The organism is Kitasatospora sp. NPDC127116 (genome assembly GCF_042677365.1).
Classification (GTDB): Bacteria; Actinomycetota; Actinomycetes; order Streptomycetales; family Streptomycetaceae; genus Kitasatospora; species Kitasatospora lactacystinica.
On the sequence record NZ_JBHXTL010000052.1, the window covers coordinates 1 to 43,612 of the forward strand.

Sequence of the window (43,612 nt, forward strand, 5' to 3'; positions counted from 1 at the left end):
CTGCGGGCGCGTCCGGACCGTCCGCAGACCCCGCCCCCGGGCCGCCCCGGCCCCCACGACCGGGCACGCCCCCGGGACCGCCAGCACACCCCCGCCCCCGGCGGGCGGCCCGGCACCGCCCGGCAGCGGCTGCTCCGGCAGCGGCTGGTGGTCTTCGTCACCGTGACCATCGGGGTGGCGCTGGCCATCGCGGCGGCGCAGGGCTGCGAGAACCGGGACAACCGGAGCGTGCGGCCACCGAGCGCGGTGGTGGTGAATACGGGCTCCGGCGGCGAACAGGCGGTGCCGGGGACCTCGGCCGACGTCGTGCCGCAGTCCTCGACCGCGCCACAGGCCTCGACCGCGCCGCTCCCGGCGGCGGCGCGCGGTGGCGCGGACAGCGGGCTGACAGCCCCGCAGGCGCCCGTGCCACCGGTGGACTGGCCCAACCGCGGCTACCCCGACGGGGCCGGCGGACCGGCCGTCGCCCTGCAGAACGGGCACTCGGTCGGGCCCGGGCCGCAGGTCACGCTGAGCGCGGTACTGCCGGCCCGGTACAAGGGCCTGCCGGCCGCGGTGGTCGTCCTGCGGCGGGCGGAGGGTTCGACCCAGGTCGACCTCGTCCAGCTCTACACCTTCACCGGGGACACCCCGGTCGCCACCACCTCCCGCACCTCGGTGGCGGACCCGCAGGCGGCGGCCACCTGGCGACTGGACGGCAGCACGGTCGTCCGCGAGGAACGCTCGGCCGTCACCGGCGCCGTCGCCTCCACCCGCTACACCGTCCGCCCCGACGGCACCCTCGACGAATCCTGGCCCGGCGCCACCACCCCACCCCCCGCCGCCGCCCCGGCCCCACCCACCTCCCCCACCGGCTGAAGCCACCCGGGCCCCGTCCGCACCACGACGGCCGACACGAGAAGTCGGGCGGGCCGACTTCTCATGCGGCGCGGCTCCGGAAGACGCTGCGGGCGAGCGCCTGGAATGCGGTCTCGGCAAAACCGGCACGCGCGAGAAGTCGATCCAGCCGACTTCTCGCGCGGCGCGGCTCCGGAGGACGCTGCGGGCGCACGCCGACCGGAGGAAGGCCTCGGCGTAAGCGATACGGGCCTGGGCGCCGGGTCGGCCGACCATCGGCGGCAATGGGGCGGCGCAGGACCCGAGAAGTCGGGCGGGCCGACTTCTCGTGCAGGGCCCCCGGAGGACGCTGCGGGCGGGGGGCGGTGGGGGCTCCGGTGAACCGGGCGTGCGTGGGGAGTCGGGCGGTCAGGGGGTGGGGGTGGTGACGGCGTAGAAGGCCACGGCTGCGGCGGCGCCGACGTTGAGGGAGTCGATGCCGTGGGCCATGGGGATGCGGACGGGGTGGTGGGCGGCGGCGATGGCACGGGGGGTGAGGCCGTCGCCCTCGGCTCCGAGCATCAGGGCGGCCTTGGGGAGGCCGTGCGGGGTGAGGGTGTGGAGGTCGACCGCGGCCTCGGCGGGGGTGAGGGCGAGCAGGGTGAAGCCGGCCTCGCGGACGGTGTCGAGGGCGGCGGGCCAGGGGTCCAGGCGCGCGTACGGGACCGCGAAGACGGCGCCCATGGAGACCTTGACCGCGCGCCGGTAGAGCGGGTCGGCGCAGTCGGGCGAGAGCAGGACGGCGTCCATGCCGAGGGCGGCGGCGCTGCGGAAGATGGCGCCGAGGTTGGTGTGGTCGACGAGGCCCTCCAGCACGGCGACCCGGCGGGCCCCGGCGAGCACCTCGGCGGCGTCGGGGAGGGGCTTGCGCTCCATCGAGGCGAGGGCGCCGCGGTGCACGTGGTAGCCGGTGACGGCTTCGGCGAGCGCGGGCTCGACCACGTGGACGGGGGCGTCGGCCTCGGCGATGACGTCGCCCATCACCTCCAGCCACTTGGAGGTGAGCAGCATCGACCGCATCCGGTAGCCGGCGGCCAGGGCGCGGCGGATGACCTTCTCCCCCTCGGCGATGAAGAGGCCCTCGGCGGGTTCGCGGCGGCGGCGCAGTTCGACGTCGGTCAGGCCGGTGTAGTCGGCGAGGCGGGGGTCGGCCGGGTCGGTGATGGTGCGGGGTTCGGACACCCTGCGATCTTGCCAAGCCCGGGCGGGGAAGGCCAAACGGCGGAGGGAGCGGGGTGGTCCCCGGCTGGCCGTAGTGCAAATATGACCGTATGGCCCGAAATCCGGGCCGATCCTGGGCTCCGTCGGCCTCTGGCGCCACTGGCTCCGCCGGCTCCCCCGGTGGGCGCCCACACGGTCGGCCACAGCTGCCGCACGCGAAGCGGCGGTGGCCGGTCTGGCACCGGTCGGTGGCGGGGCAGGTCTTCGCACTCCAGGTGCTGGTCGTGCTGCTGCTCGTGGTGGCGGCCGCGGTGGCACTGGTGGTGCAGTCGCGCAACGACGCCACGCACGAGGCCCGCAACCGTTCGGTGGCGGTGGCGCAGACCTTCGCCAACTCCCCGGGCATCGTCGCCGCGCTGCGCTCCCCCGATCCGACGGCCCTCCTGCAGCCGAGCGCGGAAGCCGCACGGGTCGCCTCGGGCGTGGACTTCATCGTCGTGCTGAACGACCAGGGCATCCGCTACACCCACCCGAACCCGGCCCGGATCGGCCAGAAGTTCGTCGGCGTCTACGAGCCCGCCCTGCACGGGCAGGTGGTGACGCAGCAGGTCTCGGGCACGCTCGGCCGCCTGGTGCAGGCGGTGGTCCCGGTGTACGCGCCGGACGGCTCGGTGGTCGGGGCGGTCTCGGCGGGCGTCACGTTGAAGAACATCAGCAGCGCCAGCCAGCGGCAGCTGCCGGTGGTGCTGGGCGCGGCGGCGGCCGCGGTGGGGCTCGCCACGCTGGGGACGGCGCTGATCAGCCGGCGGCTGCGGCGCCAGACGCACGGGCTGGGCCCGGTCGAGATGACCAGGATGTACGAGCACCACGCGGCGGTGCTGCACGCGGTGCGCGAGGGCGTGATGATCATCGGCGGGGACGGGCGGCTGCTGCTCTGCAACGACGAGGCGCGCCGGCTGCTGGACCTGCCGCCGGACGCCGAGGGCCGCCCGGTGACCGGGCTGGGCCTGGAGCAGGCGCCGCTGGAGCTGCTGACCGCCGAGCGCCAGGTGACCGACGAGGTGGTGCTGGCCGGGGAGCGGCTGCTGGCGGTGAACGTCCGGCTGATCGACCGGCCGGGCGGCCTGCCCGGATGCGTCGCCACGCTGCGCGACTCCACCGAGCTGGCGGCGCTGTCCGGCCGGGCCGAGCGCGCGCAGCGGCGGCTGCGGCTGCTGTACGACGCCGGGGTGACGGTGGGCAGCACCCTGGACGTGACGCGGACGGCGGAGGAGCTGGCGCAGGTCACGGTGCCGCGGTTCGCGGACTTCGTCACGGTGGACCTGGCGGACCAGGTGCTGACCGGCGAGGAGCCGCCGCCGGGCCCGTCGCTGGGGCGGATGCGCCGCGCCGCGGTGGCGGGCGTACGGGACGACGCGCCGTTCTACCCGGTCGGCACGGTGCTGGACGTGGTGCCCGAGACCCCGCTGGCCGGGGCGCTGCACAGTGGTGAGCCGGGCATCGAACCGCACCTGGCGGAGGTCGACGAGTGGCGGGACCAGGACCCGGAGCGGTCGGCGCAGGTACTGGCGTACGGGGTGCACTCGCTGGTGCGGGTGCCGCTGCGGGCGCGCGGGGTGCTGCTGGGGGTGGCCCGGTTCTGGCGGGCGCAGCGGGCCGAGCCGTTCGAGGCGGACGACCTGGCGCTGGCGGTGGAGCTGGTCGCGCACGCCGCGGTGTGCATCGACAACGCCCGCCGCTACACCCGGGAGCACACCATGGCGGTGACGCTCCAGCACAGCCTGCTGCCGCGCAACCTGCCGGAGCAGACGGCGCTGGACGTGGCGCACCGCTACCTGCCGGCGCAGGCCGGGGTGGGCGGGGACTGGTTCGACGTGATTCCGCTGCCGGGTGCGCGGGTGGCGCTGGTGGTCGGGGACGTGGTGGGGCACGGGCTGCACGCGGCGGCGACGATGGGCCGGCTGCGCACGGCGATCCACAACTTCTCGACCCTGGACCTGCCGCCGGACGAGCTGCTGGGGCACCTGGACGAGCTGGTGAACCGGATCGACCAGGACGAGGCGGCGGGCGGCGGGCGCGCGGAGCTGGCCGGGGCGACCTGTCTGTACGCGATCTACGACCCGGTGTCGCGGCGCTGCACGCTGGCCACCGCCGGTCATCCGCCGCCGGCCGTGGTGGACCCGCAGGGCCGGGTGGTGTTCCCGGAGCTGCCGACCGGGCCGCCGCTGGGGCTGGCGGTGCTGCCGTTCGAGACCGCCGAGCTGGAGCTCGCCGAGGGCAGTCGCCTGGTGCTGTACACGGACGGGCTGGTGGAGGACCGGGAGCGGGACATCGACGAGGGGCTGGAGCTGCTGCGGGCGGCGCTGACCGGGCCGCCGCGCACGCCCGAGCAGACCTGCGCGGACGTGCTCGGGGCGATGCTGCCGGCGCACCCGCAGGACGACATCGCCCTGCTGGTGGCCCGGACCAGGGTGCTGGCCCCGGACCACGTGGCGCAGTGGGAGGTGCCCTCCGACCCGGCGGCGGTGCGCGAGGTCCGGGCCGCGGTGGCGGAGCGGCTGACGGCGTGGGGGCTGGAGGAGGCCGCGTTCGTCACCGAGCTGATCCTGAGCGAGCTGGTGACCAACGCGATCCGGTACGGCTCCGGGCCGATCCGGGTGCGGCTGCTGCGGGACCGTTCGCTGATCTGCGAGGTGTCGGACGGCAGCAGCACCTCGCCGCACCTGCGGTACGCGGCGACCGAGGACGAGGGCGGGCGCGGGCTGTTCCTGGTCGCGCAGTTCGCGGACCGCTGGGGGACGCGCTACACGGCGACCGGGAAGGTCATCTGGACGGAGCAGCCGCTGGAGTAGCCGCGGAACGGCCGCGGAACGGGAGGTCGGACCGGCCGACTTCCCGCTCCTGCGCGTTGGCCGCAGCGCGTTCGCCCCGGCGGCCGCTGCGGCGCGTTCGCCCCGGCGGGTCGACGCCGGCGGGTCCGCGCCGGCCTACGGCTGGAAGGCCGCGGCCAGCACGTTGACGACGTCGCCGATGACGATGACCGCCGGGGGCTTGACGCCCTCGGCCTCGACCACCGCGGCGACGGTGCCGAGGGTGGCGTCCACCCGGCGCTGGGCCGCGGTGGTGCCCTCCTGGACGACGGCGACCGGGGTGTCCGCCGGCCGGCCGTACTCGACCAGCCGGGCGGCGATCGCGCCGATCTTGTCCACGGCCATCAGCAGCACCAGGGTGCCGCTCATCCTCGCGGCGGCCTCCCAGTTGGTGAGCGAGCGCTCGTCGTCCGGGCCGACGTGGCCGGAGATCACGGTGAACTCGTGGGTCATGCCGCGGTGGGTGACCGGGACGCCGGCCGCCGCGGGGACGCTGATCGAGCTGGAGATCCCGGGCACCACGGTGACCGGAAGCCCGGCCTCCGCGCAGGCCAGCAGTTCCTCGCCGCCGCGGCCGAAGACGTACGGGTCGCCGCCCTTGAGCCGGACCACGAACTTGCCGGCCTTGGCGTGCTCGACCAGCGTGCGGTTGATCGCCTCCTGGGCCATGAAGCGGCCGTACGGGATCTTGGAGGCGTCGATCACCTCGACGTGCTCGGGCAGTTCGGCGAGCAGCTCGCGCGGGGCGAGGCGGTCGGTGACGACCACGTCGGCGTCGGCGAGCAGCCGGCGGCCCCGCACGGTGATCAGGTCCGGGTCGCCGGGACCGCCGCCGACCAGGGCCACGCCGGCGCCGTGCGCGCGGTACTGGCGGGCGGCCAGCGAGCCGTCCCGCAGGCCGTCGACGATGGCGTCGCGCAGGGCGGCGGAGTGGCGCGGGTCGCCGGTGAGGACCGCGACGGTGGCGCCCGCGTCGCGGCCGCTGGCCGGGGTCCAGGCGGTGGCCGCGGCGGCGTCGTCGCTGCGGGAGCAGAACACCCGCTCGCGCTCGGCCTCGGCGCTGACCGCCGCGTTGACGGCCGGGTCGTCGGTGGCGACCAGGGCGTACCAGGTGCCGGCCAGATCGCCGTCCCGGTACGGGCGGGCGTGCCAGGTGAGCTCGCCGGCGTCGGCCATCGCCTGGACGGCCGGGGTGGTGGCCGGCGATATGAGGTGCAGGTCGGCACCGGAGGCGATCAGGGCCGGCAGCCGCCGCTGGGCGACCTGGCCGCCGCCGACCACGACGACGCGGCGGCCGGCCAGCAGCAGGCCCACCGGGTAGGGGGTACGGCCCTCGGTGCTCGGGTGCGGGGTGGGCGCGCTCATCGGCGGTGCTCCTGATCGGGGGTGAGGGTTGGGGAAGGTACGGCACCGCTCCGCGGTCCGGCGCGCCCTCGGGCCGGTCCGCGGAGCGGTGACGGGGTGCGTCAGGCCTTCTCGGTGACCCCGGCGGAGTCGAAGGTGGCTACATCGTGCATCGCCCGGGCCGCGCTCTGCACCAGCGGCAGGGCCAGCAGGGCACCGGTGCCCTCGCCGAGCCGCAGGTCCAGGTCGATCAGCGGGCGCAGGCCGAGCTTCGCCAGCGCGGCCTGGTGGCCGGGCTCGGCGGAGCGGTGCCCGGCGATGCAGGCGGCCAGCACCTCGGGGGCGATGGCCTTGGCGGCCAGCGCGGCCGAGCCGGCGATGACGCCGTCCAGGACCACCGGGGTGCGCAGCGAGGCGGCGCCCAGCAGGAAGCCGGCCAGGGCGGCGTGCTCCAGGCCGCCGACGGCGGCGAGGACGCCGACCGGGTCGCTCGGGTCGGGCCGGTGCAGGGCCAGCGCGGCGCGGATGACCTCGATCTTGCGGGCGTGGGTCTCGTCGTCGATGCCGGTGCCGCGGCCGGTGACCTCGGCCGGGTCGAGGCCGGTGAACACCGAGATCAGGGCCGCCGAGGCGGTGGTGTTGGCGATCCCCATGTCGCCGGTGACCAGTGCCTTGTTGCCCGCCGCGACCAGGTCGCGGGCGGTCTCGATGCCGACCTCGATGGCCTTGAGGGCCTCCTCGCGGGTCATCGCCGGGCCCTGGGTCATGTCGGCGGTGCCGGGGCGGACCTTGCGCGGCAGCAGGCCGGTGGCGCGGCCCTGCTGGACGGCGTCCGGCAGCTCGGCGGCGACGCCGACGTCGACCACGCAGACCTCGGTGCCGATCTGCTTGGCGAAGGAGTTGATCACCGCTCCCCCGGCCAGGAAGTTGGCGACCATCTGGGCGGTCACCTCCTGCGGCCAGGGACTGACGCCCTGGGCGTGCACACCGTGGTCGCCGGCGAAGATCGCCACGCAGGCGGGCTCCGGGATCGGCGGCGGGCACTTGCGGGACAGCCCGCACAGCTGGGCGGAGATGATCTCCAGCATGCCGAGCGAACCGGCCGGCTTGGTCATCCGCTTCTGACGGTCCCAGGCCTCGCCGAGCGCCTTGGCGTCCAGCGGCCGGATGCCGCGCAGGGTCTCGGCGAGCAGGCTCTGCGGCTCCTCGCCGGGCAGCGCGCGGTTGCCGTACTGCTCCTCGTGGACGACCCAGGACAGCGGGCGCTTCTTGGCCCAGCCCTGCTGCTCCAGCTCGGGCTCGTCCGGGAACTCGTCGACGAAGCCGACGCACAGGTAGGCGACGACCTCCAGGTGCTCGGGCAGGCCGAGTTCGCGGACCAGCTGCTCGTCGTCGAAGAAGCTCACCCAGCCGACGCCCAGGCCCTCGGCGCGGGCGGCCAGCCAGAGGTTCTCGACGGCCAGGGCGGCCGAGTACGGGGCCATCTGCGGCTGGGTGTGCCGGCCCAGGGTGTGCCGGCCGCCGCGGGTGCGGTCGGAGGTCACCACGATGTTGACCGGGGTGTCGAGGATGGCCTCGATCTTGATTTCCTTGAACTGCTTGGCCCGGCCCTTGGGCAGCGAGTCCGCGTACGCCTCGCGCTGGCGCTCGGCCAGGGCGTGCATCCGCTTGCGGGTCTTCGCCGAGCGGATCACCACGAAGTCCCAGGGCTGCGAGTAGCCGACGCTGGGCGCGGTGTGGGCGGCCTCCAGGACGCGGATCAGCACCTCGTGCGGGATCGGGTCCGGGCGGAAGCCGTTGCGCACGTCGCGACGCTCGCGGATCACCTGGTGGACGGCCTCGCGGCCGGCCTCGTCGTATCCGGGGGCGGCCGGGCCGCGCGGCTCGGCCGGCTCCTCGGGCTGCTGCTCCGGCTGCTCCTGCGCCTCCTCGGCGGCGGTGCCCTCAGGGGCCTCAGGGGCCTCGGTGACCTCAGCGGCGTCAACGGCCTCAGCGGCGTCAACGGCCTCGGCGGCGGGCTGCTCCACGGCTCCGGCGGTCGCCTCGCCGGCCTGCTCCTGGGCGGGCTCCGCCTCCGGAGCGGCGGCGGCGGCGGCCTGCGCGACGGCGGCGGGTTCGGCCTCGGCCGGGACCTGCGCCGGCTCGGCGGCCGGCTCCGCGAGGGCCTCGGCCTCCGCGACGGCGGCGACGGGCTGCTCGACGGCGCCCTCGGCGGGAGCGGTCTCCTCGGCCTCTCCGGCCGGCTCGACGGCCTCGACGGGCGCGACGGCCTCGGCCACGGGCTGCTCCACGGCTTCGGCGGGCTGCGCCGCCGGAGCCTCGGGGGCGGCCTCGGCCGGAGCCTCGGCGGGCGACTCGGGGGCCGGCTCGACGGCTTCGGCGGCCTCGGCCTCCGCGGGCGCCTCCACGGCCTGCTCCACGGCCTGTCCGGCGGGTGCCTCGGCCTGGACCTCGGCCTGCTGCTGCGGCTGCTCGGCCTCCGCGGCGGGCTCGACGACGGCCTGGCCGGAGGGCATCTCACCGGTGCCCGCGGCGGTCTCCGCGACCGGCTCGGCGACGGCCTCCGACGCGGTCTCCGCCGGGTGGGCCTGCTCGGCGGCCTCGGCCACCACGGCGACCGGGCCGGACTCGGCGCCCGCGACGGCCTCGGCGGGCTGCGCGGAATCAACGGCCTCGACGGCCTCGACGGCTTCGACGGCCGCGGCCGCGGGCTGCGGCGCGTCGGCGGCCGCTATGGGCGCGGGCTGCTGCGGAGCCGTCTCCTCGACGACCTGGGCCTGCCCGGCCTTCTCGACCTTGGGCAGGCCGTGCGGGGTGGGAGCGGCCAGGAAGGCGGAGATCCGGCGCGGCTGGCCGGCCGGGGCCGCGGCCTCGGTCTGCTCGACGGGCACGGCGGCGCCGTCGGCGGCCACGGCCTCGGCGGCAACGCCCTCGGCGACGGGCTCGACGACGACGGGCGCGTCGGCCGTCCCGGCCACCGGCTGGGCGGACTCGGCCGGGGCGGCCTGCGCCGCCACGGCGACGGCCTCCACGGCCTCCACGGCGGGCGCAGTGGCCTGGGCGGCCTGGGCCGTCACGTCCTGCGCGGGCTGGACCGGGTCGGCGTGGACGGCCTCCGGCGTCTCGACGACCTCGATCACCTCGATCGCCCCGACCGTCTCCACGGCCAGCACGACCTCGACCGGCGGCCCGGCCAGCGGCACCTGCTGGGCGTGCTGGACCTGCTGGAAGTCCTGCGCCTGCGGCAGCTGCTGCCCGTCCACGACCGGAACCCCGGCAGCCGCCGGGGCGACCGGCGCCGTCGGGACGGCCTGCGGGGCGGCGGCGTGCGCCGGGGCGACGGCCTCGGCCATCGGCGGGCGGCCGACCACCGGGATGCCGTGCGCGGGCGTGCCGCCCTGCGAGGGGCCGCGGTCGGCCAGCGAGCGGACCGGCACCTGGCCGGTCATCAGCGACGGGTCCGGGATCGGCGGGCCGGCGTGCAGCGGCCGGCGCGGCTGCTGAGCCTGCGTCATCGGCTGCTGCGGCTGCGTCTGGACGGGCTGCTGCGGAACGGCGTGCTCGGCGCCGAGCACCGGCGGGTCCACCGGCGGCCAGGACGGCTCGACCGGCGTGCCGTCCTGCTGCGGCGCGAGCGGCATCTGCTCGGCCGGCACGGCCGGCTCGCCCCAGGAGCCCTGCGGGCCGGGCATCAGCAGCACGTCGTCATCGTCGTCCAGGCCGTCCGGCGTGTCGGGCTGGTCGAGGAAGTGGAAGGCCGGGCGCGGGGCGCCCTGGTCGACGGCCCAGCCGTCGCCGGGGTGGCCGGGCTGGGGCACGCCGGGAACGCCGTAGCCGTGCTGGCCCTGCGGCGGGATGACGCCCGCACCCGGGGGCATCGCGCCGGGGACGCCGCCGACCGGAGCCGGGTTCGGGATCGCACCGCCGTCCGTCGCGACGCCCTGGAGGGGTGCAACGCCCGCGACGCCCTCCGGTCCGCCGAGCGGGTCATGCCCGGCGTGCAGGTGCTCCGGCAGTCCCTCGCCCGGGACGTGGCCGCCATCGGTCATTGTCAAAGCTCCTTCCAGGCCGCTGCCGCGCCCTCGGCGACACGATCACCGATCGCAGCGCCCATCCGCACGGGCCGCACCAGCACCGGCCCGCCCCTAACCACACGCGGCCGCCGCGCCGTGGCGCTGCGGCCCAAGTCCATCCGGCGCACTGCGGCACCCCGGCCCGGCGCGCCGCCCGTACGGGGCGGCACATCGTCTGAAACAACGACAACCCGGAGCAACCGGCACGACCGCACCGGACCCTACGGCATTCTCCAGGTCCGGCACGCGGCCCGTCGAATTGCCCACACTCCGAGCGGAATCGGATTGCACCGCGTCAAAAAGGTGACAAACCGACCGAATCGGGTGGGTCGCCGACCGATACGGCCGTCCAGGACGTCACACTACCGGCACGGCGCGGTCACCTCTCGAATCGGTGTCCGGATGCGACCTGGATCACCGTCGGCGCCACCGGACGGCCCCGGCCCGCGCCCACGGCCTTCACACGATCTGCTCACCCCAGAGCACCAGCGCGCCGGTCCCGCCGGCCCCCAGCGCCAGACCGTCGCCCTCCCCCACCGGCCGCAACGGGGTCGCCTGGAGCAGCGCGCCGTCCGCCCGGTAACCGGCCCCGGCGATCGCCCGGTGGACCTCCTGCGCCTCGGCGAGGGTCCGGGGCAGCGCGACGAACCGCTCGGGCCGGCGGGCCAGGACGGCGCGCACCACGTCGAGTCCGCCGGACTCCACCACCGCCGCGTCCGGCTCCGGCAGGCCGCCCAGCACCTCGGGGCCGCTCCCGTACACCGTCTCCACCTCGACGCCGTAGCGGCGGGCGTTGACGGTCAGCCGGGCGCAGGCCGAGCGGGAATCCTCGACCGCGACGACGGCGGCGCCGAACCGGGCCGCCTCCACCGCGAGGGCGCCGCTGCCGGCGCCGACCGACCAGACCAGGTCCCCGGGGCGCGCGCCCAGACGGGCCAGTACCAGGGCGCGCACATGGGCGGGGAGCGCCTCCGGTGCGCCCGGCTCACCCTCCGTGCGCCCGGCGCCCGCATAGGCGTCACCGGGGAGCGCCCAGCCGCGTTCCGCGCCGGGGTAGCCGACCGGGCGCCCCGCGAGCCAGCCGGCCGCCTCGTCCACGGCGGAGGCCTGGGCGCCGCCGCCGATCACCAGCACCACGTTCGGGTCGCGCCACACGTGGTCGGCGATCCGGTCGGAGGTGAGGACGGTGACGTCCTCGTCCGGGGTGCCGAGGGCCTCGCAGACCACGAAGGTCCGGTGCACCCCGCGCAGCATCAGGGCGAGTTCGGCGGGCCCGGCGCCGGGCGCGGTGAGCACCGCGACCTTGGGGTGGGCCCGGCAGATGTTGGCCGCACGGCGCAGCCGTCCGCCGTGGACGCTGACCACCTGGGCGTCCTCCCAGGGCATGCCGGCCCGGGCGAAGGCGGCGGCCACCGAGGAGACGGCGGGCAGCACCTCCAGTTCGAGGCCGTACTCGGGGCGGCGCAGGGTGCGCACCACCCCGAAGAAGCCCGGGTCGCCCTCGGCGACCACGACGGCGGCGCCGCGGTGCTCGGCGATCCGGCGGGCGGCCTGCCGGACGTTGCCGAGGGTGATCCGCTCGGCGGCCTCCGGCACCGGGAGGGCGTTCAGTTGGTAGGGGGCTCCCGCCACCAGGGTCGCCGCGGCCAGGGCCGCGCCGGCGGCCTCGGTCAGCGGTGTGCCGTCCCACCCGATGACCGTGATCCGGTCAGCCATCTGCGGCCGTTCTCCCTCGCCTCGGTGCGCCACGCGATCCGCCGTCGTGCGGTGCCGGTCCAGAGGCTACCGGGTGCGGTACCCCGGACCCCGACATCTCGCACACATGTCCACGCCGGGTCAGGGGCTTCGGGGCTCAGTCGCGGAGCACGTAGCGCTGGTCGCCGTGCCAGCCCCCGCGGAGCGGCTCGGGCGACTCCAGGTCCTCCGGGAGCAGGCTCCACAGGATGAGGTCGCTGCGGCTCTCTCCCCCGGTCCGGCCGCCGGGAGATGCCTCCGGCACCGCCTCGCCGGACTCTCCCCGGACTATCCAGGCGCTGCGCAGCACGCCCTCGCTGATGCCGCCGATCTTCTGGGCGACCTGCTGGGCGGCGGTGTTGCCGGCGGCGGTGCGCAGCTCCAGGCGCAGGAAGCCGCGGTCCTCGAACAGCCACTGGGCGACGCCGAGGACGGCCTCCGGGGCGTAGCCCTCGCCGCGCGCCCAGACGGCGGTGACGTAGGAGATCTCGGTGCTGCGCAGCCGCCAGTCGGTGTTGCGCAGCTCGACCAGGCCGACCAGGCGCTGGGTCAGGTTCTCGGTGACGGCGAAGACGATGCCGCGCCCGGCGGCCCGGTGGGCGGGGGCGAGGGTGCGGGCGAGCTCGGCCGCGTACTCCTCGGTGAAGGGGTGCGGCAGGTCCGTCCAGGCGAGGACCAGGTCGTCGGCCATCATGGTGGCCAGCCCGGGGGCGTCGTCCTCCGCCAGGGGCCGGAGCAGCAGCCGTTCGGTGCTGATGGCGGTCTCGGGGAAGCTCGCTGCCATGCCGTCTCTCCTCGCCGGGTCGTGAACACAACACCGTACGCCTCCGTCGTGCCCCGGGTGCCACGCGGTGCGCTGCCCGCACGACGGTACGTCAGAACGCGGTCGGCCGGAGTGTCCCTGCCGCATACTGCCCGACCGGGCCCCCGCCGAGGTGCGGCGGGGGCCCGGTCGGGATCGGGGTGTCGAGCGGACCGCGGCTCAGAAGGCCGGGATGACCGAACCCTGGAAGGTGTCGTTGATGTACTTCTTGACCTCGTCGGAGTGCAGCAGCTCGGCCAGCTTCTTGACCCGCGGGTCGTTCTCCTTGCCCTTCTTGACGGCCAGGATGTTGGCGTACGGGTTGCCCTCGGCCTTCTCCAGCACCAGGGCGTCGGTGGCCGGCTTCAGGCCGGAGTCGATCGCGTAGTTGCCGTTGATGACGGCGGCGTCGAGGTCGGCGACGGAGCGGGGCAGCTGGGCGGCCTCCAGCTCCTTCCACTTGAAGTTCTTCGGGTTGCCGGTCACGTCCGCCGGGGTGGCGGCGGTGGTGACGCCGTCCTTGAGGGTGATCAGCTTGTTGTCCGCGAGCAGCTTGAGCGCGCGGCCCTCGTTGGTGGCGTCGTTCGGCAGACCGATGGTGGCGCCGTCCGGCAGGTCGGCGATCGCCTTGACCTTCTTGGAGTAGACGCCCAGCGGCTCCAGGTGCACGGGCTCGACCGACACGATGTCGGTGCCGCGCTTCTTGTTGAAGTCCTCCAGGTACGGGACGTGCTGGAAGTAGTTGGCGTCGGCCGAACCGTCCTGCACCGCCGTGTTGGGGGTCACGTAGTCGGTGACCTCCTTGATGTCGAGCTTGAGGCCCGCCTTCTCCGCGAGGTTGTCCTTGACGAACTTCAGGATCTGACCGTGCGGGGTGGGGCTGGCCACGACCTTGAGCGGCGCGTTCGCGTCCGACGAGGAGGAGGACCCGGAGCTGCCGCAGGCGGCGAGCGAGAGGGCGACGCCGGCGGTGGCGAGGATGCTGGTGAACTTCAGAACGTTGCGCACGAAAAGTGCCTTTCTGCGTGGAACGGGGAGCCGCGCCCGGGGTCGGACGGGGGAGGTCTAGGAGGCGACGAGGTCCTCGTCGGGAGTCGTCCGGGAGCGGCCGAGCAGCCGGGTCCGGCCGCCGGTGCGCCCGCGGTGGGAGAGCCGCTGGACGACGAAGTCGCCGATCAGCTGGACGGCGGTGACGATGATCACCAGCTCGGCCACGATGACCCACATGAAGGTGGTCTCGAAGCGCTGGTAGCCGTAGTTGACGGCGAGGGTGCCGAGGCCGCCGCCGCCGACCGTGCCGGCCATCGCGGAGTAGCTGATCAGGGTGATGACCGTGGTGGTGACCGAGGCCACGATGCCGGGCAGGGCCTCGGGCAGCAGGGTCTTGCGGACGATCGTCCAGGTGCTGCCGCCCATCGACTGGACCGCCTCGACCAGGCCCCGGTCGACCTCACGGACGGAGGTCTCGACCAGGCGGGCGAAGAACGGGATGGCGCCGATGGTCAGCGGCACGGTCGCCGCCTGCCAGCCGATGGAGGTGCCGACCAGCCAGCGGGTGAAGGAGATCAGCGCGATCATCAGGATGATGAACGGCACCGACCGGGCGAGGTTCACGACGAAGCCGATGCTCTTGTTGACGGCCCGGTTGGCCAGCAGGCCGCCCTTGTCGGTGAGCACCAGCAGCACGCCCAGCGGCAGGCCGAGCAGGACGGTGACGACCGCGGACACCCCGACCATCTGGAAGGTCTCCTGCGTGGCGGGCCCCATCAGGGCCCACATCTCGTCCCAGGTCATGCCACCGCTCCGTCCGTCGCACCGATCACGTCCACCTGCAGGCCCTGCTCGCGCAGGTAGCCGATCGGCACCACGTTGTCCTGGTGGCCGCCGGACAGCTCGACCCGCATCCGGCCGACCATCCGGCCGGCGATGGTCTCCACCGCGGCGCCGAGGATGTTGATGTCGATCTGGTAGGTGCGGGCGAGCTGGGAGACGAAGGGCTGGGCCGAGCTGTCGCCCTGGAAGGTGATCTCCAGCACGGTGGAGCCGGGGTGGCCGGTGCCGAACTCGCTGAGCGGGAACAGTTCGCGGGCCAGCTCGGAGCCGGGCCTGGCGAGCAGGTCGGTGAGCTCGCCGGACTCGACCACCCGGCCGCCGCGCATCAGGGCGGCGGAGTCGCAGACGGACTTGATGACGTCCATCTCGTGGGTGATCAGCAGGACGGTGAGGCCCAGCTGCTGGTTGAGCTCGCGCAGCAGCTTGAGGATCGAGCGGGTGGTCTCCGGGTCGAGCGCCGAGGTGGCCTCGTCGGAGAGCAGCACCTTGGGGTCGCCGGCCAGCGCCCGGGCGATGCCGACGCGCTGCTTCTGGCCGCCGGACAGCTGGTTGGGGTAGCTGCGGGCCTTGTCGCCCAGGCCGACCAGGTCGAGCAGTTCGGCGGCCTTGCGGCGGCGCTCGGTGCGGTCCAGGCCGATGATCTCCAGCGGGAGCTCGACGTTCTGCTGCACCGTCCGCGAGGAGAGCAGGTTGAAGTGCTGGAAGACCATGCCGATCCGGCGGCGGGCCTCGCGCAGCTCCTTGCCGGCCCGGTTCTCGCCGCCGGCCAGCGCGGTCAGCTCGACCCCGTCCACGGTGACCGTGCCGGAGGACGGGCGCTCCAGCATGTTCACGCAGCGGATGAGGGTGGACTTGCCGGCACCGCTGGTGCCGACGACTCCGTAGACCTCGCCCGGGCGGACGTGCAGGTCGACACCGGCGAGGGCGGTCACCTCGCGGCCTCGGGAACGGTAGACCTTCGTCAGGTCCGTGGTGGTGATCACAGCGGCTTTCCGTGGGTCGGGGGCGGGCGGCGCGGGTCGACCGCCCGACCTGCTTGCGGTCGGCGGGGCGACCTCACGGCGCTGCGCCAGGAGGGTCCGGACCTGGCGTCCCTCGATCGTGGCCGTTGGACGCCGGGGCCGCGCGACGGCGTGGCCCCAACGGGTCAACGGCACCCGCGCGGATGCGGGCACGACGGGGGAAGGGGTCCGGGAGGAGGGGCGCGCTCGCACGGGCGGGAGCGCTGCCGGAGTCTCGCTTCGGGGCGCGAGGGGGAGGCGCCCTCAGCGGGGCGCCGGGGGCGGTGGCCCTCAGCAGTGACACATTCGACGACACATGGCACGCTCACCTGCCGGCAGGGTGCCGGTGGGGGTCCAGTTCGTCGTCGCAGTCATGTGAGCCAGTAAAACAGATGGGTCGAATTCCGCCCAATTGTTTGGCGGAGCTGTCCGCAATGCGGACAGATACCCCTGTGACCTGCATGGATACGGCTCGGCGCCGCCACCGGTGGTCCGGATGGTGGCGGCGCCGGGAAACGTGCGCGGGGCGGCGGGCTCAGGCCGTCGCCGCGAGCGGCGTCGCGGCGGGCTTCTCCAGGTGGACGTAGCTCAGCCGGCTGGTGATCTGCTCGACCCCGGTCTGGCGGTACCCCTGTCGAGCGTACAGCCGCAGGTTGCCGAGGCTGCGGTGGCCGGTGGACAGCCGGTAGGCGCTCACCGGGCCCTCCTGGGCCATGCGGCGCTCCAGCGCGTCCAGCAGGCGGCCGCCGAGGCCGTGGCGCTGCATCCGCGGGTGGACGACCAGGCGCCCTATCCGGGCGACGCCGTCGTCGCCGACGCGGCCGCGGACGGTGCCGACCACCTCGTCGCCCAGCCGGGCGACCAGGAAGTGGTCCTCGGACAGTTCGGCGCGCAGGCTCTCCAGGCTCTGCGTCAGGGGCTCGATCGCCCAGTCGCCGTACAGCTCGGCCTCGGGCTGGTAGCCGAGGTACTGGAGCTTGAGGATCTGCTCCGCGTCCTCGGCCTCCGCAGCCGAGATGATCACGCTCATGCCCATGTGGAGGGGCCTCCCCAGTCGTCGTGCCCGGCGCGCAGAGGGTGGCGCGCTCACGCTCAGTATCCGAGTGATCGCACCACCGTCAAGAGCTGCGTTCGCCAGCGCTCTACCCGGGTGTCAGCTCCGCTCAACCTTCGCGGGGGCGGACGTGAGCAGGGTCACCTCCCGTGCCGCACGGGTTCCGCCCGGCCGCACGGGCTGCTCAGGGGTGGCGCTCAGGGGTAGCGCTCCGCGTGGAGCAGCATCCGCAGGCAGGCCAGGCAGCGCGAGCGGGTGGGGCCGATCGAGCCGCGCGGCATGCCGAGCCGCTCGGAGAGCTCACGGTACGTGGGCGGCGGGTCCTCGGCGAGCGCGGCGATCAGCTGCGGACAGCGGCCGGGCAGGGCGGCGACGGTCTCGCGGACCGCGCGGCGGCGGGCTTCGGCGAGGTAGACGTCCTCGGCGGAGGGGGCGGGCGGGAGGGGGGTGCACACACCGTGCATGACGGCCCGGGGCGGGGCCGGTTACGCCCGGGCCGGGGCGCGGACACGGGAGGGGCGCGCCGGTCGGACCGCCGCGCCCCTCCCCCGCCGCACCGGGGGTCGATCCCGTCGCGCCCGGGCGTCGATCCCGACCGTGCCGGGGGTCGACCCCTCCGTCGGCGGGCCGGCCGCCCGCGAGGGGTCAGCCCCGGACCCACTCCTGCTGCCGCGCCAGGTCCGCCTTCACCTCGGCGAGCTGGACCGCGACCGCCGAGGGGGCCGTTCCGCCGCGCCCGTTGCGGGCGGCGATGGCGCCGTGGACGCTGAGCACCGAGCGCACCTCGGGCGTCAGGTGCTCCGAGATCGCGGCGAACTGCCCGTCCGTCAGGTCGGACAGTTCGATGCCCTCGGCCTCGCAGACCTTGACGCAGGCGCCGGCCACCTCGTGCGCGACCCGGAACGGCACGCCCTGCTTGACCAGCCACTCGGCGATGTCGGTGGCGAGCGAGAAGCCGGCCGGGGCCAGCTCCTCCAGCCGCTCCCGGTGCACGGTGAGGGTGGCCATCATCCCGGTGAACGCGGGCAGCAGCACCTCCAGCGTGTCGCAGGAGTCGAAGACCGGCTCCTTGTCCTCCTGGAGGTCCCGGTTGTAGGCGAGCGGCAGCGCCTTGAGGGTGGCCAGCAGGCCGGTCAGGTTGCCGATCAGCCGGCCGGACTTGCCGCGGGCGAGCTCGGCGATGTCCGGGTTCTTCTTCTGCGGCATGATCGAGGAGCCGGTGGAGAAGGCGTCGTGCAGCGTGATGAAGCCGAACTCCTTGGTGTTCCAGATGATCACCTCCTCCGCGATCCGGGAGAGGTTGACGCCGACCATCGCGGTCACGAAGGCGAACTCGGCGACGAAGTCGCGCGAGGCGGTGCCGTCGATGGAGTTGCCGGCCGAGCCGCCCTCGAAGCCGAGCTCGGCGGCGACGGCCTCCGGGTCGAGGCCGAGCGAGGAGCCGGCCAGCGCGCCGGAGCCGTACGGCGAGACGGCGGTGCGGGCGTCCCACTGGCGCAGCCGCTCGGCGTCCCGGCCGAGGGCCTGCACGTGCGCGAGGACGTGGTGGGCGAAGAGCACCGGCTGGGCGTGCTGGAGGTGGGTGCGGCCCGGCATCGCGGTGTCCGGGTGCGCCTCGGCGAGGCCGACGAGGGCCTGCTGGAGGTCGAGCAGCAGGCTGCCGATGGTCTTCGCGTGGTCCCGCAGGTACATCCGGAACAGGGTGGCGATCTGGTCGTTGCGGGAGCGTCCGGCCCGCAGCTTGCCGCCGAGGTCGGGGCCGAGGCGCTCCAGCAGGCCGCGCTCCAGGGCGGTGTGCACGTCCTCGTCGGCGACGGTGCCGGTGAAGGTGCCCGCCCGGACGTCGGCCAGCAGCCGGTCCAGGCCGCCCAGCATGCCGGTCAGCTCCTCGTCGGAGAGCAGGCCGGCCTTGTGCAGGACCCGGGCGTGGGCCTTGGAGCCGGCGATGTCGTACGGCGCGAGGCGCCAGTCGAAGTGGACCGAGGCCGAGAGCCGGGCGAGCGCCTCGGACGGGCCGTCGGCGAAGCGCGCGCCCCAGAGGCGGACGTCGGAGGGCTGCTCGGCGGTCATCGCGTGACTCCTTCATGCATGCGCAGTGGACGGCATAAGTATGCACGACGCCGTATGAAACACAAAACCCCGGCCGGAGGGTTCTCCGTCGGCCGGGGTTCGTCGAGGTCAGGCGCTGCGCGGCGCTACTGGGCCTTCGCCTGGGCGAGTTGCATGAGGTGGTCGGCGAGCGCCTGGCCGCCGGCCGGGTCGCGGCTGATCAGCAGCACGGTGTCGTCGCCGGCGATGGTGCCGATGATCTCGAAGACCTCGGCCTGGTCGATCGCAGAGGCCAGGAACTGGGCGGCGCCCGGCGGGGTGCGCAGCACCACCAGGTTGCCGGAGGCCGTCGCGGAGACCATGAGTTCGCCGGCCAGCCGGGCCATCCGGCCCTCGCTGGCCGACTCCCCCATCGGCGCGCGCGGCGTGCGGTCGCCGCCCTCGGCCGGGACGGCGTAGATCAGCGCGCCGTCCCGGTTGCGGATCTTGACCGCGCCCAGCTCGTCCAGGTCCCGGGAGAGGGTGGCCTGGGTCACCACGAGTCCATCGTCGGCGAGCAGCTTGGCGAGCTGGCTCTGCGAACGCACGGGCTGGCGGGTGAGCAGGTCCACGATCCGCCGGTGGCGCGCGGTGCGGGTCTGCGGGACCTGCGGCGTCGGGCCGGCGGCGGACGAGCCGGAGCGGGAAGCGGTCATGTGATTATTCTCCCGGACGACGGTCAACTCGCATCGGCCGGGGCACTCTCGCGCACCGTCCGGAGGATGCCCGGCAGCGCGGCCAGGAAGGCGTCCGCCTCCTGCTCGGTCAGCACCAGCGGCGGGGCCAGCCGGACGGCGTCCGGGACGGCCGCGTTGACCAGGTAACCCGCCTCCTGGGCGGCCGCCTGGACCCGCGCCGAGACCGGCTCGGTGAGCACGATGCCGAGCAGCAGGCCCGCCCCGCGCACGTGCGAGACCAGCGGGTCGCCGAGCGCCTCGATTCCGTGCCGCAGCCGCTCGCCCAGCTTGCGGGTGTGCTCCAGCAGGCCCTCGGACTCGATGGTGTCCAGCACCGCGAGCCCGGCCGCGGCGGCCACCGGGTTGCCGCCGAAGGTGGTGCCGTGCTGGCCCGGGGTGAGCAGTTCGGCGGCCGGCCCGAAGGCGAGCACCGCGCCCATCGGCAGACCGCCGCCGAGCGCCTTGGCCAGGGTGACCACGTCCGGCTCGACGCCCTCGTACGCCTGGTGGGCGAACCAGTGGCCGGTGCGGCCGACACCGGTCTGGATCTCGTCCAGGACCAGCAGGGTGCCGGTGGCCCGGGTGATCTCGCGCGCCGCCCGCAGGTAGCCCTCGGGCAGCGGGACGGCGCCGTTCTCGCCCTGGATCGGCTCCAGGAAGACGGCGGCGGTCCCGGTGGTGACGGCCGCGCGCAGCGCCTCGACGTCGCCGAACGGGACGTGGGTGACGTCGCCGGGCAGCGGCCGGAACGGCTCCTGCTTGGCGGGCTGGCCGGTGAGCGCGAGGGCGCCCATGGTGCGGCCGTGGAACGCGCCCTGGAGGGCGACCAGGTGGGTGCGGCCGGTCCGCCGGCTGATCTTGAAGGCGGCCTCGTTGGCCTCGGCGCCGGAGTTGCAGAAGAACACCCGCCCGCCCGGGCGGCCGTCCAGCTCCAGCAGCCGCTCGGCGAGGGCGATGGTGGGCTCGGCCATGAAGAGGTTGGAGACGTGGCCGAGGGTGGCGATCTGCCGGCTCACGGCCTCGACGACGGCCGGGTGGGCGGTGCCGAGGGCGTTGACGGCGATGCCGCCGAGCAGGTCGGTGTACTCCTTGCCGTCGGCGTCCCAGAGCTTGCTGCCCTCGCCGCGCACCAGCGGGATGCGGGGGGTGCCGTAGTTGTCGGTGAAGGAGTGCTGCCACCGCTGGGCGAGCTGCTCGTTGTGCGTCACGTCGGTCATGTCGGTCCCGCCGGTCATGCCAGTCCCCCGGTCACGGTCGCTTCGTCGTCCGGCACGACCATCGTGCCGATGCCCTCGTCGGTGAAGATCTCCAGCAGCAGGCTGTGCTGGACCCGGCCGTCCAGCACGCGGGCGGTGCCCACGCCGGAGCGGACGGCGCGCAGGCAGCCCTCCATCTTGGGGAGCATGCCGCTGGCCAGGTCGGGCAGCAGCTCCTCCAGCTCGCTCGCGGTGAGCTGGCTGATCACGTCGTCCGAGTTCGGCCAGTCCTTGTAGAGGCCCTCGACGTCGGTGAGGACGACGAGCATCTCGGCGCCGAGCGCGACCGCGAGGGCGGAGGCGGCGGTGTCGGCGTTGATGTTGTAGACGTGGCCGTCGGTACCGCGGGCGATCGAGGAGATGACCGGGATGCGGCCGTCGGCGATCATCGCCTTCACCGCGCCGGACTCGATGTTGACGATGTCGCCGACCAGGCCGATGTCGACCTGCTCGCCGTCCACCACCGCGTAGCGCTTGACCGCCGTCATGGTGTGGGCGTCCTCGCCGGTCATGCCGACCGCGAACGGGCCGTGCCCGTTGAGCAGGCCGACCAGCTCGCGCTGCACCTGGCCGGCGAGCACCATCCGGACCACGTCCATGGTCTCCGGGGTGGTGACCCGCAGGCCGTTGGTGAAGCTCGACTCCAGGCCCAGCCGGTCGAGTTGGGCGCTGATCTGGGGGCCGCCGCCGTGCACCACGACCGGGTGCAGACCGGCGTAGCGCAGGAAGACGACGTCCTGGGCGAAGGCGGCCTTGAGGCTCTCGTCCACCATCGCGTTGCCACCGAACTTGATCACGACGGTCTTGCCGTGGAAGCGCTCCAGCCACGGCAGCGCCTCGATCAGCGTCATGGCCTTGGGCAACGCGGTGTTGTTGCGGGCCTGTTCGCCCTTGGGTGCGATCTGCACGGGATTCCCTCGTCGATGGGGGTCCCCCCGGCCGCAGGCTGGGGGAGGATGTCGCGGATCAGGTGTCGCGGCTCAGGGTGTCGCGGACGAAGTGACGCGGATCAGGTCGAGTAGGCGCTGTTCTCGTGAACGTAGTCGGCCGTCAGGTCGTTGGTCCACAGCGTGGCGCCCGCCGTACCGGCGTTGAGGTTCGCGGTGACGACGACCTCGCGGCCCTTCATGTCCACCAGGTCGCGGTCCTCGCCCACGCCGCCGGCCCTGCAGACCCAGACGCCGTTGATGGCGACGTCCAGCTCGTTCGGGTCGAAGGCGGCGGAGGTGGTGCCGATCGCGGCCAGCACCCGGCCCCAGTTCGGGTCCTCGCCGTGGATGGCGCACTTGAGCAGGTTGTTGCGGCTGATCGTCCGGGCGACCTCGACCGCCTCGTCCTCGGTGGCGGCGCCGGTGACGTCGATCCGGATCTCCTTGCTCGCGCCCTCCGCGTCGCCGATCAGCTGGCGGGCCAGGTCGGCGCTGACCGTGCGGACGGCCTCGGCGAACTCGGCCTGCTCCGGGGTGGTGCCGGAGGCGGCGGAGGCCAGCAGCAGCACGGTGTCGTTGGTCGACATGCAGCCGTCGGAGTCGATCCGGTCGAAGGTGGTGCGGGTGGCGCCGCGCAGCGCGGCGTCCAGGGCGGCGCTGTCCAGGTCGGCGTCGGTGGTGAGGACGACCAGCATGGTGGCGAGGCTCGGGGCGAGCATGCCCGCGCCCTTGGCCATGCCGCCGACCGTCCAGCCGGCCGGGCTGGTGTACTGGGCGGTCTTGTGCACCGTGTCGGTGGTCTTGATGGCGATCGCGGCGGCCTCGCCGCCGTCCTCGCCGAGCTCGCCGGCGGCCAGGGCGACCCCGGGGAGCAGGATGTCCATCGGCAGCCGTACCCCGATCAGGCCGGTGGAGGCGACGGCGACCTCGCCCGCGCCGAGGCCCAGCTCCGCGGCGACCTTCTCCGCGGTGGCGTGGGTGTCCTGGAAGCCGAGCGGGCCGGTGCAGGCGTTGGCGCCACCGGAGTTGAGGACGACCGCGGAGACCCGGCCGCCCTTGAGGACCTGCTCGGACCAGAGCACCGGCGCGGCCTTGACCCGGTTGGCGGTGAAGACGCCGGCGGCCGCGAGCGAGGGGCCGTCGTTGACCACCAGGGCGAGGTCGGGAGTGCCGGAAGCCTTGATGCCGGCGGTCACACCGGCGGCGCGGAAGCCCTTGGCTGCGGTCACTCCGACGTTGGTGGTCGTGCTCACGGTGCGACTCCGTTCACGGGAAGGCCGAGCTCCTCGGGCAGGCCGAGGGCGATGTTCATGCTCTGCACCGCGCCGCCGGCGGTGCCCTTGACCAGGTTGTCGATCGCGCTGATCGCGATGATCCGCCCGGCGGCGGCGTCCAGGGCGACCTGGACCAGGGCGGTGTTGGCGCCGTAGACGCTGCTGGTCTGCGGCCACTGCCCCTCGGGCAGCAGGTGGACGAAGGGCTCGTCCGCGAACGCCTCGGTGTAGGCGGCGCGCAGGCTCTGCGCCGTCACCCCCGGCCGGGCCTTGGCCGAGCAGGTGGCGAGGATGCCGCGCGGCATCGGGACGAGGGTGGGGGTGAAGGAGACGGAGACCGGCTCGCCCGCGAGCGGGGTGAGGTTCTGCGCCATCTCCGGGGTGTGCCGGTGGACGCCGCCGACGCCGTACGGGCTGACGCTGCCCATCACCTCACTGCCCAGCAGGTGCGGCTTGGCGGCCTTGCCGGCGCCGGAGGTGCCGGAGGCGGCGACCACCACGGCCTCCGGCTCGGCGAGCTGCGCGGCGTAGGCGGGGAACAGCGCCAGGGAGACGGCCGTCGGGTAGCAGCCGGGCACGGCGATCCGGTTGCTGCCCTTCAGCGCGGCGCGGTGGCCGGGGAGTTCGGGCAGGCCGTAGGGCCAGGTGCCGGCGTGCGCGGAGCCGTAGAACTGCTCCCAGTCGGCGGCGGCCCTGAGCCGGAAGTCGGCGCCGCAGTCGATCACCAGGACGTTCGGGCCGAGCTCCTCGGCGACCGCGGCGGACTGGCCGTGCGGCAGCGCCAGGAACACCACGTCGTGGTCGGCCAGCACCTCGGGGGTGGTGGCCTCCAGGACGCGGTCGGCGAGCGGGAGGAGGTGCGGCTGGAGCGCACCCAGTCTGGTGCCCGCGTTCGAGCCGCCGGTCAGCGCCCCGATCTCGATCTCCGGGTGGCCGAGCAGCAGGCGCAGCACCTCGCCGCCCGCGTAACCGCTCGCGCCGGCGACGGCGACTCGCAATGCCATGGCGTTCCTCCTTAGTTGTGGCATGAATATACGCGTGACGGAAAATTCATGCAAGGAGTGCGTGCCGGACCCCGCCGGGGCGGGGCGGCCCGGTCAGCGCTTGACGGCCCGCAGCACCACGAACTTGGGGTTACCGGCGACGAGTTGGCAGTTGCCGAAGAGGCGGCGCAGCTTGACGTGGTAGCCGAGGTGGCGATTGCCGACCACCCAGAGTTCCCCGCCGGGCCGCAGCGCCCGCTTGGCGCCGGTGAACATCCGCCAGGCGGTGGCGTCGGTGGTGGCCTGGTGGGAGTGGAACGGCGGGTTGTTGAGCACCAGGTCCACCGAGCCGGCGGCGACCACGTCCGGGGCCAGGGCGTCGGCGGTCAGGAACCCGGCCGGGGCGTCCGGGCCCAGGTTGGTGCGGAAGGTCTCCTCGGCGGAGGCCACCGCCTGGTGCGACTCGTCCACGAAGACCAGCTCCGCGCCGGGCCCGGCCAGCGCGGCGGCCGTACCGACCACCCCGTTGCCGCAGCCGAGGTCCACCACCCGGGCGCCGGGGGCGGGGACGGGCAGGTGGGCCAGGAAGAAGCGGGTGCCGATGTCCAGCCGGTCCGCGCAGAAGGTGCCCGCGTGGTTGACGACCGTACGGCCGGAGGCGGCACCGATGTCCGACGGCAGCGCGTAGCGGTGCGGCCACGGGTTGGGACCGGCGTCGAGCGCCCGGTCCGGGGTGCAGAGGATCAGCCGGGCCTTGCGCACGGCCAGTGAGGTGCGGGTCGGCCCGAGGATCCGCTCGAAGAGCTGGAGCGTGGAGGTGTGGATCTCGGTGACCATGCCGGAGCCGATCACCACGGTGCCCTCGTGGAGCGCGGGGGCGAGCCGGTGCAGCTGGTCCTCCAGCAGGGCCAGGCTCTTGGGGACGCGCACCAGCAGCACGTCGATCCGCTCCGGCGGGGCGTCCCGGGTGGTGAGCAGCCGGGTCTCGTCGACGGCGGCGCCGGCCCGGGCCAGATTGGCCAGGGTGGCCTGCCGGCCGAGGTGGGAGTCGGTGATCTGGACCGGCCGGTACTCGGCGAGCGCGGTGGTCAGCGCGCCCCAGCGGTCGCCGAGGACGGCGACCGTACGGCCGGCCAGCTCCGTCGCGGCGCCGGCCGCGCTGTCGGCCTCGCCCGCCAGGTGGCGCAGCAGGTACTCGTCGGCGGCGTCCCAGGCCCGCAGCCGCTCGCGCGGGTCCACGGGGAAACGGGTGAGCTCGAAGGCGCCCCACGGGGTGGCCAGGGCGGTGTCCGGCGGGGTCGCGGCGGGCGTGGTCTGGGGATTCATCGTGTTCTCAGGCTATCCGACGGCCCCCGGGAGCGATTACGGACGGATACTGGAAGAGCCCGACCGAGAGGGGTGAGGGCGATGGAGTGGAAACTCGAAGTCGTGGTGGTCCCGGTGTCGGACGTGGACCGCTCGAAGCTCTTCTACGAGGAGCAGGCCGGGTTCACCGTCGACCACGACACCCTGCTGCGGGACGGGATCCGGGTGGTCCAGCTGACGCCCCCCGGCTCGCCCTGCTCCATCGTGGTGGGCAAGGGGGTGATCGACTCTCCGCCCGGATCGGTCAAGGGGCTCCAGCTGGTGGTGCCGGACATCGAGAAGGCGCACGCCGAACTGGCGGCGCGGGGCGTGGCGGTCAGCCCGGTCCAGCACTTCGTGGCGGGGGGCCGGGCGAACGGGCACGGCGAGGCGTGGAACAACTTCGTGTTCTTCAACGACCCGGACGGGAACGGCTGGGCGGTCCAGGAGGCGCCGCGCGGCGCCCGGGGCTGACCGGCGGCCGGCCTTGGATAGGCTCCGGGGATGGCTGAACACGAGGGAAGCGTGCGGGTGGACAGCTGGATCTGGTCGGTCCGGCTGGTCAAGACGCGGGCGCTGGCGGCGGCGGCCTGCCGGGCCGGACACGTCAAGGTGAACGGCGAGCGGGCCAAGCCGGCCCAGGCGCTGAAGCCCGGGGACGAGGTGCGGGTCCGTGAGGAGGGCCACGAACGGGTCGTGGTGGTGCAGAAGCTGATCCGCAAGCGGGTCGGCGCCGAGGTCGCGGCGCAGTGCCTGGTCGACAACAGCCCGCCGCGGCCGCCGCGCGAGTTCGTCGCGGCGGCCGGGACGCGGGACCGGGGGGCCGGGCGGCCGACCAAGCGGGAGCGCCGCGAGCTGGACCAGCTGCGCCGGACCTGAGCCGCGCGGGCGCCGAACCGTGCCCGGGCACGGACAGGCCCGGGCACGGAGAGGTACGGGCAGGGACAGGCCCGGGCACGGACAGGCCCGGAACCGTTACACGGCAGCGGTGGCGAGCACCTTGGCGAGGAAGCCGCCGAGGTTGCCCACCGTCCGGTCGATCTGCAGCTCCAGCGGCAGCGACTCGTCGGGCCGGGTGACCAGGGTGGACTTCTTCAGCCCGCGCACGTAGAGGGAGCAGGCGAGGTCGGCGCAGATGTAGGTGCCGACCGTGTTGCCCTCGCGCCCGGCCGCCCCGGCCCGGCGGGCGGCGAGCAGCGCGACCCCGGACCCGGCGTGCGCGGTGATGCACAGCGAGCACACGTTGGTCTTGGTCAGGCTGCGCCGGATCACCGGCGAGCGCAGCGTCAGGCCGACCGTCTCGCCCTGGTACGGCGCCACCAGGTACGCCCGGTCGGGCGCGCCCTGGTCCCGCCAGCCGAGGAAGTCCAGGTGCTCCCAGGGCAGCTCCGCCAGGCCCCGGGGCAGGTTGAGCCGGCGGGCCTCGCCCTTGGAGCAGTTGACGAAGGACGCGCGGATCTCGTTCTCGCTCAGGGGTTCCATGTCGCGGAAGCTAACACCGGCCCGCCCGTCGTGTCGCGCCGATTTTCACCCGGTCCGCACCGGGTGGGCGGCCTGGACGGCGAGCCGCCGCGGGGCGTCCTCGCCGATCCGGGCGAGCAGGTCGTCCAGGGCGAGGAAGGCCTCCCAGCGTTCCTGCCCGCCGGCGGTGGCGAGGCGCTCGACCACCAGGTCCTCCAGGTCCGGGACCCGCTTGTTCTTCCAGGCCTTGTCGGCCAGGCTGACCAGCAGTGACTCGACGGTGACGCCGGGACCGTCCCAGCTCGCGTGGCCGCGGGCGAAGCGGGCGAGGTGCTCGGGGACGCCGCGGGCGAGCAGCAGGGCGTACCCGGCGGGCTCGTGCAGGGAGCCGGGGGCGGAGAGCTCCTCGGGGTGGACGGTCTTGCCGATGTCGTGGGTGGCGGCGCCGTACAGGACGGCCTCGTGGTCGAAGGCCAGGCCCGCGCGGGCGCAGAAGCCGACGATCTCCCCGGCCACTTCGTGCACCAGGGCGAGGTGGGCGACCAGGCGGGGCGGGGCGTCGACGGCCCGCAGCAGTTCGGCGACGCCGGGGGGCAGCGGGGGCAGGTCGGTGGTGGTCACGCCGCAGGGTACCCGCGGCGGTGAGGGACTGTCAGTGGCGGTCCATAGGCTTCGACGGTCCGGTCCCGGCGCAGGAGGGGGCACCGGGACCGGAGCCCGAGGGATGCTCGGGGCTACTTCTTGAAGGCGACACCGGCGTACGCCGAGACGTCCTGCCAGCCCTCGGGGAGTTCGGAGGTGGGCACGTGGCCCGGGACGGGGCGCCAGAGCGGGAGCTGGACGAGCCCGGGGCCGGCGAACTCGAAGTCGCCGAAGAAGGGTTCGACGCCGGACCGCGGGCGCAGCACGAGCGGGGCGCTGGCGCTGCGGTAGATGCGGGTGCCCTCGGAGGCGCTCTCGCGGGAGGCGAAGTCGGGGCTGCCGTGGGAGAGGATCAGCGCGCTGCCCGGGGCGAGCGCGTCGCGCAGGGTGCGGACGATCTGCTGCGCACCCTCCTCGTCGCGGATGAAGTGCAGCACGGCGACCAGCATCAGCGCGACCGGCCGGGAGAGGTCGACGGCGCCGGCCAGCGCGGGGTGGCCGAGGATCGCGGCCGGGTCGCGCAGGTCGGCCTCGATCACCGAGGTGTGCCCGGCGGGGTGGCCGGCCAGCAGGGCGCGGGCGTGGGTGGCGACGATCGGGTCGTTGTCCACGTACACCACCCGGGCGTCCGGGGCGACCCGCTGGGCGACCTCGTTGGTGGAGCCGACCGCCGGGATGCCGGTGCCGATGTCGACGAACTGGCGCACGCCCCGGCTCGCGACGAACTCCACGGCGCGGCCGAGGAACTGCCGGTTGGTGCGGGCCAGCAGCGGCAGCGCGGGGTAGGCGGAGATCGCGGCCTGGGCGGCCTTGCGGTCGGCCTCGAAGTTGTCCTTGCCGCCGAGGTAGTAGTCGTACATCCGGGCGGTGTGCGGGACGCCGGTGTCCAGCTCGCTCGGGGGCTGCCAGTCCTCGGCTCTGGCCCAGTCCCACTCGGTGTCCGTGCTCCGGCCGGTCGCCGCGCCGTCCTCGTACATCCTGTCCGCCCCCAATGCGCAATGCCGGAAGAGTTTGGCCACCGCCGGTCAACTCACGGTGCGCGGTGATCGTATCCAAGGACACACCGCGGAAACAGCGGGAGTTCAGGTTTACGCAACACCCGGTCACAGAGTGTGTGCACGTCAAAGCCGGTGCCGGCACGGTCGGGTCGGATCGCCCGCCGGAGCCGTCCTCTCTATGCTGGCTGCCGATGACTGCCGACCGCCGCACCGTACTGCGCGCCACCGCCCGGATCGCCGCCCTCGCCGCCACCGGCGGCCTGCTCGCCGCGTGCGGCACCGGAACGCTCCGCCGGGCCGACCCGGGGGCACTCGCCGCGCACCCCGGGACCGTGGACCCGCAGCACACCACCGACCCGGCCTGGAACGGCGCGGAGGGCCCTGCCTCCCCCGCGCCCACCGCCCCGGCGGAGCCCGGGCCCGACGGTGGGCCGACCGCCGCCGCGGCCGCCGCCCAGCCCTCCGCCCCGCCGGCCCCGCCCGTGCTGCCGCCGCTCGCGCCCGGCACCCCGGCCGAGGTCGCGTACGGGCCGCGCACCGGGAGGAACGTGGCGCTCACCTTCCACGGCAGCGGCGACCCGAAGCTGGCCACCGCCCTGCTGGAGGCCGCCGAGCAGCGCGGCGCCAAGGTGACCGTGATGGTCGTCGGCAGCTGGCTCGACCAGCAGCCGCAGATGGCCCGGCGGATCCTGGACGGCGGCCACGAGCTGGGCAACCACACCCAGAACCACCTCAACATCTCGGCCATGGCGCCCGACCAGGCTCGCGCCGAGATCGCCCAGTGCGCCGAGCGCCTGCAGCGGCTCACCGGCTCGATCGGCCGCTGGTTCCGCCCCTCCGCCGCGCAGTACGCCACCCCGATGGTGCGCGAGCAGGCCAGGGCGGTCGGGTACGAGCACGTGCTGTCCTTCGACGTCGACCCGCGCGACTACAACGACCCCTCGGCCGCCGAGCTGCAGCGCCGGGTGCTGAACTCGGTGCGCGGCGGCTCGGTGGTGGCGCTGCACATGGGGCACCAGTGCACGGTGGACGCGCTGCCCGGCATCCTGGACGGCCTGGCCAAGGCGGGGCTCAAGCCGGTGACCGCCAGCCAGCTCTGCGCCTGAACGCCCTGGTCAGAGCATCGGGTCGTCGTCCTTGTACGGGCGCAGCCGCAGCGTGCGGGCGTCCGCGGCGCGGATCGCGTCGGCCCGGTTGACCAGTTCCTCCAGGTCGTCCCGGCCGGCGTGGATGAAGCGCCCGTGCAGCCCGTCGAAGCGGCCGCGGGCCGCGTCCACGGTGACCGCGACCATGTACGGGATGGAGCCCCAGTCCGTGGTGCCCTTGAACATCGGCATCCCGGCGGTCATGTCGGTGGCCACCGCGCCCGGGCTGATGTCGAGGACGACGACGCCGTTGCGGGCCAGCGAGTCCGCCATGTTGTCGGAGAGCTGGAGCAGCGCGCCCTTGGAGGTGGCGTACGCGGTGTAGTCGCCGTCCGGGCGCAGCGCGAAGCCGGAATTGAGGTTGATCACCCGGCCGCGCCGGCGGGCGACCATGCCGGGGAGCACGCAGCGCAGCAGGTTGTAGGGGCCGCGCAGGTTGGTCTCGATCACCTGCCACCACTGGTTGGCGTCGGTCTCCCAGAGCGGCACCTCGGCGCGGTCGACCAGGCCGGCGTTGTTGACCAGCAGGTCGATCGGCCCGAGGTCGCGCTCGACCAGCCGGACCGCCTCGCGCACCGAGCCGGGGCGGGTGACGTCGGCGGTCACGGCGACGCCCCGGGCGCCGCGCCTGACGCACTCCTTGAGGGTGTCGGTCAGTGTCTCGTGGGTCCGGCCGACCAGGCCGACGGACATCCCCTCGGCGGCCAGGCCGATGGCGAGTTCCCGGCCGATGCCCCGGCCGGCCCCGGTGATCAGGGCGACCTGTCCTGCGAGCGATCCCGTCGACACCCCGTACTCCCTTCGCGTGCCCGGCCCTGTCCTCTTCCGCCCCCGGCCCCCGTCTGCGGCATTCTGTCGGGCGCCGGGCGGAGCCGGGCCCGGGCACACGGGTCCGGGGTCGCCGCCTCACTCGTTCGGGGGACTCCCGGCCGTGGCACCCTGCCGGGGAGGGGGTGACCTACTGGCCGGTACGGAGTAGTAACGTCGTCGGGGCGGTGACCGGTGCACCCATTCCGGCACACCGGCCCGTTGTCCAGCAGCTCGCTGGGCCACCCGCTGGCTGGGCGACCCCCAGCACCGTCGAAGGGCAACTGAGTGAGTGACATCGCGCGCGTCGGAGTGATCGGCTGCGGCCTGATGGGGTCGGGAATCGCCGAGGTCTTCGCCCGGGCCGGGCTGGACGTCCTGGTGTCGGAGGCCAGCGGTGAGGCGCTGGAGTTCGGCCGCACCCGGCTGACCAACTCCCTGGAGACGGCCGTCAAGCGGGGCAAGCTGACGCCCGAGGAGCGGGACGAGGCGCTGGCCCGGCTGTCCTTCACCGTCGAGCTGTCCGACTTCGCCGACCGCGACCTGGTGGTCGAGGCCGTCGCCGAGCGCGAGGACATCAAGGTCCGGATCTTCGAGACCCTGGACCGGGTGGTCGAGCGCCGCGACGCGATCCTCGCCTCCAACACCTCCTCGATCCCGATCGTGAAGCTGGCCGCCGCCACCAGCCGCCCGGAGCAGGTGATCGGCCTGCACTTCTTCAACCCGGCGCCGGTGCAGAAGCTGGTCGAGGTCATCCCGACCCTGACCACCTCGGCGACCACCACCGAGCGGGTCGAGGCCTTCGCCTCCCAGGTGCTCGGCAAGGAGCCGATCCGCGCCCGTGACCGGGCCGGCTTCGTGGTCAACGCGCTGCTGGTGCCGTACCTGCTGTCCGCGGTGCGGATGTTCGAGACGGGCGTGGCCACCGCCTCGGACATCGACAAGGGCATGGAGGCCGGCTGCGCCCACCCGATGGGCCCGCTGCGGCTGTGCGACCTGATCGGCCTGGACACCATCGTCTCGATCGCCGAGTCGATGTACGACGAGTACAAGGAGCCGCTGTACGCCGCTCCCCCGCTGCTCTCCCGGATGGTCGACGCCGGCCTGCTGGGCCGCAAGTCCGGCCGGGGCTTCTACGACTACACCGCGAGCGCCTGACACCCGCGGCGGGACGGACGGCGGGGCCCGGCGGCCGGTTCACGGCCGCCGGGCCCTTTCGCCTGTCGGGGCGTCAGCTGTTGATGGCGTAGCTGTCGCCGTAGACCTTCCACTTCAGCGGCGGGTTGAGGTCGAAGTTCTTGGCGTTGAGGAAGACCAGCTGCTCGGTGTCGACCCGGCTGGTGTCCGAGTGCGCCTCCTCCTTCTTCATGACCACCTTGCGGGCGTCCAGGAAGGCCTTGAGGTAGGTGGCCTCGTCGCCGCCCTGGGCGGGCGTCCTGGCCTTCTTCATGGCGGCGGCGCGGATGCCGCCGAAGCTGTCCGAGCTGTTGCCCGGGCCGTGCATGACGATGGCGTCGTAGTAGGCGAACTGGCCGAGCGCGCGCAGGCCGTCGCTCTTCGCCTGGTTGACGGCGGGGTTGAAGTACACCCGGTCGCGCTCGTCGTTCTGGGCCTGCTGGAAGACGGTGTCCTTGGCGGCGGTGGCCCAGTCCTTCTCGAAGGCGGAGCCGAGGCCGGCGTGCGATTCGCTGCCGTTGACCTTCTTCAGGGCCGGCAGGTACTTGGCCAGGATGTTGCCGGGCTTGAGGTCGGTGTAGTGCTGGACCAGGTCCAGCATGTCACCGGTGCCGGAGCAGAAGCCGATGATGCCGGCGGTGTAGCCGCGGCCGTCCTTGATGTCCTCGATGTACTTGTACTGGGCCTTCCAGTCCAGCGACGAGTTCTCCGCGCTGGACACCAGCTGCATGGCGATGTCCTTCTTGTGCGGGTCGTCCAGCCCGACCCCCTTGAACTGGACGGCGGCGGCCGGCGACGGGGCGGCCTGGGCCGCCGAGGTGGCCGCGACGGTCAGCGGCGCGGCCACCAGGGCGGCGGCGAGGGCGATGCGGAGGGCACGACGGGGCTGAGGGCGCATGGGACGCTCCGATTCCTCGTGGGTTAGGAAACTTTCCTAACGAGAAAAAGGAAAAGCCCTGACGCCGCACTCCCGCAAGGGTTTTGACGGAACCTCTTCAAGAGATCTTGCGGCCGGGGCTCAGAACGCCCGGCGCCGCACCCACCAGACCGCCGCCGCGCACAGCGCCACCGCGAGCAGGAGCGTCCAGCCGAACTCGATGAACTGGAACGGCCAGAACCTGCTCGCCGGCTGGTACACCTCGTGCGCGGTGTAGCCGCCGTCGCGCACCAGCTCCTGGAGGTGGGCGAAGTCCCCGCCGATGTCGTAGAAGGCGCCGGTCGAGATCCGCTTCCCGGCCGGGTCGGAGAACCAGACGTTCAGCACCCAGCGGTCGTCCAGCGCCATGGGCTTCATGGAGTGCACCGCGTCCTCCAGCGGAGGCAGGTAGTGCGCGCGCACGGAGTGGGCGAGGAACGGCAGCGCCACCGAGGCCAGCAGGCCGGCCCCCACCGCGACCACCGTACGGCGGAGCACCGCACCGGCCAGCACCGCGACCCCGAAGGCCACCAGCACCCGTCCGACCAGCACCGGCGGAGTCTGCACGAAGACCTCCGGGCTGAACCCCCCGACCCGGAGCGTCAGCGGCCCGCTCCACCAGCGCAGCAGCAGTCCGAACAGCACCGCCACGACGGCCAGCACCGCACCGCCCATGACCAGGCCGCCCACCGTCCAGCGGGTCCGCCCGGCGCCCTGGGTCCAGGCGAAACGCACCGTGCCGTACTCGAACTCCCGTGCCAGCAGCGGGCCCCCGAGGAAGGCCCCGAAGGCCCCGCCGAGGACGTAGAACACGGAGTCGAGCGCCAGCAGACCGTCGCCGTACTCGTGCAGGAACTGCTTGTACATGGCCATGCAGGCGTCGGTGGCCGGGTCGCAGGAGGCCGCGCCGGTGCGGGCCAGGCCGTCGTGCAGGTACCAGCCGTGGACCAGCAGCGCGAGGGAGATCGCGGCCATCACCGTCAGCAGGGTCAGCAGCGCGGGCCGGTGCCGCAGCCCGGCCGCCCGCAGGACGGCGGAGCGGGGCGGGGCGAGGGACAGGGAGCTCACGGCAGCAGCACCTTCTCGTTCGGGTGGACGGCCCCGCGCGGGCCGGGGAGGGCGGAGGCGGCCGGCTCGCGCAGGTAGGCGAGCACCAACTCCGTCAGCCCGACGCGCTGTTGGTGCCAGGAGCCGGAGACCGGGGCGTCCACGCCGCCGGTGCGGACCAGCAGGTGGGACTGGGCGCCGGCCCGGCGGTCGCGGACCACCGGCAGCTGCCCGGCCACCCGGTCGGCCTCGGCGGTCGGGCCGGTGAGCATCCGGTGGCCGGCCAGCAGGTCGTCCACCTCCCCCGCGACCTGGACCCGGCCGGCGCCGAGCACCACCAGGTAGTCGCAGCTCTGCTCCAGTTCGTTGACGGCGTGCGAGGAGAACACCACCGACATCCCGTCCTCGGCCACCGCGGTCAGCAGCACGGCCATGAAGTCGTGCCGCGCGAGCGGGTCGAGAGCGGCCAGGGGCTCGTCCAGCAGCAGGAGTTCGGGGCGCTTGGCGAGTGCCAGCGCGAGCGAGACCTGGGCCTGCTGACCGCCGGAGAGGCGGCCGTACTTGCGGTCCAGCGGGATGCCCAGGCCGTCCAGGTGGGTACGGGCCCGGGCGTCGTCCCAGCGGCGGTTGAGGTGACGGCCCATCGCCAGCAGGTCGCGCACGGGCACGCCGGGGTAGAGCGCGGCGTTCTGGGCGACGAAGCCGATCCGGTCCAACGCGCGCGGGGAGCCGGGCAGCTGGTCGCCGAGGACGGTCAGCGCGCCCTCGCTCGGCAGGGTCAGTCCGGCGGCCAGGCTGAGCAGCGTGGTCTTGCCGGCGCCGTTGGGGCCGACCAGGGCCACCACGTGCCCGGCGGGGACGGCGAGCCGGCAGTCCCGCAGCGCCCAGGAGCGCCGGTAGCGCTTGCCGAGCCCGGCGCAGTCGATCACCGTGTCCACGGCCATCAGGCCACCACCCCGTCCCGGTCCTCGCGCAGGTCGCGCAGCGCGTCCTCGAACACCGCGGCCATCCCCTCCTCGTCCAGCCCGGCGGTCCGCGCCGAGCGCATCCAGTCCAGCAGCCCGCGGCGCAGCGCGGCCCGCTCGCGCAGCGGCACCACCCCGGCGGGCAGGCCCCGCACGAAGGTGCCCTGGCCCCGGCGGCCGGCCGCGAGGCCGCGGTGCTCCAGTTCGCGGTACGCCTTGAGCACGGTGTTCGGGTTGATCGCCAGCCCGGCCACCACCTCGCGCACCCGGGGCAGCCGGTCCCCCTCGGTCAACCAGCCCATCCGCAGCGCCTGTTCGACCTGCTGCACGAGCTGCAGGTAGGTCGGGACGCCGGAGGCCGGGTCCAGGCGGAACTCGATCGGGGAGGGCTGGTCGGCATCGTCTTTATCTACTTCCATAGGTAAAGAGATAAACGATGAACCGACGCACCGTCAACCCGGGGAAGTGTCAACCCGAGGAAACGGAAAGGGCCCCGCCCCGGACTCGTGGTCCGGGGCGGGGCCCTCCTGGGTACTACGACCGCGTCAGACGCCGCGCAGCACCGCGCCGGTGCGGGCGACGGCCTCGGCGACGGCCGCCTCGCGGGCGGCGGTCGCCTCGTCGGCGGTCAGGGTGCGGTCGGTCGCGCGGAAGCGCAGCGCGTACGCCAGCGACTTCTTGCCCTCGCCGACCTGCTCACCGGTGAACACGTCGAACAGCCGGATGGCCTCCAGCAGTTCGCCCGCGCCGGAGCGCAGCGCGGCCTCGACCTCGGCGGCCGGGACAGCGGTGTCGACGATCAGCGCGACGTCCTGGGTCGCCACCGGGAAACCGGAGACGGTCGGACCGCCGACCCGCTCGGCACCGTCGGCGGTGAGCAGGTCGATGTCGATCTCCATCGCGGCGGTGCGGGCCGGCAGCCCGAGCGCCTTGACCACCCGCGGGTGCAGCTCACCGGCGTGGCCGACCACCCGGTCGGTGCCGGCCACCAGCAGCTCGGCGCAACGGCCCGGGTGCCACGGGGCCAGCTGGCCCTGCCGGACGGTCAGCTCGATGCCGGCCGCCCGGGCCACCGTGCGGGCCGCCTCGACGGCGTCCGCCCAGGAGGCCTGGGCACCCTTGCCCCACCAGCCCGACGGCAGCCGCTCGCCCGCGAGGGCGACGGCGATCCGGCGCGGCTGGTCCGGCAGCGCGGCGTCCAGCGCGGCCAGCTCCTCGTCGCTGGGCCGGTGGTCGACCGCCGGACGCGGGGCCACGCTCAGCTCGTCCTTGGGCAGGAAGACGGTGCCGGTCTCGAAGATCGCCAGGTCGGTGTTGCCCCGGCCGACGTTGCGGCGCAGCGCGCCGAGCAGGCCCGGCAGCAGCGTGGTGCGCAGCGCCGGCTCCTCGTCGTTCAGCGGGTTGACCAGCTTCACCGTGCGGCGGCGCCGGTCGTCCGCCTCCAGGCCGAGCGCCTCGAAGGCGGTCTCGCCGAGGAACGGGTAGTTGTTGACCTCGACGTAGCCGGCCCCGGCCAGCGCGACGCCGATCCGGCGGTGCACCCGCTGGGCCTCGGTCAGGCCCTTGCCCGGGGGAACGTCGGGCATCCGGGCGGGGACGTTGTCGTAGCCCTCCAGCCGGATGACCTCCTCCGCGAGGTCGTACGGGTCGGTGAGGTCCGGGCGCCAGGTCGGCGGGGTGACCTCCAGGACGTCGGCGCCGGAGACCGAGCAGCCGATCTCCTGCAGGCGCCGGGTGACGGTCTCGCGGCCGTACCCGGTGCCGGCCACCCGGTCGGGCAGGTCGGCGGCGATGGTGATGGTGCGCACCGGGTGCGGGGCCGCGATGTCGGTGACCCCGGCCTCGGCGGTGCCGCCGGCGATCAGGACCAGCAGGTCGACGGCGCGCTGCGCGGCTGCACGGGCGGCCTCCGGGTCGACGCCGCGCTCGAAGCGCTTGGACGCCTCGGAGGGCAGCTTGTGCCGCTTGGCGCTGCGGGCGATGGCGACCGCGTCGAAGTGCGCCGCCTCGATGATCACCTCGGTGGTGCCCGGCCCCGCGGCCGGGTCGAGGATCTCGGTGGAAGCGCCGCCCATCACACCGGCCAGGCCGATCGGGCCGCTGTTGTCGCAGATCAGCAGGTCCTCGGCGGAGAGCTTGCGCTCGACCCCGTCGAGGGTGGTGAGGCTCTCGCCCTGCTCCGCCCGGCGGACCGTGATCGGGCCCGACACGCGCTGCTTGTCGTAGGCGTGCAGCGGCTGGCCGACCTCCAGCATCACGTAGTTGGTGATGTCGACGGTCAGCGAGATCGGGCGGATGCCCGACTTCTGGAGCCGGCGCTGCAGCCAGATCGGGGACTTGGCGTTCGGGTCGACGCCGACGACCGTACGGGCCACGAAGCGGTCGCAGCCGGCCTGGTCGTTGACCTTCACCAGGTAGCCGAAGGAGTTCGCCGGCGGCACGTCGAGCAGCGCCGGGTCGGCCAGCGGCAGCCCGTACGCGGCGGCGGCCTCACGGGCCACGCCGCGCATGGACAGGCAGTAGCCGCGGTCCGGGGTGACGGCGATGTCGAGCACCTCGTCGACGAGCTGGAGCAGCTCGATGGCGTCGGTGCCGGGCTCGAACTCCGGCGGGAGCACGATGATGCCGTCGTGGTCGTCGCCCATGCCCAGCTCGCGGGCGGAGCAGATCATGCCGGCCGAGGTGTGGCCGTAGGTCTTGCGGGCCGCGATCGGGAACGGGCCGGGCAGCACGGCGCCCGGGAGCACGACCACGACCTTGTCGCCGACGGCGAAGTTGGTCGCACCGCAGACGATCTCCTGCGGCTCGCCGGTGCCGTTGGCGTCGCCGACGTTCACGAAGCAGTGCCGGATCGGCTTCTTGAAGCCGGACAGCTCCTCGATGGAGAGCACCTCGCCGACCACCAGCGGACCCTTGAGGTCCGTGCCGATCTGCTCGACGGTCTCGACCTCCAGGCCGGCCCGGACCAGGCGCTCCGCGACGTCACGGCCGGTCTCGCCGGCCGGCAGGTCGACGTACTCGCGCAGCCAGGAAAGCGGGACGCGCATCAGATCTCCATCCCGAACGGGAGGGTGAAGCGGACGTCACCCTCGACCATGTCGCGCATGTCGGCGACGTTGTGACGATTCATCAGGATCCGCTCCAGGCCCAGGCCGAAGGCGAAGCCGCTGTAGCGGTTGGGGTCGACGCCGCAGGCGACCAGCACCCGCGGGTTGACCACGCCGCAGCCGCCGAGCTCGATCCAGCCCTCGGAGGAACAGGTCCGGCACGGCCGGTCCGGGTTGCCGACGCTCGCACCCCGGCACACGAAGCACTGGAGGTCGATCTCCGCGCTCGGCTCGGTGAACGGGAAGTAGGACGGGCGCCAGCGCAGCTCCAGGCCGCCACCGATCAGCTTCTCGACCAGCACCTCGATGGTGCCCTTGAGGTCGGCGAAGGTGATGCCCTCGTCCACCGCGAGGCCCTCGACCTGCCGGAAGACCGGGGTGTGGGTGGCGTCCAGCTCGTCGGTCCGGTAGACCCGGCCCGGGCAGACCACGTAGACCGGGGGCTCGCGGTCGAGCATGGTGCGGGCCTGGACCGGGGAGGTCTGGGTGCGCAGCACCACGCCGGAGTCGGCGGAGCCGTCCGGGGCCTGGACGAAGAAGGTGTCCTGCATCGAGCGGGCCGGGTGGTCCGGGCCCAGGTTGAGGGCGTCGAAGTTGAGCCACTCGGCCTCGACCTCGGGGCCCTCCGCGACCTGGTAGCCCATCGCGACGAAGGTGTCCTCGATGCGCTCGGCCATGGTGGTCAGCGGGTGCCGGGCGCCGCGCGGGGCGCGGTCGTACGGCAGCGTGACGTCCACCGCCTCCTCGACCAGCACGCGGGCGTCGCGCTCCGCCTCCAGCTCGGCCTGCCGCTTGGCGAGGGCCTGGTTGACCGCCCCGCGGGCCTGGCCGATCAGCTTTCCGGCCGCCGCCTTCGCGTGCGGGGGCAGAGCGCCGATCTCGCGATTGGCGAGCGAGAGCGCGGAGCGGTCGCCGGTGTGGGCGACCTTGGCCTGCTTCAGTTCGTCCAGGGAGCCGGCGGCGGCGAACGCGGCGATCGCCTCGTCCCGCGCCTGCTCCACCACCTCGGGCTTGAGGGCCTCGACCTCGACCGGGTCGTACGACTTGTTGGGTGCCGACATCTCTATCTTTCCCGTGCTCCTGCTCGTCCGTGCTCAAGGTCTTTGGGCCAACGCCAAAGGTCGAGTGTAGTCGCAGCGGGTATCACCGCTGCCGCGAAGCCCGTCCGGGGAGACGACGTCCGACCTGCTCGGGAACTCCGAGCATGCGGTGCGCCTGCCGCGCATGCTCTGTCAGAGCATGCCGTGCTCGTCGTTCATGCTCTTTCAGAGCATGCCGTGCTCGTCGTTCATGCTCTTTCAGAGCATGCCGTGCTCGTCGTTCATGCTCTTTCAGAGCATGAAGTCGGGCACCCCGGCGGGCAGGATGAATCGGAACCGGGCGCCGCCGCCGGGCGCGCGGTCGACGCGGATCGAGCCGCCGTGGGCCTCCACGATGCCCTTGACGATGTAGAGTCCCAGGCCCGTGCCGCCGCGCTTGGAGCCGCGCCAGAAGCGGGTGAAGACGCGGGGCATCGATTCCTCGGGGATGCCGCTGCCTTCGTCGCTCACGGTGACCGCTGTGCCTTCCACGATGCGGGGCGGGGTGCCGCTGCGCTCCCAGACGGGCGCCTCGACGACCTCCTTGGCCGGTGCCACCTCGATGGTGACAGTTCCCTCGCCGTGCCGCACCGCGTTTTCCAGCAGGTTGGCCAGCACCTGGTCGACCTTGTCCGGGTCGGCCCACAGGACGGTCAGCGGTTCGCCGATCCGGATGTCGAAGCGGTCCTCGGGGATGCCGGTGGCGACCTTGCGCTCGACGTGCCGGCGCACCGCCGCGGCCAGGTCGACCACCTGCTTGCGCAGCTCCAGCCGGCCGGAGTCGATCCGGGAGATGTCCAGCAGCTCGGCGATCAGCCGGGTGACCCGGTCGGCGTCCGCGTCCACGGTCTCCAGCATCAGCCGCTTCTGCCCGTCGGTGAACCGCTCCCACTTGGCCAGCAGCGTCGCCGTGAAGCCCTTGACGCTGGTCAGCGGGGAGCGCAGCTCGTGCGCCACGGTGGCGATCAGCTCGGCGTGGCTGCGCTCGGTGCGGCGCCGGGCCTCGGTGCCGCGCAGGGCGATCACCAGGCGCTCCAGCGGCCCGCCCGGCGCGCTGCGCACGTACCGGGCGGAGACCAGCACCTCGCGCCCCCCGGGCAGCAGCAGGTTGCGCTCCGGCTGGCGGGTGCGGGTGGCCAGACCGCCGTACGGGTCGGTCAGCGGCCACCAGCGGCGGCCGTCCAGGTCCTCCAGCGGGAGGACGTCCTCCAGTCCGCTGCCGAGCGCGGCCTGCGGGAGCACGCCGGTGAGCCGGGCCGCGGCCCGGTTGAAGCAGACCACCCGGCCCAGCGCGTCGGCGACCACCAGGCCGTCCGGCAGGTCGTCCGGGTCGAGCTCGGGTCCGCTGCCGACCATGGGTTGCCTCCCCGATTACCCACCGTGCCGTTCCCCCCACCGAGGCAGACCCTAGCGCCTCCCAGGCCCGTGCAGTAGGGCTTGCCGCGTGGATCCTGACGCGCCCCCGGGTGCGTCAGGCGTTCGAGCGGCAGCCGCCGGGCGAGCGCTGGGCGCGCGCGGAGGCGTACAGGCAGACCGCCGCCGCGGTGGCCAGGTTGAGGCTCTCGGCGTGGCCGTGGATCGGGACGCGCACGACCTCGTCGGTGAGCGCGCGGGTCTCCTCCGGAAGCCCCCAGGCCTCGTTGCCGAACACCCATGCGCCGGGCGCCCCCAGGGTGCCCTCGTCGAGCTCCTGGTCCAGGTCGCGCTCCCCCGCGCCGTCCGCGGCGAGCACCCGGACGCCGGCCTCGCGCAGCCTGCCGACGGCCTCCTCGACCGGCACCCCGACCGCCACCGGCAGGTGGAACAGGCTGCCCACGGAGGCCCGGACGGCCTTCGGGTTGTAGAGGTCCACGGAGGCGTCGGTGAGCACCACGGCGTCCGCCCCGGCCGCGTCGGCGGTGCGCAGCACCGTGCCGGCGTTCCCGGGGTCGCGCACGTGGGCGAGGATCGCGACCAGCTTCGGACGGGCCTTGAGCACCTCGGCGAACGGGGTGTCGATGAAGCGGCAGAGCGCCACGATGCCCTGCGGCGTCACCGTGTCGCAGATCTCGGCGATCACCTCGTCGGTGGCGGTCAGCACCGGCAGTCCCTCGACCAGGGCGGCCTCGACGATGCCGGCGTGCCGCTCGGCGGCCTCCGGGGTCGCGTAGACCTCGACCACGGCGTGCTCGCCGCTGCCCGGCAGCCTGCCGAAGGCGATGGCCTCCCGGACGGCCTGCGGGCCCTCGGCCAGGAAGCGGCGCTCCTTGGTGCGCTGGTTGCGCTTGGCCAGCCGGCGGGCGGCCACGACGCGCGGCGAGTGCAGGGAGGTCAGCAGGGGGGTGTCGGTGCTCGGCATGGTCTCGTTCTCCGGAGGCGCTGAAGGAGGGGGAAAAGCAGGACCGGACCCGCAGGCGAGCCTGCGGGTCCGGTCAGAGCTCAACCGATCTCGGAAGATCAGGCGGCGTCGGCGGCGGCCTTCGGGGCGTTCACGTCGGCCGGCAGCGCCTTCTGGGCGACCTCGACCAGGGAGGCGAACGCACCCGGGTCGTTGACGGCCAGGTCGGCCAGCATCTTGCGGTCGATCTCGACGCTGGCGGCCTTCAGGCCCTGCACGAAGCGGTTGTAGGTGATGCCGTTGGCACGGGCCGCAGCGTTGATGCGCTGGATCCACAGCTGACGGAAGTCGCCCTTGCGCTTCTTGCGGTCGTTGAAGTTGTAGACCAGCGAGTGGGTGACCTGCTCCTTGGCCTTGCGGTACAGGCGCGAACGCTGGCCACGGTAGCCGCTGGCGCGCTCCAGGATGACCCGGCGCTTCTTGTGGGCGTTGACTGCCCGCTTGACGCGTGCCACTTGATTACTCCTTGGGTTGGACCACGGACTACTTCACGTGGTCCGTCATTCGAATGGGTCGGGAAGGATCAGCTGCCCCGCTCGCGGCTCGCGCCGGGCGGGAGGGCGATCACTTGCCGAGAAGCTTCTTGATCTTCTTGGCGTCAGCGGGGGCCAGCTCGACGGTCCCGGCCAGCTTGCGGGTCAGCGTCGAGGGCTTGTGCTCCAGGAGGTGGCGGCGGCCGGCGCGCTCGCGCAGCACCTTGCCAGAGCCACTGATCTTGAAGCGCTTGCTGGCGCCACTGTGCGTCTTCTGCTTCGGCATTTCGCCGTATCTCCTCGTCAGTCCCGTCCGCGCCCGCGCGACGTGCGCCGCGCGGGCGTGAACTGGATGGATCTGCGGTGACCGGGCGGGCCGCCCCGTCACCCTGGGGGCCGGTCTCCCGGGCCTCCTGGCCGGTGAGGGCTCAGGCGCCCTGGGAGGCGGCCGGCTGCTCGACCGGAGCGTCGGCCTCGACGGCCGGCGCCTCGGCCGGGGCGTCCTGCGCCTCGGTCGTGACGTCCTCGTCCTCGGTCACGACGTCCTCGACGTCCTCGACCTCGGTCACGACGTCCTCGTCCTCGATGTCCGCAGCGGCGTCGGAGCCGGCGGTGCGGCCCTGACGCTCGGCCTTGCGGGCGTCCGCGAGGGCGCGGGCCTCGGCCATCGCCTCGGTCTTCTTCTTGTGCGGGCCAAGGACCATGATCATGTTACGGCCGTCCTGCTTGGGCGAGGACTCCACGAAGCCCAGGTCCTGGACGTCGTCGGCGAGCCGCTGAAGCAGACGGAAGCCCAGCTCGGGGCGGGACTGCTCACGACCGCGGAACATGATCGTGATCTTGACCTTGTCGCCCTGCTTGAGGAACCGGACGACGTGACCCTTCTTGGTGTCATAGTCGTGCGGGTCGATCTTCGGCCGGAGCTTCATCTCCTTGATGACCGTGTGCGCCTGGTTCTTGCGCGCCTCACGGGCCTTCATGGCCGACTCGTACTTGAACTTGCCGTAGTCCATGAGCTTGCACACCGGCGGCCGGGCGGTCGCCGCGACCTCGACCAGGTCGAGGTCGTACTCCTGCGCGAGCTCCAGCGCCTTGGCAAGCGGCACGATGCCGACCTGCTCGCCGCTGGGACCGACGAGTCGCACCTCGGGGACGCGAATCCGGTCGTTGATGCGGGGCTCGGTGCTGATGGGGCCTCCTCGGTTGCACCTTCTGCGATGCGGCCGTCGGACGGCGGTCGCACGTAGTGGACTCGACCACTGGGCGGGGCTTCATTCGTGCTGCGCTGTCCGGTACGTACACCGCCACACGAAAAAAGCCCCGCTCGGTACAAGCGGGGCTCCACACAACCGGGGGCGACGCCCGGTGAGGGGCGCTGCGGCGACTCGGCGCCAGTGGCGCCCGTCGCGGACCGGGACCCGTCGACCCTGAGGCCGACCAGGTGGGAGACTTTCGCGGTTGCCCTCTCGGGCCTCCTCAGTGGAGCCTCCACTTGCTGGCCGAGTGCCCATACGGGATCCCGGCCGGTCAGTCTCGAAGCTTACAGCGTCGGGGGGGCGAACGCTATTCCGCCCCTCCGCGCGGCCTCCTCCCGGCGCGGGGAACGGCCGCCTCCCGGCGCGGATACGGCCGCGTCCTGGTACCGAAGGGGCCCTTGTACGCTCCATGGGTACGGACAGACCGACACGATGGAACGAGCCCACCTTGAGCAGCGAGCCCACCCAGAACCCCGGCGCGGACGACGACGCGATCGGCTTCGACGACCTCACCCGCGACATCGCCGAGGTCCCGGCCGTCGAGGTGATCACCACCGTCGCGGTGCACCTGATGAGCGCCGCCGCCGTCAAGTGCGGTCTCGCCGAGGGCGGCGACAAGGACAAGGACCTGGACGAGGCCCGCAAGCTGATCACCGCACTGGCCGGGCTGGTCACCGCCGGCGCCCCGGAGATCAGCAACTTCCACGCCGCGCCGCTGCGCGACGGGCTGCGCTCGCTCCAGCTCGCCTTCCGCGAGGCCTCGATCGTCCCGGACGCCCCGGGCGCGGGCCCGGGCGAGAAGTTCACCGGGCCGGTCTACTCCTGAGACCGCTCGCGGGAGGTCCGGCACGCGCGTGCCGGACC

The 43,612-nt window shown here is 73.8% G+C and carries 38 protein-coding genes and 1 pseudogene; 7 read left to right on the top strand and 32 right to left on the bottom strand.

Features of this window, described 5'->3' with window-relative positions:
* A pseudogene (locus ACFVHV_RS21310) lies at window positions 1–858 on the top strand (hypothetical protein); the annotation flags it as partial.
* 387 nt (window positions 859–1,245) lie between these two features.
* Here the strand turns inward: ACFVHV_RS21310 and ACFVHV_RS21315 are convergent.
* A complete protein-coding gene (locus tag ACFVHV_RS21315) occupies window positions 1,246–2,058 on the bottom strand; it encodes an RNA methyltransferase (RefSeq protein WP_359906008.1) in 813 nt (270 codons plus the stop codon).
* Window positions 2,059–2,147: 89 nt separating this feature from the next.
* Here ACFVHV_RS21315 and ACFVHV_RS21320 point away from each other — a divergent pair, with 89 nt between their 5' ends.
* Window positions 2,148–4,889, top strand: a complete 2,742-nt coding sequence (locus tag ACFVHV_RS21320) for a SpoIIE family protein phosphatase (protein WP_359906005.1) — start codon at window positions 2,148–2,150, stop codon at window positions 4,887–4,889.
* A gap of 135 nt (window positions 4,890–5,024) precedes the next feature.
* Here ACFVHV_RS21320 and cobA read toward each other — a convergent pair whose 3' ends face one another.
* The 16 genes from cobA to ACFVHV_RS21400 all read right to left on the bottom strand — a co-directional run bounded on the left by cobA (window position 5,025) and on the right by ACFVHV_RS21400 (window position 25,236).
* A complete protein-coding gene (gene cobA / locus ACFVHV_RS21325) occupies window positions 5,025–6,272 on the bottom strand; it encodes a uroporphyrinogen-III C-methyltransferase (protein WP_359906002.1) in 1,248 nt (415 codons plus the stop codon).
* 101 nt (window positions 6,273–6,373) lie between these two features.
* Complete coding sequence (gene cobT, locus ACFVHV_RS21330; protein ID WP_380352713.1) at window positions 6,374–10,300, bottom strand: nicotinate-nucleotide--dimethylbenzimidazole phosphoribosyltransferase; 3,927 nt, start codon at window positions 10,298–10,300, stop codon at window positions 6,374–6,376.
* Window positions 10,301–10,783: 483 nt separating this feature from the next.
* On the bottom strand, window positions 10,784–12,040 hold the full coding sequence (gene cbiE / locus ACFVHV_RS21335) for a precorrin-6y C5,15-methyltransferase (decarboxylating) subunit CbiE (RefSeq protein WP_359905996.1): 1,257 nt from the start codon (window positions 12,038–12,040) through the stop codon (window positions 10,784–10,786).
* Between the two features lie 136 nt (window positions 12,041–12,176).
* The gene (locus tag ACFVHV_RS21340) at window positions 12,177–12,842 is read right to left on the bottom strand and encodes a GNAT family N-acetyltransferase (protein WP_359905994.1); all 666 of its coding nucleotides are present in this window, start codon (window positions 12,840–12,842) and stop codon (window positions 12,177–12,179) included.
* Window positions 12,843–13,040: 198 nt separating this feature from the next.
* Window positions 13,041–13,868, bottom strand: coding sequence for a MetQ/NlpA family ABC transporter substrate-binding protein (locus ACFVHV_RS21345; RefSeq protein ID WP_359905991.1), 828 nt, complete (start codon window positions 13,866–13,868; stop codon window positions 13,041–13,043).
* Window positions 13,869–13,925: 57 nt separating this feature from the next.
* Window positions 13,926–14,654, bottom strand: coding sequence for a methionine ABC transporter permease (locus ACFVHV_RS21350; protein WP_359905988.1), 729 nt, complete (start codon window positions 14,652–14,654; stop codon window positions 13,926–13,928).
* Window positions 14,651–15,676 carry an ATP-binding cassette domain-containing protein gene (locus ACFVHV_RS21355; protein WP_359905985.1) on the bottom strand — a complete coding sequence of 342 codons (1,026 nt, stop codon included), beginning with the start codon at window positions 15,674–15,676 and terminating at the stop codon, window positions 14,651–14,653. The genes ACFVHV_RS21350 and ACFVHV_RS21355 overlap by 4 nt, the downstream gene beginning before the upstream one ends.
* A gap of 553 nt (window positions 15,677–16,229) precedes the next feature.
* On the bottom strand, window positions 16,230–16,730 hold the full coding sequence (locus tag ACFVHV_RS21360; protein ID WP_359905982.1) for a GNAT family N-acetyltransferase: 501 nt from the start codon (window positions 16,728–16,730) through the stop codon (window positions 16,230–16,232).
* A gap of 215 nt (window positions 16,731–16,945) precedes the next feature.
* Window positions 16,946–17,203, bottom strand: coding sequence for a hypothetical protein (locus ACFVHV_RS21365; RefSeq protein ID WP_359905979.1), 258 nt, complete (start codon window positions 17,201–17,203; stop codon window positions 16,946–16,948).
* Between the two features lie 190 nt (window positions 17,204–17,393).
* Window positions 17,394–18,818: an argininosuccinate lyase gene (argH, locus tag ACFVHV_RS21370; protein WP_359905976.1), complete on the bottom strand. Its 1,425-nt coding sequence runs from the start codon at window positions 18,816–18,818 to the stop codon at window positions 17,394–17,396.
* 125 nt (window positions 18,819–18,943) lie between these two features.
* Window positions 18,944–19,492 carry an arginine repressor gene (locus ACFVHV_RS21375; protein WP_359905973.1) on the bottom strand — a complete coding sequence of 183 codons (549 nt, stop codon included), beginning with the start codon at window positions 19,490–19,492 and terminating at the stop codon, window positions 18,944–18,946.
* A 23-nt stretch (window positions 19,493–19,515) separates the two neighbouring features.
* Entirely contained in the window at window positions 19,516–20,748 is a 1,233-nt protein-coding gene (locus tag ACFVHV_RS21380) for an acetylornithine transaminase (protein ID WP_359905970.1), read from the bottom strand.
* A complete protein-coding gene (argB, locus tag ACFVHV_RS21385; RefSeq protein ID WP_359906023.1) occupies window positions 20,745–21,620 on the bottom strand; it encodes an acetylglutamate kinase in 876 nt (291 codons plus the stop codon). Before argB ends, ACFVHV_RS21380 begins: the two co-directional genes overlap by 4 nt.
* A gap of 158 nt (window positions 21,621–21,778) precedes the next feature.
* Window positions 21,779–22,951, bottom strand: a complete 1,173-nt coding sequence (gene argJ, locus ACFVHV_RS21390) for a bifunctional glutamate N-acetyltransferase/amino-acid acetyltransferase ArgJ (RefSeq protein WP_359905967.1) — start codon at window positions 22,949–22,951, stop codon at window positions 21,779–21,781.
* Window positions 22,948–23,976, bottom strand: a complete 1,029-nt coding sequence (argC, locus tag ACFVHV_RS21395) for an N-acetyl-gamma-glutamyl-phosphate reductase (protein ID WP_359905964.1) — start codon at window positions 23,974–23,976, stop codon at window positions 22,948–22,950. Before argC ends, argJ begins: the two co-directional genes overlap by 4 nt.
* Window positions 23,977–24,069: 93 nt before the next feature.
* Window positions 24,070–25,236 (bottom strand): methyltransferase, encoded by a 1,167-nt coding sequence (locus ACFVHV_RS21400; RefSeq protein ID WP_359906020.1) that lies wholly within the window; start codon window positions 25,234–25,236, stop codon window positions 24,070–24,072.
* Window positions 25,237–25,362: 126 nt separating this feature from the next.
* Here ACFVHV_RS21400 and ACFVHV_RS21405 point away from each other — a divergent pair, with 126 nt between their 5' ends.
* Both ACFVHV_RS21405 and ACFVHV_RS21410 read left to right on the top strand, forming a co-directional pair.
* A complete protein-coding gene (locus ACFVHV_RS21405; RefSeq protein WP_359905961.1) occupies window positions 25,363–25,773 on the top strand; it encodes a VOC family protein in 411 nt (136 codons plus the stop codon).
* 30 nt (window positions 25,774–25,803) lie between these two features.
* Window positions 25,804–26,178, top strand: coding sequence for a S4 domain-containing protein (locus tag ACFVHV_RS21410; protein ID WP_359905959.1), 375 nt, complete (start codon window positions 25,804–25,806; stop codon window positions 26,176–26,178).
* A gap of 96 nt (window positions 26,179–26,274) precedes the next feature.
* Here the strand turns inward: ACFVHV_RS21410 and ACFVHV_RS21415 are convergent, their stop codons facing one another.
* From ACFVHV_RS21415 to ACFVHV_RS21425, 3 genes are all read right to left on the bottom strand, one after another.
* A complete protein-coding gene (locus ACFVHV_RS21415; RefSeq protein WP_359905956.1) occupies window positions 26,275–26,781 on the bottom strand; it encodes an FBP domain-containing protein in 507 nt (168 codons plus the stop codon).
* Between the two features lie 45 nt (window positions 26,782–26,826).
* Window positions 26,827–27,381 carry an HD domain-containing protein gene (locus ACFVHV_RS21420; protein ID WP_380352718.1) on the bottom strand — a complete coding sequence of 185 codons (555 nt, stop codon included), beginning with the start codon at window positions 27,379–27,381 and terminating at the stop codon, window positions 26,827–26,829.
* A gap of 113 nt (window positions 27,382–27,494) precedes the next feature.
* Complete coding sequence (locus ACFVHV_RS21425; RefSeq protein WP_359905950.1) at window positions 27,495–28,379, bottom strand: SAM-dependent methyltransferase; 885 nt, start codon at window positions 28,377–28,379, stop codon at window positions 27,495–27,497.
* Between the two features lie 212 nt (window positions 28,380–28,591).
* On the opposite strand from ACFVHV_RS21425, the gene ACFVHV_RS21430 reads away from it, so the two are divergent.
* The gene (locus ACFVHV_RS21430; protein ID WP_359905947.1) at window positions 28,592–29,506 is read left to right on the top strand and encodes a polysaccharide deacetylase family protein; all 915 of its coding nucleotides are present in this window, start codon (window positions 28,592–28,594) and stop codon (window positions 29,504–29,506) included.
* A 9-nt stretch (window positions 29,507–29,515) separates the two neighbouring features.
* On the opposite strand, the gene ACFVHV_RS21435 is transcribed toward ACFVHV_RS21430, so the two are convergent.
* Window positions 29,516–30,334, bottom strand: coding sequence for an SDR family NAD(P)-dependent oxidoreductase (locus ACFVHV_RS21435; protein WP_380352720.1), 819 nt, complete (start codon window positions 30,332–30,334; stop codon window positions 29,516–29,518).
* A 306-nt stretch (window positions 30,335–30,640) separates the two neighbouring features.
* On the opposite strand from ACFVHV_RS21435, the gene ACFVHV_RS21440 reads away from it, so the two are divergent.
* Complete coding sequence (locus tag ACFVHV_RS21440; RefSeq protein WP_359905942.1) at window positions 30,641–31,510, top strand: 3-hydroxybutyryl-CoA dehydrogenase; 870 nt, start codon at window positions 30,641–30,643, stop codon at window positions 31,508–31,510.
* A 73-nt stretch (window positions 31,511–31,583) separates the two neighbouring features.
* Here ACFVHV_RS21440 and ACFVHV_RS21445 read toward each other — a convergent pair whose 3' ends face one another.
* From ACFVHV_RS21445 to infC, 11 genes are all read right to left on the bottom strand, one after another.
* Window positions 31,584–32,426, bottom strand: a complete 843-nt coding sequence (locus tag ACFVHV_RS21445) for a chitosanase (RefSeq protein WP_359905939.1) — start codon at window positions 32,424–32,426, stop codon at window positions 31,584–31,586.
* A 120-nt stretch (window positions 32,427–32,546) separates the two neighbouring features.
* A complete protein-coding gene (locus ACFVHV_RS21450) occupies window positions 32,547–33,512 on the bottom strand; it encodes a hypothetical protein (protein WP_359905936.1) in 966 nt (321 codons plus the stop codon).
* Entirely contained in the window at window positions 33,509–34,435 is a 927-nt protein-coding gene (locus tag ACFVHV_RS21455; protein WP_359905933.1) for an ABC transporter ATP-binding protein, read from the bottom strand. Before ACFVHV_RS21455 ends, ACFVHV_RS21450 begins: the two co-directional genes overlap by 4 nt.
* On the bottom strand, window positions 34,435–34,875 hold the full coding sequence (locus ACFVHV_RS21460; RefSeq protein ID WP_359905930.1) for a GntR family transcriptional regulator: 441 nt from the start codon (window positions 34,873–34,875) through the stop codon (window positions 34,435–34,437). Before ACFVHV_RS21460 ends, ACFVHV_RS21455 begins: the two co-directional genes overlap by 1 nt.
* 126 nt (window positions 34,876–35,001) lie before the next feature.
* The gene (pheT, locus tag ACFVHV_RS21465; RefSeq protein WP_359905927.1) at window positions 35,002–37,503 is read right to left on the bottom strand and encodes a phenylalanine--tRNA ligase subunit beta; all 2,502 of its coding nucleotides are present in this window, start codon (window positions 37,501–37,503) and stop codon (window positions 35,002–35,004) included.
* Window positions 37,503–38,624, bottom strand: coding sequence for a phenylalanine--tRNA ligase subunit alpha (gene pheS / locus ACFVHV_RS21470; RefSeq protein ID WP_188299334.1), 1,122 nt, complete (start codon window positions 38,622–38,624; stop codon window positions 37,503–37,505). The genes pheT and pheS overlap by 1 nt, the downstream gene beginning before the upstream one ends.
* A 270-nt stretch (window positions 38,625–38,894) precedes the next feature.
* Window positions 38,895–39,998, bottom strand: a complete 1,104-nt coding sequence (locus ACFVHV_RS21475) for an ATP-binding protein (RefSeq protein ID WP_359905924.1) — start codon at window positions 39,996–39,998, stop codon at window positions 38,895–38,897.
* A 115-nt stretch (window positions 39,999–40,113) separates the two neighbouring features.
* Window positions 40,114–40,980 carry a TrmH family RNA methyltransferase gene (locus ACFVHV_RS21480; protein WP_380352723.1) on the bottom strand — a complete coding sequence of 289 codons (867 nt, stop codon included), beginning with the start codon at window positions 40,978–40,980 and terminating at the stop codon, window positions 40,114–40,116.
* Window positions 40,981–41,078: 98 nt separating this feature from the next.
* On the bottom strand, window positions 41,079–41,474 hold the full coding sequence (gene rplT / locus ACFVHV_RS21485; protein ID WP_030055649.1) for a 50S ribosomal protein L20: 396 nt from the start codon (window positions 41,472–41,474) through the stop codon (window positions 41,079–41,081).
* A 109-nt stretch (window positions 41,475–41,583) separates the two neighbouring features.
* Window positions 41,584–41,778, bottom strand: a complete 195-nt coding sequence (gene rpmI / locus ACFVHV_RS21490) for a 50S ribosomal protein L35 (protein WP_030055648.1) — start codon at window positions 41,776–41,778, stop codon at window positions 41,584–41,586.
* Window positions 41,779–41,920: 142 nt separating this feature from the next.
* On the bottom strand, window positions 41,921–42,682 hold the full coding sequence (infC, locus tag ACFVHV_RS21495) for a translation initiation factor IF-3 (protein ID WP_359906017.1): 762 nt from the start codon (window positions 42,680–42,682) through the stop codon (window positions 41,921–41,923).
* A gap of 475 nt (window positions 42,683–43,157) precedes the next feature.
* Between infC and ACFVHV_RS21500 the strand changes: the two genes are divergently transcribed.
* Window positions 43,158–43,574, top strand: a complete 417-nt coding sequence (locus tag ACFVHV_RS21500; protein WP_380352725.1) for a DUF1844 domain-containing protein — start codon at window positions 43,158–43,160, stop codon at window positions 43,572–43,574.
* Window positions 43,575–43,612: the final 38 nt, after the last annotated feature.

Coding starts and splice junctions, on each gene's coding strand:
- ACFVHV_RS21320 (WP_359906005.1), top strand. CDS start 2,148: ATGGCCCGAAATCCGGGCCGATCCTGGGCTCCGTCGGCCTCTGGCGCC.
- cobA (WP_359906002.1), bottom strand. CDS start 6,272: ATGAGCGCGCCCACCCCGCACCCGAGCACCGAGGGCCGTACCCCCTAC.
- cobT (WP_380352713.1), bottom strand. CDS start 10,300: ATGACCGATGGCGGCCACGTCCCGGGCGAGGGACTGCCGGAGCACCTG.
- cbiE (WP_359905996.1), bottom strand. CDS start 12,040: ATGGCTGACCGGATCACGGTCATCGGGTGGGACGGCACACCGCTGACC.
- ACFVHV_RS21340 (WP_359905994.1), bottom strand. CDS start 12,842: ATGGCAGCGAGCTTCCCCGAGACCGCCATCAGCACCGAACGGCTGCTG.
- ACFVHV_RS21350 (WP_359905988.1), bottom strand. CDS start 14,654: ATGACCTGGGACGAGATGTGGGCCCTGATGGGGCCCGCCACGCAGGAG.
- ACFVHV_RS21360 (WP_359905982.1), bottom strand. CDS start 16,730: ATGGGCATGAGCGTGATCATCTCGGCTGCGGAGGCCGAGGACGCGGAG.
- argH (WP_359905976.1), bottom strand. CDS start 18,818: ATGACCGCCGAGCAGCCCTCCGACGTCCGCCTCTGGGGCGCGCGCTTC.
- ACFVHV_RS21375 (WP_359905973.1), bottom strand. CDS start 19,492: ATGACCGCTTCCCGCTCCGGCTCGTCCGCCGCCGGCCCGACGCCGCAG.
- ACFVHV_RS21380 (WP_359905970.1), bottom strand. CDS start 20,748: ATGACCGGCGGGACCGACATGACCGACGTGACGCACAACGAGCAGCTC.
- argB (WP_359906023.1), bottom strand. CDS start 21,620: ATGACGCTGATCGAGGCGCTGCCGTGGCTGGAGCGCTTCCACGGCAAG.
- argC (WP_359905964.1), bottom strand. CDS start 23,976: ATGGCATTGCGAGTCGCCGTCGCCGGCGCGAGCGGTTACGCGGGCGGC.
- ACFVHV_RS21405 (WP_359905961.1), top strand. CDS start 25,363: ATGGAGTGGAAACTCGAAGTCGTGGTGGTCCCGGTGTCGGACGTGGAC.
- ACFVHV_RS21410 (WP_359905959.1), top strand. CDS start 25,804: ATGGCTGAACACGAGGGAAGCGTGCGGGTGGACAGCTGGATCTGGTCG.
- ACFVHV_RS21415 (WP_359905956.1), bottom strand. CDS start 26,781: ATGGAACCCCTGAGCGAGAACGAGATCCGCGCGTCCTTCGTCAACTGC.
- ACFVHV_RS21425 (WP_359905950.1), bottom strand. CDS start 28,379: ATGTACGAGGACGGCGCGGCGACCGGCCGGAGCACGGACACCGAGTGG.
- ACFVHV_RS21430 (WP_359905947.1), top strand. CDS start 28,592: ATGACTGCCGACCGCCGCACCGTACTGCGCGCCACCGCCCGGATCGCC.
- ACFVHV_RS21445 (WP_359905939.1), bottom strand. CDS start 32,426: ATGCGCCCTCAGCCCCGTCGTGCCCTCCGCATCGCCCTCGCCGCCGCC.
- ACFVHV_RS21455 (WP_359905933.1), bottom strand. CDS start 34,435: ATGGCCGTGGACACGGTGATCGACTGCGCCGGGCTCGGCAAGCGCTAC.
- ACFVHV_RS21460 (WP_359905930.1), bottom strand. CDS start 34,875: ATGGAAGTAGATAAAGACGATGCCGACCAGCCCTCCCCGATCGAGTTC.
- pheT (WP_359905927.1), bottom strand. CDS start 37,503: ATGCGCGTCCCGCTTTCCTGGCTGCGCGAGTACGTCGACCTGCCGGCC.
- pheS (WP_188299334.1), bottom strand. CDS start 38,624: ATGTCGGCACCCAACAAGTCGTACGACCCGGTCGAGGTCGAGGCCCTC.
- ACFVHV_RS21475 (WP_359905924.1), bottom strand. CDS start 39,998: ATGGTCGGCAGCGGACCCGAGCTCGACCCGGACGACCTGCCGGACGGC.
- ACFVHV_RS21480 (WP_380352723.1), bottom strand. CDS start 40,980: ATGCCGAGCACCGACACCCCCCTGCTGACCTCCCTGCACTCGCCGCGC.
- rpmI (WP_030055648.1), bottom strand. CDS start 41,778: ATGCCGAAGCAGAAGACGCACAGTGGCGCCAGCAAGCGCTTCAAGATC.
- ACFVHV_RS21500 (WP_380352725.1), top strand. CDS start 43,158: ATGGGTACGGACAGACCGACACGATGGAACGAGCCCACCTTGAGCAGC.